Here is a 55,798-nt window from a genome sequence, read left to right as displayed (position 1 = left end):
TGGCCTGTGGACCGTCGAAACGGCGGACGGCAACCGCTTCGAGGCACCGGTGGTGGTCAACGCCGCCGGCGCCTGGGCCGACCGCATCGCCGCGCAGGTGGGGGAGCCCGTGCCGCTGGAGGTCATCGCCCCGATGCTGATGATCACCGCCCGCGTCGCTCCCTTCATCAAGCCGGTGGTCGGCGCCACCGGCCGCACCCTGTCCTTCAAGCAGTTTCCCAACGGCACCGTTCTGATCGGCGGCGGGCTGCTCGGCCGGGCGGTGCGCGACGAGAACCGGACGGAACTGGACTTCTCACAGGTCTCGGTGAATGCCCGCACGGTGTGGGACCTGTTCCCGTGCATGCGCGGCGCCACCATCGTCCGCTCCTGGGCGGGGATCGAGGCGCGGATGCCGGACCAGATCCCGGTGATAGGCCCCAGCGGCACCGAACCGGACCTCTACCATTCCTTCGGCTTCTCCGCGCACGGCTTCCAACTCGGCCCCATCGTCGGGCGCATCACCGCCGACCTGATCACGGACGGGTCCACCGACCTGCCCATCGACCCCTTCCGCATCGGCCGCTTCGCCGCCTGACCTTTGGAGCATCATCCCGTGACGATCCAGCGCTTCCACCCGACCCCGCGGCTCTGCGACATGGTGATCCACAAGGACACCGTCTATCTCGCCGGCCAGATCGTCGACGATGGCTCCACCACGGTGGAAGCGCAGACCCGCGACGTGCTGCGCCAGATCGACGCCCTGCTGGCCGAGGCCGGGACGTCCAAGAGCAGCATCCTGACCGCCACCGTTTATCTCGCCGACATCGCCACCTTCCCGGAGATGAACGCCGCCTGGGACGCCTGGGTCGACAAGGCCAACCCGCCGGCCCGCGCGACGGTGGAGGCCAAGCTGGCCGACCCGTCGATCCTGGTCGAAATCGTCGTCGTCGCCGGGCGCTGACCCCTTCCCACCTGCCGGAGCCTGCCATGAAGCGCCTCCTCCCGGGCGTTGCCGCCCTTCTGTTGCTTGCGTCCGGTGGTGTCGCCGCGGCGCAGGAGATCCGCATCGCCACCGAAGGCGCCTATCCGCCCTTCAACTTCACCCAGCCCGACGGCAAAGTGGCGGGGCTGGAGGTCGACCTCGCCAACGCGCTGTGCGAGCGGATGAAGCGTCCCTGCACCGTCGTGGCGCAGGAATGGGACGGCATCATTCCGGGTCTGCTGGCGAAGAAGTACGACGCCATCATGGCGACGATGAACATCACGCCGGAACGGGCGAAGGCGATCGGCTTCTCCATCCCCTACATGGTGGTGCCGGCCTATTTCGTGGCGCCGGCCAACTCCGCCATCGACGGTTCGCCGGCCAGCCTGCGCGGCAAGACCATCGGCGCCCAGGTCTCCACCACCCATTCCCGCTATGTCGAGAAGCATCTCGGCAGCGACGCGACGCTGAAGACCTACGACACGGCGTCCAACCTGCTGGCCGACCTCAAGGCCGGGCGGCTCGACGCCGCCATCACCACCGGCGCCACCGCGTCGGACTGGGTGAAGGGCGACGGCGGCAAGTCGGTCAAGCTGGTCGGCCAGCCGGTGATCGACGCCGAGGTGTTCGGTCCCGGCATCGGCGTCGGCCTGCGCAAGGAGGACACCGCGCTGAAGCAGTCCTTCGACGAGGCGATCCGCGCGGTCGTTCAGGACGGCACGCTGGCCCGCATCGCCGCCCGCTACGTCGATTTCTCCATCACCCCCTGAGTTCTTTTAAAAACCAAGGAGCAGTTCCCCGTGATCAAGCGCATTGAGAAGACCAAGATCATGCACCGCGTCGTCGTCAACAACGGCACGGCCTATCTCGGCGGCATCATTGCCGACGACGTCAGCGTCGGCATGGGCGGCCAGGTCACGCAGATCTGCGGCAAGCTCGACCAGGTGCTGGCGATGGCCGGCAGCGACAAGACCAAGCTGCTGTCCGCCCAGCTGTTCATCACCAACATGGGCCTGAAGGACGAGATGAACGACGCGTGGCTGTCCTGGCTGGACGGCAACGACCTGCCGGCCCGCGCCACCATCGGCGTCGCCGATCTCGGCAAGCCGGAAATCCTGATCGAAGTGGTCGTCACCGCCGCGGTGTAAGCACCACGCAACCCCCTAAGTATCCCCTCTCCCCCCGGGGGAGAGGGTTAGGGTGAGGGGGTCGCACGGCGAGGATTTTTGGGATAGCCACGCTACGCATCCCCCTCACCCCGACCCTCTCCCCGGGGGGCACCGTCAGAAAAGATCACCTGAATGAGTGGCAACAGCGCGCGGGTTGCCTTGTCCAGGACCAGGGTGGTGCCGTCACGGTCCTGGATATCGGCACGATGGACAGCGACGTTCAGGAGCAGTCCGAGCGTGTCGACGAGGATGTGGTACTTGATGCCTTTGATCTTCTTGCCCGCGTCGTAGCCGACCGGGTCCGCCGCAGCCCCCTTTTTCCGCCGCGCGGACGCTTTGGCTGTCCACCACGGCGGCGGTCGGGCTTGGCTCGCGGCCTTCCTGCGCGCGGACCCGCTGGTAGAGGTCATGGTGGATGCGCTCCAGCGTTCCCTCCCAGGCCCATAGGTGCAAATAGCCATGCACCGTGCTGCGCGGCGGCAGGTCCTTGGGCAGGTGATGCCATTGGCAGCCCGTCTCCAAAAACGTACAGCACGCCGTTCAGCACCGCCTGAAGATCGACGCTGCGGTGCCGGCCACCGCGCCGCGCCGGTGGGATGAGCGGCTCGACGATCCGCCATTCCTCATCGCTCAGGTCGCTTGGGTAGCGCAGCCTGCTGCGGTCATGGCGCTCTCGTTTTTCCGACGTTCACATCCTTGCCTCCGTCTTGGAGGCACCTTTCAATCACAACTGATTCATTCGATTCAACGTCTTCTCGGATGGTTTCTGAATCCCCGCCTTTGCGGAAATGACGGATGGGAGAGGGATCGTAACATGATGGATGTCTCCAATCAGGCTCTGACAGATTGCTGATTTCGGGGAAGCAGAATATCTCTTCAGAAAGAATGTAGATTGCTAAAAATTAGACCTCAAAGGAATTGATTTGAACAATAACCGATCACTCAAATCAGCGACTCGACTTGGATATTAACCTCACATTTACTGATTCCGCGCTTATCCTGCTCAGGTTCGGCTATCAATGCCAGGACAGCCCATTCTACTGGGAGTGTGCCATGATGATCGGCCAGGCCAAGCCTCTGAATGTCTTATCGTCGTCAGGGTCCACCCAGTGGAAGCCGCAGGTCACGGCAAGCAATTCCGGAGTTTTCCAGGCAACCGGCACCGCCAAGGACAGCGTATCGGTGAGCAAGCTCGGACAGGCGCTTTCCGGCGTGGCGGCCGATGCCTTCAAGCATCTGGATTCGAAGGCACGGGGCGTGCTGGAAAATCTGGTGAATTCCGGCCAGATCAGTGCCGACGATGCCGTTCTCGGACTGCGCTCGATGGCCACCCAAGCCACGTTCAGCCGCTATGGCCGGGAGCGGCCGCGCGATCAGGAGGACGATCAGCGCTTGGCCGCATCGGAGTCGATGCTGGACAAGCAGAGGGGCTTGAACGATCGGATGGGTGCCGCTCGGGAGGCATTTGGCCAAGCATTCAGCAATTTGCAGAAAGCGCAGGAGCGCGGCGAACTGTCCATGGATCAGGTCCGCGAGGGGTTGCGCCCGGCTCAAGAGGAATTCGACGCTCAAATGGCCGCAATCGGCAATGAACGGGCGGCGCTTGGCGAGGCATCGTCCCTGGAGGCCGGCTATGAGAAAACCGTCAAGGGTTTCAACGCCGCCATGGGCTCGATGATCTCGGAAGACGGCTTTACCGAAGCCTATTCGGAAAAGGCGAATGGCGCCGCGCAAAAGCTTCAACAGCTTGGCTTCGATGCCAAGGTATTCGGAAACGCCTTCCAGAACTTCGCGGCGACCGTCGATATTCCCGGCATCGGATCGAAAGCCGGTGTCGCAGCTCCGAAAGAGGAACCGGCGGCCCCGCCTGCCGCCGCACCGTCCGCTCCCGCCGCAATGGCCGGCGCGGAACCGGCCGGGTCGGTGCGAACCGCTCCGGCGGAAGATGCCAGCGCCGCCAAACCCGCCGCCGCCGATCACGGGAACGCGCAGGCGGCCCTGTCCATGCTGCAATCGGCGATGGCGTCGGGCGCGGAGAAGAGCGGAAGCGGCGGGATTCTCGGGGCGCTTTCGGGTGGATCCGCCGATGCCGGCAACGCGGCTGCCGAAAGCCTGCTGGAGGCTCTGAAATCCGGTGCCGGCAATGTGGGTCCCGACGAGGACCAGACCGCCTGATGCCCTCTGCGTTGTCGATGAAGGAGACCGCTCGGCAAAGCTCTTTACTTCGAGAGAAAGCACGATCACGCCCGCATGCTCGACCAGCAGGAGCGGGCGTATCGGCGCCGGGCCGGGCGCCGCTGAACCTGACAGATGGTTCCATGCAGGTCTTTCACGGCGTCTGATTGGAACGCCGGACGCCGGACGCCGGACGCCGGACCAAGAGGCCAGCCGCACCTTTCCTCCCTGCGCACCCTGACGGCCGACCGGATCGGGCGGCCGGACCCGGCATCCGCCGGCTTTCGCCCCGCCCCCAAACCACCCCAGTCCGCACAAAAATGTGGCGCAACGGCATCGACGGGGCCAAAAAGCAGCCGTCGTTCCCACAACGAAGGCGCCCCGCCCGTCAAAGTTAATCGCCCGATCAATTTTTTCTGGCTGGGTATCGCCCGTTTACCCCTGCGTCACCCCCGGCGGCAGCGCCGTTCCACCCCTCTTCGGACAGAACCTTCATGGCAGATTACTTCCCGCGTTGGTCGCTTGCGACCGGCCCCGTCGTCCAGCCGGACGAGCGCCTTCCCTGGGGCTCGACGCTGACGCTCGGCATCCAGCATCTCGTCGCCATGTCCGGCTCGACCATCCTCGGGCCGCTGCTGATGGGGTTCGATCCGAACCTCGCGGTGCTGTTTTCCGGCATCGGCACGCTGCTGTTCCTCGTGCTTACCGCCGGGCGGGTGCCGAGCTATCTGGGATCCTCATTCTCCTTCATCGCCGTGGTGATCGCGGTCACCGGCTACACCGGCCAGGGTCCCAACCCGAACATCGGGCCGGCGCTGGGCGGCATCATCGCGGCCGGCGTCGTCTATGTCCTCATCGGCCTGTTGGTCAGCTACACCAGCACCGGCTGGATCGAGCGGCTGATGCCGCCGGCGGTGACCGGCGCCGTGGGGGCCGCCATCGGCCTCAACCTGTCCCCGGTCGCCGTCAAGGGCATCGAGGGCAGCGGCCCCCACACCCTCGTCGCCCTGTTCACCCTGGTCGCCACCGCCGTCATCGCGGTCTATGCCCCGCTCGCCATCCGGCGGCTCTCGATCCTCGCCGGCATCGCCGCCGGCTATGCCTTCTATCTCATCCTCGCCAACGGCTTCGGCATGCTGCCGCCGGTCAGCTTCGCGGAGCTGGCCACCGTCCCGTGGTTCGGCATGCCGGCCTTCCGCTCGCCGACCTTCGATGCCGGCGCCATGGCGCTGGTCGCCCCCATCGCCTTCATTCTGGTCGCCGAGAATCTCGGCCATATCAAGGCCATCGGCGCCATGACCGGGCGCAACCTCGACCGCTTCATCGGCCGCGGCTTCATCGGCGACGGCATCGCCACCATCGTCTCGGGCAGCGGCGGCGGCACCGGCGTCACCACCTATGTCGAGAACATGGGCGTGATGGCGGTCACCCGCGTCTTCTCCACCCTGATCTTCGTCGTCGCCGCCATCGCCGCCATCCTGCTGGGCTTCTCGCCGAAGTTCGGTGCCCTGCTGCGGACGATTCCGGCGCCGGTGCTGGGCGGGCTGGCGACCGTCGTCTTCGGCCTGATCGCCGCGGCGATGGTGCGGCTTTGGGTCGACAACCGCGTCGACTTCTCCGATCCGCGCAACCTCATCACCGTCGGCGTGACGCTGGTGCTCGGCGCCGGCAACTTCACCATCTCCACCGGCGGCTTCTCCATCGGCGGCATCGGCACCGCGACCATCGCGGCGATCGGCCTCTACCAGCTGCTCGGCATCGGCCGTGCGCGCGAGACCGCCCGCACCGCGTCCCAACCGGCGGCCACCACGCTGCACTGACGGCGAAACCCTGGGATCGCGCCTTCTCGGACTTGCCGGTGACGACCATCACCGGCAATCCCCGGTTTTTCAAAAAACCCGCCACATCAGGACTAAAGTCCCATAACTTCTCCGCAAAGTCCCATCAGCCTGCGGAGAGACCCCATGCCCATCGACAGCCGTACCTTCACCGAGGACCGCTTCCCGTGCTGGGCCGAAGAGCCGCCGGTCCCCTCCGAAGGCTCGCTGGTCCCTGGTTCCCAATTCCACGAGGAACAGTGGATCATGGCCGCCGGCATGCTGGCCCGCGGCAACAGCTTCCTTCAGGTCTCCCGCGCCATGGGCTGCAGCCGGACGACTCTCTGGCGCGCCTATTATGGCTCCAAGGACTTCCGTCACAGGGTGTGGTGGGAGCGGCAGGCGCTGAACCGCGAGGCCGAACTCCGCCTCTCCTCCCTCCGCGCCCTGGTTGCCGAGCAGATCGAACGGCTGGTCTCCGCCGGCGACCCTTCCACCGTCCGCTGGCTGGCCGAGCGTCTCGGCCTGTTCGCTGGTCTCGACGCCCCGGCCGGCAAAGCCGTTCCCAAGCCCGCCCCCACACCTGAAGACCCGCCCGCCGTCACCGTCCCCGAACTGGACGATGACCTCCCCGGTGCCCTGCGCGAGCGCACGCCGCCCGATCCCGAGATGATCGCCGCCATCCTGGCCCGTCCGGAGTCCGAAGGCCCGAAGGGCGTCTTCCCCTTCACCGTCAACCAGTACGAGCCCTATCCCAATCTCAACCCCGGCCCGGTGCCCCGCCGCGGTGCCGGCGCCTTCTCCCGCCGCCGCTAGATGGAACATCCGCCGGAACCTGTTCCACGCTGTTCCATACCACCGTCCCCTTTTCCGCGCCTATCTCCCTCTCCCCCCGGGGAGAGGGTCGGGGTGAGGGGGATGCACTGCGTGGTTTTCCCGAAGGTCCCGCCGCGCCACCCCCTCACCCTAACCCTCTCCCCGGGGGGGAGAGGGGATTCTCGCGATTGCTATTCGCGTATCTTCGGCGGAAACTCTCCACCGCTCGACAGGGGCCGTGGTTGGAAAGGACGGGATCCGTATGGACAAGCTGCATGCGATGCGCGTCTTCATCCGGGTGGTCGAAGCGAACAGCTTCACCAAGGCGGCGGAAACGCTGGGGCTGCCGCGCGCCTCGGTGACGACGACGGTCCAGAATCTGGAGGCGGCGCTGGGCGTGCGCCTGCTCCAGCGCACCACGCGAAAGCTCAGCCTGACGCTGGACGGCGCCGCCTATCTGGAGGGGGCAACCCGCATCCTGTCGGAAATCGACGAGATCGAATCCACCTTCACCAGCGCGCGCAAGACGCCGCGCGGCCGGCTGCGGGTGGACATGCCGGGCTCCATCGGCCGGCTGGTCATCATCCCCTCGATCCACGAATTCCACGCCAAATATCCCGACATCGAGCTGATGCTGGGTCTGGGCGACCGTCCCATCGATCTGGTGCAGGAGGGGGTGGATTGCGTCATCCGCATCGGCGAGCTGGCGGATTCGACCCTGCTGGCGCGCCGCATCGGCGCCATGCAGCAGATCACCTGCGCCACCCCGGCCTATCTCGCCGAGCATGGCGAGCCGAAGACCATCGAGGAGTTGGACCGCCACATCGCGGTGAACTATTTCAGCAACCGCACCGGGCGGAACATGGAGTTCTGCTTCCAGCGCGACGGCAGGGTGGAGGAGGTTGCCATGAAGGGCGTCGTCTCCGTCAACGACGCCGACGCCTATGTCACCTGCGGGCTGGAAGGGCAGGGCATCCTGCAGCCCGCCCGCTTCATGGTGCTGCCGCACCTGCGCAGCGGCGCCCTGCGCGAGATCCTGCGCGACTGGCGGCCGCCCCGCATTCCGATCTCCGCCGTCTACCCGCACAACCGACACCTGTCGCCGAAGGTGCGGGTCTTCGTCGACTGGCTGGCCGAACTGTTCGAACGCTGCCCCCTGCTCCAGGGCGAGGAACTGCCGGGCGACCTGTGCGAAAAACAGAAGGCGCCGGTGATGGAACGGGAAGGCGCCTGCGAGTGCGTGATGTGAGCGTTACCGGGCACCCTCCATCAGCGCCCGGTAAGCCATCTGGTCCTCGTGCATCCGCAGGAACACGGCGTATTTGGCGTCGTGATAGTCCTGCATCCGCCCCTCGGCCGGTCGGATGCTGCGGCCGGCGCGGCTCATCCCGGCCATGCCGGCGGCGATGTCGGGGAAGGCTCCCGCCGCCACCGCGCCCAGCACGGCGGCGCCCAGCAGCACCGCTTCCGGCTCCTCCGGCAGGACCAGGGTGCAGCCGGTGGCGTCGGCATGGGCCTCCAGGAACACCGGATTCTTGGTGCCGCCGCCGCAGGCCAGGATGGTGTCGATGGCATAGCCCCGCTCGTTCATCGCCGCCACGATGTGCCGGGTGCCATAGGCCACCGCCTGCACCGTCGCCAGATACAGCAGCGCCAGATCCTCCAGCCCGTCCGACAGCCGAAGCCCGCTGATGGCGCCGCGCAAACCGGCATCCGCCCGCGGCGAGCGGTTGCCGTGGAAGTCGGGCAGCACATGCAGGTCGCGGGTCAGCATCGCCACCGGCCCGCCGCTGCGCCCTGCCAGCGCCGCCAGCTCCTCGTTCAGCAGCTGATAGACCGTGGTGCCGCGCCGCTGCGCCTCAAGGGCAAGTTCGGCATGGCGCGGATGGCCCTGGACCACATGGTCGATCAGCGCGCCCGTCGCCGACTGCCCGCCCTCGTTCAGCCACAGCCCCGGCAGCATGGCCGAATGATAGGGACCCCAGACGCCGGGGATGAAGCGCGGCGCACCGGGGCTCATCACCATATGGCAGCTCGACGTGCCGCCGATCAGCGCCAGCCGCCGGTCGAAATCGACGCCTTCCGATGCCTCCAGCGGCACGCCGATCACCCCGATCCCGCCGGCATGGGCGTCGATCAGCGAGGTGCCGACTGCGATGCCCGGCGTCAGCCCAAGCTCGCGCGCCGCCTCGGCGGTCAGCCCGCCGGCGACGGCGCTGCCGACCTCGCCGACATCGGTGCCGATGCGGGCATGCCCCTCATCCACCAGATCACCCAACCCGATGGCGCGGAGATAGCCGTCGTCCCACCGCCCCTCATGCCCCAGATAGGTCCACTTGCACACCAGAGAGCACAGCGACCGCCGCGTCGCCCCGGTCGCCCGCCAGGTCAGGAAGTCCGGCAGGTCAAAGAAGTGGGCGGCGCGGCTCCAACTGGCCGGCAGCTTCTCCTTCAGCCACAGCAGCTTCGGCGTCTGCATCTCCGGCGACAGCCGCCCGCCGACATAGCGCAGCACCTCATGCCCGCCGGCATTGATGCGGTCGGTCTGACCGATGGCGCGGTGGTCCATCCAGACGATGACGTTGCGGGCGTCGTCGCCCTCCGGATCGACCGTCACCGGTCGCCCGGCGGCGTCCAGCACCACCAGCGAACAGGTGGCGTCGAAGCCGATGCCGACCACCTCCGGCCTTTCGGCGCAGGCCGCCAGCGCCTCCTGCACCGCGGCGCAGACGGCGGCCCAGATGTCGTCGGAGGACTGCTCCGCCCAGTCCGGATCGGGCTTCCACATCCGGATCGGGCGGGAGGCGGCGGCCAGCCGGCGCCCGGCAAGGTCGAAGATGCCGGCGCGGGCGCTGCCGGTCCCCACATCGACTCCGATCACGGCGCGTGTCATGGCCTGTCCTCTCTCCGATGCTTACAGGCTGGCGCAGAAGGCTTCGAACGCCTCGCGGCTGGCATAGGATTTCTGGGTGCCCGGCCGGGTGATGCTGTCGGCGGCATAGCGCACCGCCATGTGCAGCGCCGCGTCGAGGTCGCGGTTCTCCACATAATAGCGCGCGAAGCTGCCGATGAAGGCGTCACCGGCCCCGGTGGTGTCGACCGGCGTGACCCGAACCGGCTCGATCCGCCGCGTCTCCTCGCCCTTGGTCACCAGCAAGGCGCCGCGGGCGCCCAGCGTGACGATGACCGTGCGGATGCCGCGGTCGATCAACGACTTCGCCGCCGTCTCTGCCTCCGCCTCCGAATTCACCGGCAGTCCGGAGATGGTCGCCAGCTCCGTCTGGTTCGGCACCAGGAAGGTGACCTGCCCGATCCGCTTCGGGTCAAGGTCGGCGGGGGCGGGTGCCGGGTTCAGCAGGGTTTCGATGCCGTGCCGAGCGCCGAACTCGATGGTGTGGTAGATCGTCTCCAGCGGGACTTCCAACTGCATGACGATCAGGTCGCAGCCCTTCAGATCCTCGGCGGCGCGGTCGACGTCGGCCGGCGACAGCAGGGCGTTGGCGCCCTTGATGATCAGGATGCTGTTCTCGCCCGACGGCTCGACGAAGATCGGGGCGACGCCGCTGGAGGTGCCGGGCACCCGCTCGACGTAACGGGTGTCGATGCCGGAATCCTCGAAGTTGCGGATGGTATTGTCGGCGAAGATGTCGTCGCCGACCTTGGTGACCATCATCACCTCGGCTCCCAGCCGGGCGGCGGCGATGGCTTGGTTGGCGCCCTTGCCGCCGCAGCCCATTTCGAACCGCGGCGCCTCGATGGTCTCGCCGGGGCCGGGCATGCGGGCGGTGTAGGTGATCAGGTCGACCATGTTGCTGCCGACCACGGCGATCTTGCCCATCTTCTGCTACTCCTCTCACAGCGCCCTAAATCACAACGCCCGGATGGCGCATTCCTCGGCTTCGGCCTCGTCGGCGGTCAGATAGCCCAGCCGCACGGAAAAGCGCCGGATCTCGCCGCCCGCCAGTTTTTGCACATTGCCCTTCATCGATTCCGCAGCATAGCCCTCCGGCTCGCAGGTGGAGGGCAGGGCGAAGGCGCAGACCTTCTGGTCGCTGTTGACCAGCACCCAGCGCACCGTCTTGGGGAACTCCCGCGTGCTGTAGGCGATGTGGAAGGCATCGCCCTCGCGCCGCCGCATCATCACAGCGGTGCCGCCATCCTCGTCGGTGCGCAGGCCGCGGATGTAGAAGACTTGTTCCGGGTCGTAGCGATGCGGCTCGTCCATCACCTCCATCACCGCCGGATCGCGGGCGAGGTCGGACAGCAGCGCGTCATAGGCCGGGCTGCGCGGCACATGGGCCGGCACCACCGTGCGCACCGCCGTCGCCTCCGGCGTGAAGGGCGCCGGCTGGACGATGCGGGCGCCCTCGGCGAAGGCGAAGTTGACGTGGCACATGTACATCAGGTCCATCGCCGCGCCCGACAGGTTCTCCACCTCCATCCGGATATCGAACAGGGCGGAGCCGGGGCGCAGGACCACGCGCGGGCGGGCGACATAGTGGGCGCCGAAGCCCATCACATACTCGCGCCGGCCGGTGACCGCCATGTAGGGGCCTTCGTCGTCGTCCCCGACCTCCAGCCCGGCGGCATCCATCGGCGCACAGGGCATCTCGCCATGCAGAAGATGGCTGTCCTGCGGGCCTGGGCAGCCGTTGCGCAGTAGCCCGGAATGGAAGGCGAAGCAGCCGTATGTGCCGACGATCTCGGTCGCCGGCCGCGGCATGTCGAACATGTTCGCCATGGTCAGGTCGACGCCGTCGAACACGGCGTCCCACACCATCTGGCCGTAATAGGGCAGCACCACCAAATGGCCGCGCCGGTTGGACAGCCGCACCGCCTCGATCCCGCTGTCATAGCGGAACAGGCTGGCGGTCATGCCGTGCGCCTCGGCGACCGGGCGCTCCGCTTCGCCGAAGAAGCTTTTGCGGAAATGGATGGCGGTTCGGACGCTCATGTGATGTCCTCACTATCTAAAGCCGGCCTGGAAGGCCGTCTAGCGGGTGCGGTTCTTGTAGGCGTTGATGGCGATGACCAGCAGCAGGAACGCCCCCCAGATGAAGTCGATCAGGTGGTTGGAGAAACGCAGGATCTGGAAGCCGCTCGACAGTAGCATCAGCGCCACCACCGCGATGGTGATGCCCAGCACCGTACCCCGCCCGCCGGCCGGGTTGGTGCCGCCCAACACCGCGATCAGCACCGCCTGCAGCAGGTAGGAGGTTCCATAGTCCGACTTCGCCGCGTTGGTCCGTCCCGACAGGATGATCCCGGCGACCGACGCCAGCACGCCGGTCAGCATGTAGCTGTACAGCACCATCCGCTCCCGTTTCAGCCCGGCGAACAGCGCCGCCTTCGGGTTGGTGCCGATCAGCATCAGATTGATGCCGAGCGCGGTGCGGGTCAGCAGGAAGGCGATCAGGACCGCGATCACCGCGAACAGCACGAAGGGCGTTGCCAATCCCAAAATCTTGCCATTGCCGACGAAGGCCCAGGCGGCGGGAAAGCCGACGATGGCCGGCCCGCCGGTCAGCACGATGGCAAGCCCGGTGAAGACCTGTCCGGTGCCCAGCGTCGCCAGGATCGGCGTGATGCCGAGGCGGGTGATCAGCAGCCCGTTGACTGTCCCCGCCACCAGCCCGGTGCCGAGCGCGATGACCCCGCCCAGCAGGACGGTCAGGATCCCGGTGTCGGCGATGCCGGCCGCCCCCGCCGTCTTGTGGAACAGCACGCCGGCCAGGATACCCGACAGGTTGGCGACCCCCACCACCGACAGGTCGATCCCGCCGGTCAGCATGGCGATCATCATCGCGATGGAGAGCAGGCCAAGCTCGGGGAAGATGTAGGTGAGGGACTCGAAGTTGTAATAGCGCAGGAACTTGTCGGGGCTGAGCGCCGTCATCACGACGAAGATCAGCACCGTCATCACCAGCAGCTGGACGATGTTGTTGTCGCGGTTGACCAGACTGCGGATGTTCATTTGTGCCTTCATGCTCCGCCTCCCTCACGCCGTCCGGCGGCGGTCGCGCCAAGCCGACAGGGCGGTCGCGACGATGACGATCGACCCCACGACGACGAGCTGCCAGGTGGTGTCCACTCTCATGATGATCAGGCTGTTCTTGACCATCACCAGCATGAAGACGCCGAGCATGGTGCCAAGAACGCTGCCCCGGCCGCCGAAGATCGACGCCCCGCCCAGCACCACTGCGGCGATCACGTCCAGTTCCAGCCCGACGAAATCGCGCGGGTTGGCCAGCCAGATCATGCCGCTGTGCAGAAGGCCGGCGAAGCCGGCCAGTGCCCCGGCGACGCAGTAGACGAAGAAGATGGTCTTGCGCAGGTCGAAGCCGGCCCGCCGCGCCGCTTCCGGATCGCCGCCCAGCGCGTAGGCGCTGCGGCCGATCATGGTGTAGCGCAGCACCAGATGGATGAGGACCGCCAGCCCCAGATAGATCAGCACCATCGCCGTCAGGCCATAGGTGGTGCCGTCGGCCTTGGTCACGCTGACCACCTCGGTGCGGGCGAAGTCGATCAGCGCGGTCGGCATCTTGTTGATGTTGATCATGCTGGTTCCGACGACACCCAGCAGGAAGCCGCGCACCATGGCGCTGGTGCCCAGCGTCACGATCAGCGGGATCATGCGGAATTTATAGACGAAGAAGCCGTTCACCGCGCCGAACAGCAGCCCCATGACGGTGGCCGCCAGCAGAGGCAGGACGACGCCGTTGTATCCCAGCGCTAGCATACCCTTGATCGTCAGATACATGGCGGCGACGGCGAAGGCCGGGAACGACACGTCGATGCCGCCCGAGATCAGCACCAGCAGCACGCCCATCGCCATGATGCCGATGATGACGTTGCTGCGCATCAGGCTGAACAGGTTGTCGAGCTGCCAGAAGGCAGGATTGATCGTGCCGATGAGGACCATGGCGAGCAGCAGGATGCCCGCGATGACCGTTTCCGACCGGCGGAGCAGGGCCATCGGTTCCTCCCCTCAGGTAAAGGTCTTGAGCCGGTCGCTGACCGTCTCTTCGGTGATGTCGGTGGCGGGCAGATCGTCGATGAAGCGCCCGCGATGCATCAGCACGATGCGGTTGCAGTTCTGCACCAGCTCCAGCACGTCGTCGGAGATCATCAGGACGGCGAGGCCGTGATGCTGCGCCAGCTCGCGGATCTTGGCATGGATTTCCGCCTTCGATCCGACATCGACGCCGACGGTCGGGCCGTTCAGGATCAGCACCCGGGCGTCGGTCAGCAGCCAGCGGGCCAGGACCACGCGCTGCTGGTTGCCGCCCGACAGCTGCATCACCGGCTTCTCGGCGGTCGGGGTGGCGATCTGCATGGCACGGATCATGCCCTGCGTCATCTCCTCCGCGCGGTCGCGGTCGATCACCAGCCGCGGCGCCAGCCGTTCATAGGAGGTGGCGAGCATGTTGCGCTTGATGCTCTGCGGCAGGAACAGCCCTTCGGTCAGCCGATCCTCCGGCACATAGGCGATGCCGGCGGTGATGGCCTCCTGGGTTGTGCGCAGCCGCACCGGCTTCCCGTCGATCAGGATCTCGCCACGGTGGTTCGGGACCATGCCGAACAGCGCCAGCGCCAGGTCGGTGCGGCCGGACCCCAGCAGGCCCGACAGACCGACGATCTCACCCGGCCGGATGGCGAGGTTCAGCCCTTCGCACTTGCCGGGGACGGTCAGGTCGCGGATTTCCAGCCGCGGCGGCGGCAGGGGCCCGGCTGGAGGAGTCCAGACATAGGGTTCGTTGAGGATGTCGCCGCCGGTCATGTGACGGGTGATAAGCGCCTCGTCGAAGTCGCCGGTCGGCCCCTCCGCCACCTTCCGGCCGTTGCGGATGACGGTGATGCGCTCGCTGATCTCCAGCATCTCGCGCATCTTGTGGCTGACGAACAGGATGGCGATGCCGCGCGCCTGGATGTCGCGGACGATGCGGAACAGCGTCTCGACCTCCTTGCGGGTCAAGGCCGTTGTCGGCTCGTCCATGATGATCAGGCGGGCGTCGGACATCAGCGCGCGGGCGATGGCGACCAGTTGCTTGCCGGCCGTCGGCAGCGAGGCGACCTCCGCATCCAGGTCCAGCTCGACGCCCAGCCGGTCGACCGCCTCGCGGGCGATGGCGCGGGTGCGCCGCCAGTTCATCAGGCGCCGCTTTTCGCCCAGATGGACGTTCATCGCCAGATTCTCGGCGACCGTCAAATTCCCGAACAGGGAGAAGTCCTGGTAGATGACCTGGACGCCGCGGGCGATGGCGTCGATCGGCGTCATGCCGGTCACCGGCTTGCCGTCGATCAGGATTTCGCCACCGTCCGGCTGGTAGACGCCGGACATGATCTTGATGACGGTGGATTTGCCCGACCCGTTCTCTCCGGCCAGGCAATGGATCTCGCCCGGCCTGATGACCAGCGACATGGTGTCCAGCGCGACGACGCCGGAAAACACCTTCCGGATGTTCCGGAGTTCGATGAAACCGTCTGACATGTCTTCCGCCCGGCGGTTCGAGGAAAGGATGAAGACGCGGGCGCCGGCAGCCGTTGCCGGCCATCGGCGCCCGCCCCCGGGGTCATCAGAAGTTGTAGGCGTCCATGTTGTCCTTGGTGACGCCGACCCAGCCCTGGCCGTAGAGCAGGTTCGGCTTCGCGCCCTTCGGGGTGGTCAGGTCGGTGTAGCCGGGCAGGCCGAGGTTCAGGCCGGCCTTGATCTGGTCCTTCTTGCCGTCCAATGCCATGACCGCCAACATGTTCATGGCATAGCCGGCGACGGCCGGATCCCAGAACTGGATGTACTGGATGTCGCCCTGGGCCAGATACTGGCCGGCCACCGACACCAGACCCGTGCCGGAGAAGGACAGCTTGCCCTTCAGCCCGCGCTCGGCGATCAGACGCCCGGCACCGGCCGAGGTCGGCATCGGACCGCCGATGATGCCCTTCAGGTCCGGATAGGTGGTCAGGACTTCCTTCAGCTTGTTGTAGTCGGTGTTGGCGTCGTCATAGGTCTCCAGACGGTTGGTCGCCAACTGCATCTTTGGGAAATGTTCCTTCTGATAGGCGATGGCGCCGTCGATCCACTCGTTCTGCGACTTGGACGTCAGGCTGCCGACGGTGCAGACATACTTGCCCTCGCCGCCCATCGCCTTGCCCAGCACTTCCATGAGCTTGGCGCCGTAGGCGAAGTTGTCGAAGGCCTCCAGCACATAGTCGGCGTTCTGGATGTTCGATGCCTCGTGCGCGATGACCACGATGCCACGGTCGCGCGCCTTCTTCAGCACCGGCTCCACCGCCTCGACCGAGAAGGGGACGATGGTGATGGCGTCCACGCCCTGGGCGATCAGGTTCTCAACCAGCTGGACCTGCGCCGCGGCATCGGCCTGGCTCGGCCCGACCATCCAGGTGTCGTGCCCGGTGTCGGCGGCGAACTGCTTCACGCCTTCGCGCATGCGGTCGAACCAGGCGATGCCGTCGACCTTCACCACGGTGGCGATGGTGTATTTCTTCTTGGTGGCGTCGGACTTCAGCGTCTTGACGGCATCCGGGGTCGGAACCGGATCGGCGGCCATCGCCGGTCCGGCGACCAGCGACGCGGCGACGATGAGCGAAGACAGCAACTTCTTCATGTTGGCGTGACTCCCATGAGAGGCGATTCGCGCAGCACGGCAGAGGCGGGACTCCGCAACCCACCGTCGGCGCCGGGGTGTTTGCCACCCCTTCCGCGTTCCGTTTTTCGTGATGCCGTGCCGGGTGGGACGGACGGAACTCCCGCCCGACCGGCACGCTGTGCGGCGTGCGCGCCGCCGGCGGGGTCAGCCGCCGACGATGGTCACGCTGGCGCTGGCGCCGATGCGCGAGGCACCGGCCGCGATCATGCGGCGGGCATCCTCGGTGGTCCGTACGCCGCCCGAAGCCTTGACACCCATGCCGTCGCCGACGGTCCGGCGCATCAGCGCCACATCCTCGACGGTGGCGCCGCCGCCGGCGAAGCCGGTGGAGGTTTTGACGAAATCGGCTCCGGCCTCCTGCGACAGTCGGCAGGCCAGCGCCTTCTCCTCATCGGTGAGCAGGCTGGTCTCGATGATGACCTTCAGCAGGGCGTCGCCGCAGGCCCGCTTAACTGCGGCGATGTCGTCGCGCACCTCCGCCGTCCGTCCGGCTTTCAGCAGGCCGATCGGGATCACCATGTCGACCTCGCGGGCGCCGTGGCGCACCACCCATTCCGCCTCGTCCGCCTTGATCGCCGTTGGATCGGCGCCGAAGGGGAAGCAGATCACGGCGCAGGGCGCCACCGGCGATCCGGCCAGCCGTTCGCTCACGAGCGGAATGAAGATGGGGTTGACGCAGACCGCCTTGAAAACGTGTGTGCGCGCTTCGTCGCACAGCCGCTCGACATCTGCCGGCTGCGCATCAGGGCGCAACAGGGTGTGGTCGATGAACGGAGCCAGACCGGCCGGTTCGGTCGGAACGCTGGGCATTGGCATCTTGGTCCTCCCGGGGAGCCCCTTATCCCTTGGGGCCTCTCCTCCTTGTCGCCGGAATGCCGACACCGCTTCGAAGTTCGTTGCGATGTTAACATTCTAACATTTTCTGAAAGGATAGTTTCACGCTGTCGCGCGCTGTGTCAAGATCAATGCATGCCCTTGTGATCCTGGCCACGGCCATCCCGCTTATTGGTTTGCGCCATTGGGATTAACCCGTCCGGATTGTATGGTGCGGCCGCGCGCAGGATGGGCGGAAACGGTGCGGGATGCGGACATGTCGATGAGAAGGGCTGAGCGTCTGAACCGGTTGCAGTCCGCGCTGGATACCGGCGGCTATCTCCGGCTGAAGGATGCGGCCCGGCTGCTGGGTGTTTCCGAAATGACGGTGCGGCGCGACATCGCGTCTTGTGGCGGGCGGTTCGCCTATCTCGGCGGCTACATCGCCGGCGGGCTGGAGAGCGCCGGCGGCATGGGTTACATCCTGGACCGCGAACGCGACGCCCACATAGAGATGAAGCGCGCCGCCTGCGAGGCGGCGGCGACCCTGCTGAAGCCGGGCGAGACGGTGTTCATCGACTGCGGCACCACCACCACCCATCTGGCCAGCCGCATCCCGGCCGACAGCCAGATCACCGTGGTCTGCTACGCCATGAACATCGCGGAGATCGTCTGCAAGAAGCCGGGCGTGCGCGTGGTCATGCTGGGCGGGCTCTATCACGCCTCCTCGGCATCCTTTTCCAGTCCGGAGTCGCTGGAGATGCTGCGCGGCATCGGCATCAACACCGCCTTCATATCGGCCGGCGGCGTGCATGAGTCGCTGGGGATCAGCTGCTCCAACTTCCACGAGGTCGAGATCAAGCAGACCGCTATCGCCAACGCCGTGACCAAGGCGCTGGTGATCGACAGCAGCAAGTTCGATCAGGTCAAGCCGGCCTTCTTCGCCAAGCTCGACAGCTTCGATTTCCTGTGCTGCGACAACGGGCTGGACACTGTGCGGGCCGAGCGGTTGACCGCTGCCGGGGTGCACATCGTGCTGACATGACGCTTGGGTTCAGGTGCCGAGCACCAGCGCCCGATGACTGGCCTGGATGCTGTCGATGATCGCCTGCCCGCGTTCCAGCAGATACCCGCGCAACTGCGCATGCACCGGCAGCAGCGGCAGGCTGCGGCGGTGGGCGATGTACCAGGACCGCATCAAAGGTAGTCCTTCCACCTTCAATTCCCGCAGCATTCCCAGCGCCAGTTCCAAGTCCACGGTGTGACGGGACAGCAGGGCGACGCCGATGCCGGCCATGACCGCTTGCTTGATCGTCTCGTTGCTGCTTGAGGTCATGACGATGCGGGGGGTGAAGCCGTGGCCAGTGAAGTAGGCGTCGGTCAGCGCCCGCGTGCCGGCGCCCTCCTCCCGCGCGATGAAGCCGCTGTCGGCCAGATCGGACAGGCGCAGTGCCGGGACATCGGCCAGCGGATGGGTTGGCGCACAGATGATGATGCTGGGATGGCGGGCGAAGGGCTCGGCCAGCAACTCCTCCCCATCCAGCGGGCGGCCCATGATGGCGAGGTCGACCTCGCCCTTGGCGACCATCGCGTTCACCTCCCGCCGGTTGCCGTCCTGGAGGTGGATGGACACGCCCGGCCGCTCCGCCTGGAAGCGGGAGACCATGTGCGGGGCGATGTATTTGGCGGTGCTGACCAGCCCGATGGTGACGTTGCCGCCGGTCACCCCCTTCAGCGCCTGCATCCGCCGGTCGGCATTGTCCAGCGCCTGGAGGATCAGCGTCGCATGTTCCAGCAGGTCGCGCCCGGCCTCCGTCAGGACGACACGCCTACCCACCCGCTCGAACAGCGGAAAACCGCAATGACCCTCCACCTGCTTGATCTGGAAGGAGACCGCGCCGGGGGTCAGGCCGAACTGCTCCGCCACCCGGGCGAAGGACAGACTGCGGGCGGCGGCGGTGAAGATCTGAAGCTGGCGCAGGGTGGCATGCTGGATGGTCATCGGCCGGCCCACTCATCAGGAATCCCTATCCATACTATGCTGTGTATTTGAATTTTCCTCAACAGTACGTGCCGCTAACATTTTCATCGAACGAACCGAACGCCACCGGCGAGGTGAAGACGATGAATTACGTATCGACGACGCTCCCCAGCAGCCAGGACGCCAGCAACGGCGTGGTCAGCGACCCCAAGGCCCGCTATCGGCCCGGCGTGCTGAAATACCGTCAGATGGGCTATTGGGAGCCCGACTACGAGCCGAAGGACACCGACGTGCTCGCCGTTTTCCGCATCACGCCGCAGGACGGCGTCGACCCGGAGGAAGCGGCGGCGGCGGTCGCCGGCGAAAGCTCCACCGCCACCTGGACCGTGGTTTGGACCGACCGCCTGACCGACTGCGAGCGATATCGCGCCAAGGCCTTCCGCGTCGATCCGGTGCCCGGCACGCCCGGCCAGTATTTCGCCTACATCGCCTATGAACTCGACCTGTTCGAGGAAGGGTCGATCGCCAACCTCACCGCGTCGATCATCGGCAACGTCTTCGGCTTCAAGCCTTTGAAGGGGCTGCGGCTGGAGGACATGCGGATCCCCGTCGCCTATCTGAAGACCTTCCAAGGGCCGGCGACCGGTATCGTGGTGGAGCGCGAGCGGCTCAACAATTTCGGCCGGCCGCTGCTGGGCGCCACCATGAAACCGAAGCTGGGCCTGTCGGGCCGCAACTATGGGCGCGTGGTGTACGAGGCGCTGAAGGGCGGGCTCGACTTCACCAAGGACGACGAGAACATCAACTCGCAGCCCTTCATGCATTGGCGCGACCGCTTCCTCTACTGCATGGAGGGGGTTAACCGCGCCACCGCCGAAACCGGTGAGATCAAGGGAACCTACCTGAACGTCACCGCCGCCACCATGGAGGACATGTACGAGCGCGCCGAGTTCGCCAAGGAACTGGGCAGCGTCATCATCATGATCGACTTGGTGATCGGCTACACCGCCATCCAGTCGATGGCGAAGTGGGCGCGGCGCAACGACATGATCCTGCACCTGCATCGCGCCGGCCATTCCACCTACACCCGGCAAAAGAGCCACGGCGTGTCCTTCCGCGTCATCGCCAAGTGGATGCGCATGGCAGGCGTCGACCACATCCATGCCGGCACCGTCGTCGGCAAGCTGGAGGGCGATCCCAACGTCATCCGCGGCATCTACGACACCTGCCGCGAGACCCACGTCCCGCAGAACCTGCAGCACGGCATCTTCTTCGATCAGCCCTGGGCCGGGCTGAAGCGGATGATGCCGGTGGCGTCCGGCGGCATCCATGCCGGACAGATGCACCAGCTGCTGACCTATCTGGGCGAGGACGTGATCCTGCAGTTCGGCGGCGGCACCATCGGCCATCCCGACGGCATCCAGGCCGGCGCCACCGCCAACCGCGTCGCGCTGGAGACGATGGTCAAGGCCCGCAATGAAGGCCGCGACATCTGGAACGAGGGGCCGGAAATCCTGCGCGACGCCGCCCGCTGGTGCGCACCGCTGCGCGCGGCGCTCGACACCTGGAAGGACGTCACCTTCGATTACGCCTCCACCGACAGCGTTGATTACGTCCCCACCCCCACCGCCGCGATGTGAAGGAGCGATTCCCATGCGTTTGACCCCCATGCGTCTTTCTCAGGGCCAATTCTCCTTCCTGCCGGACCTGACGGGCGAGGAGATCACGAAACAGGTGCAATACGCCCTCGACCAGGGCTGGGCCGTGGCGGTGGAGTTCACCGACGATCCGCACCCGCGCAACAGTTATTGGACGATGTGGGGCAACCCCATGTTCGACCTGCGCGACGCCAAGGGCGTGATGATGGAGATCGACGCCTGCCGCACCGCCCATCCCGACCAGTATGTGAAGGTGCTCGCCTTCGACAGCTCGCACGGGTTCGAGACGGTGCGCATGTCCTACCTGGTCAACCGTCCGGCCGTGGAGCCCGGTTTCGAGCTGCTGCGCGCCGAAGGACCGGGGCGGCGTATCGGCTACACGGTGCGCAGCTATGCCACCGGCCGCCCGCCCGGCGAGCGCTATGGCGGGGAGACCCGTCATGGAACGTGAACCGGGGGAACGTGAGCTGGGACATGGGTACCTTCTCGCCCCCTCGATCCTGTCCGCCGACTTCGCGCGGTTGGGCGAGGAGGTGGAGCGGGTGGTGGAAGCCGGCTGCGAGGTCGTCCATGTCGACGTGATGGACAACCATTATGTCCCCAACCTGACCATCGGTCCGCTGGTCTGCGCCGCCATCTGCCCCCGTACCCGTGCGATCATCGACGTCCATCTGATGGTGCGTCCGGTCGATGCGCTGGTGCCGCTGTTTGCCAAGGCCGGCGCCGACATCATCAGCTTCCACCCGGAGGCGTCGGACCACCCCGACCGCACCCTGGCGCTGATCCGCGAGCAGGGCTGCCGCGCCGGGCTGGCGCTGAACCCGGCCACGCCTCTGGCGCATCTGGACCATGTGATGGACCGGCTGGACCTGATCCTCGTCATGTCGGTCAACCCTGGCTTCGGCGGCCAGTCCTTCATCCCCTCCGCGTTCGAGAAGATCGCCGAGGTCCGCCGCCGCATCGACCGCCACCGTGAGCGCACCGGCCGCGACATCCGTCTGGAGGTGGATGGCGGCATCAAGCCCGACAACATCCGCGCCGTCGCCGACGCCGGGGCCGATGTCTTCGTTGCCGGCTCGGCAATCTTCGGGGCGGCGGACGCCGACGGTGGCTATCGCGGCGTGGTGGGGCGCATGCGCGCCGCGCTGATGGCCGAACCGGAATGGAGGGCGGCATGAGCGAAGCGGCCGACCTTCTCGACCCGGGAACCTGTCACCACCCGGCCGATGCCCCTTCCGTCGATCTCGACGCGCTTTACCGCGACTCCGGCATCGGCGAGATGCTGGCGGGGATGGACCGCGAGCTGGTCGGGCTGACGCCGGTGAAGACCCGCATCCGCGAGATCGCCGCCCTTCTGCTGGTGGAACGTGCCCGCCGCAGCATCGGCCTCCGGGCGGAGCCGCCGTCGCTGCACATGTGCTTCACCGGCAATCCCGGCACGGGTAAGACCACGGTGGCGCGGCGCATGGCCGGGCTTCTCCATGGGCTGGGCTATATCCGGCGCGACCACGTCGTCAGCGTGACCCGCGACGATCTGGTCGGCCAGTATATCGGCCACACGGCACCCAAGACGAAGGAGGTGCTGAAGCGCGCGATGGGCGGCGTGCTTTTCATCGACGAGGCCTATTACCTCTACCGGCCGGAGAACGAGCGCGACTATGGCCAGGAGGCCATCGAAATCCTGCTGCAGGTGATGGAGGACAACCGCGACGACCTCGTGGTGATCCTCGCCGGCTACCGCGACCGTATGGACATTTTCTTCCGCTCCAACCCCGGCATGGCGTCGCGCATTGCCCACCATGTCGATTTCCCCGACTACGAAGCGGATGAGCTGCTGGAGATCGCCCGGCTGATGACGGCCGGCATGCAGTACCGCTTCGCGCCGGAGGCGGAGCGGGCGATGGCCGACTACATCGTTTGCCGCATGGCCCAGCCGCGCTTCGCCAACGCCCGCTCCATCCGCAACGCGCTCGACCGCGCCCGCCTGCGACAGGCCAACCGCCTGTTCGAGGCGCGCAGCAGCGTCATCGGCGCCGCCGACCTGCTGACCATCGCCGAGGAGGACATCCGCCAAAGCCGCGTCTTCACACAATAGGCCGGCAAAAAGCCGGCCGCACAAAACACTAGAGAGGGGGAACCGATGCCGTACCGTCACACGACCTTCAGCAAATTCATCATCGAAGACCAGCGCCGCCGCGGCGGGGCCGACACCGACCTGACCGCGCTGCTCAACGATGTGCAGACCGCGTGCAAGTTCATCGCCAGCGCTGCCGCCCGTGGATCGCTGGCGCCGTCCGCCGGCCAGCCGGCAGTCCCGGCACCCGAACCCGGCGTCAACGTCCATGGCGAGACGCAGAAGCCTCTGGACCTGATCGCCAACGAGATCATGCTGCGCACCTGCGAATATGGCGGCAAGCTCTGCGGCATGGCGTCGGAGGAGATGGAGGAACCCTACCGCATCCCCCGCGAATATCCGCGCGGCCGCTATCTGCTGGCCTTCGACCCGCTGGACGGTTCGTCGAATGTGGACGTCAACCTGACGGTCGGCACAATCTTCTCCATTCTCAAGGCGCCCGACGGCGTGGATGAGCCGGAGGTGGAGCATTTCCTGCAGCCCGGCACCCAGCAGGTGGCGGCGGGATTCGCCCTCTACGGCCCGGCCGACATGATCATCGCCACCTTCGGCGAGGGCGTGCACGGCTTCACGCTGGACCGCGAGATCGGCGCCTACACCCTGACCCATCCGAACATGCGCATTCCCGACAATGTCTGCGAATTCGCCATCAACAGCTCCAACGCCCGCTTCTGGGAGCCGCCGGTGCGCCAGTATGTCGAGGAATGCATCAAGGGCAGTTCCGGCCCGCGCGAGGCCGATTTCAACATGCGCTGGATCGCGTCCCTGGTGGCGGAGGTCTACCGCATCCTGATCCGCGGCGGCGTCTTCCTCTATCCGCGTGATGCCCGTCCCACCCACAAGCCGGGACGGCTGCGCCTTCTCTACGAGGCGAACCCCATCGCGATGCTGGTGGAACAGGCGGGCGGAGCGGCCAGCACCGGGCGGCAGCGTATCCTCGACATCAAGCCGATGGCCCTGCACCAGCGCGTGCCGGTGATCCTGGGCTCGAAGACGGAGGTGGAGCGGCTGGTCGCCTATCACGCCGCCTACGACCGGGGGGAGGAACTGTCCTTCCACGCACCGCTGTTCGGCAGCCGGTCGCTGTTCCTGGCGCCTGAATCCGCGGCGCTCGGCTGAGGGAGGAACACACCATGTCGATCCGTCATCCGATCATCGTCGTCACCGGCTCTTCCGGCGCCGGGACCACCACCGTCACCCGCACCTTCCAGCAGATCTTCCGCCGGGAGGGCGTTTCCGCCGCCCTCGTCGAAGGCGACAGCTTCCACCGCTACGACCGGCGGGAGATGCGCGCCAAGGTCGCCGAGGCGCAGGAGGAGCCCCATTCGACCTTCAGCCATTTCGGCCCCGACGCCAACCTGTTCGAGGAGCTGGACGACCTGTTCCGCAGCTATGGCGAGACCGGCAGCGGCCGGACCCGCAAGTACCTGCATGACGAGAAGGAGGCCGAACCCTACGGCCAGGAGCCCGGCACCTTCACGCCGTGGGAAGAGATCGAACCGGGCACCGACCTGCTGTTCTACGAGGGGCTGCATGGCTGCGTCCGCACCGACCGCGTCGATCTCGCCCGCCATGCCGACCTGAAGATCGGCGTCGTTCCGATCGTCAACCTCGAATGGATCCAGAAGATCCACCGCGACCGCAACATGCGGGGCTATTCGGAAGAGGCCATCGTCGACACCATCCTGCGGCGCATGCCCGACTACGTGAAATACATCTGCCCGCAATTCAGCTGCACCGACGTGAATTTCCAGCGTGTTCCCACGGTGGACACCAGCAATCCCTTCATTGCCCGCGACATCCCAACGTCGGACGAGAGCATGCTGGTCATCCGCTTCACCCGGCCAAAGGGCATCGATTTCCCCTATCTGCTGTCGATGCTGAAGGACAGCTTCATGACCCGGCCCAACACCATTGTCTGTCCGGGCGACAAGATGGCGCTGGCGATGCAGCTGATCTTCACGCCGATGATCTGGCAACTCGCCGACCGCAAGAAGAAGGCGTTCTGAAGGGCGCCGGAAAACCAATACCGGGGAGGACACCAGCCATGACTGCGTCGATGACCGCGGACCAAGAGGTCCGCGAACAGGACCGGCTTGCCATGCCGCCAGCCGATAGTCCCGATGAGAGTCCAGACAACGGCTCCGGCCGCCGTATGCTGGCGAACGCGCTGCGCATCCTCGCCATCGATGCGGTGGAGGCTGCGAACTCCGGCCATCCCGGCATGCCGATGGGGATGGCCGACATCGCCGAGGCGCTGTGGCGGCATCATCTGCGCCACAATCCGGCCGACCCGCGCTGGCCCGACCGCGACCGTTTCGTGCTGTCGAACGGGCACGGCTCCATGCTGCTTTACGCGCTGCTTCACCTGACCGGCTACGATCTGCCGATGGAGGAACTGCGGCGCTTCCGGCAGCTCGGTTCGCGCACGCCGGGCCATCCGGAATATGGGGTGACACCGGGGGTGGAGACGACCACCGGGCCGCTGGGGCAGGGCCTTGCGAACGCTGTCGGCATGGCCTTGACTGAACGGCGGCTGGGGGCGGAGTTCAACCGGCCGGGGCACCGCATCGTCGATCACCGGACCTTCTGCTTCGTCGGCGACGGCTGCCTGATGGAGGGGATCAGCCATGAAGCCTGCTCGCTGGCCGGCACGCTGGGGCTGGAAAAGCTGGTGGTCTTCTATGACGACAACGGCATCTCCATCGACGGCCCCGTCGCCGGCTGGTTCGCCGACGACACGCCGCGGCGGTTCGAGGCCTATGGCTGGCGCGTGATCCGCGAGGTGGACGGCCACGATGCTTACGCTCTGGACGCCGCCATCGACGAGGCGCTGACTTCCTGCGGCAAGCCGACATTGGTCTGTTGCCGGACGGTGATCGGCCACGGCTCCCCCACCCGTGCCGGGTCGGCCGAGGTGCATGGCGCACCGCTCGGCGCCGGAGAGGTCGCGGCAACCAGGGCCGCGCTCGGCTGGACCTTTCCGCTCTTCGAGCTGCCGGACGAGGTACGCGCCGGCTGGGACGCCCGGCGGCGCGGTGCCGCGGCGCAGGCGGAGTGGCAATCCCGCTTCTACGCCTATGCCGAGGCCCACCCGCAGGCAGCCGCCGAGTTCCTGCGGCGCATGCGTGGCGAGCTGCCGGAAAACTTCGCCGGGTCCGCCGATGCCTGGATCGCCGCCGTCGCCGAGCGGGCGGAGCCGATGGCGACGCGCAAGGCGTCCCAGCAGGCCATCCAGGCGCTGGCGGGCCTGCTGCCCGAACTGCTGGGCGGATCGGCGGATCTGACCGGTTCCAATCTCACCGACTGGCCGGGGAGCGGCGATCGCCACCTCCATTACGGCGTGCGGGAGTTCGGCATGGCCGCGGTGATGAACGGCATGGCGCTGCATGGCGGCGTCATTCCCTTCGGCGGCACCTTCCTGGTCTTCTCCGACTATGCCCGCAATGGCCTGCGCCTGTCGGCGCTGATGGGGCTTCGCGTGATCCACGTCTTCACCCATGACGGCATCGGCCTGGGCGAGGACGGCCCGACCCACCAGCCGGTGGAGCATGCCGCCAGCCTGCGCCTGATGCCGAACCTCGATGTCTGGCGCCCCTGCGACGCCTTGGAGACCGCCATCGCCTGGCGGGCGGCGGTTGAGCGGGCGGACGGGCCGACCGCCCTGCTGCTGTCGCGCCAGACCCTGCCGGCCCAAGGAGCTGGCCAATCCGGCATGGCCCGGACCCGTGATGCGGCCCGCGGCGGCTATGTGCTGGCCGATGACGGACGGCCCGATGTCGTCCTGATCGCCACCGGATCGGAGGTGCCCATCGCGATGGAAGCGCGTCGTCTGCTCGCCGACCGGGGCATCGCCGCTCGGGTCGTCTCCATGCCCTGCTGCGAGGTCTTCGACCGGCAGGACGAAGCATGGCGCAGCAGCGTGCTGCCGGCCGGCGTTCCCCGGCTGGCGGTGGAGGCCGGGGCGACCGGGCTGTGGCGCGCCACCGTCGGGCTGGACGGCGACGTGGTCGGCCTCGACCGCTACGGCGAATCCGCCCCCGCCGGCGACCTTTACCGCCATTTCGGCATCACTGTGGAGGCGGTCGCCGACCGCGCCCAACGCCTCTGCTCCCCCCAATCTTGAATCGGAGACCTCCCGCGATGGCCTTGATCTCCCTTCGACAGCTCCTCGACCATGCGGCCGAGCATGGCTATGGCGTGCCGGCCTTCAACATCAACAACATGGAACAGATCCAGGCGATCATGCAGGCGGCGGACGACTGCGCCAGCCCGGTGATCCTGCAGGCGTCCGCCGGCGCGCGGAAATATGCCGGCGAGCCGTTCCTGCGCCATATGGTGCAGGCCGCGGTGGAGATGTGGCCGCACATCCCCATCTGCCTTCACCAGGACCATGGCGCCAGCCCTGCCGTCTGCCAGCAGGCGATCCGCTCCGGCTTCACCAGCGTGATGATGGACGGTTCGCTGCTGGACGACATGAAAACGCCGGCAAGCTACGACTACAACATCCGCGTCACCCGGCAGGTGGTGGAGCAGGCGCACGCCGTCGGCGTCTCGGTGGAGGGCGAACTGGGTTGCCTCGGCTCGCTGGAGACCGGCAGGGCGGGGGAGGAGGACGGCTCCGGCGCCGTCGGCACGCTGTCGCGCGACCAGCTGTTGACCGACCCGGAACAGGCGGCGGATTTCGTGGCGCGGACGGGGGTGGACGCGCTCGCCATCGCCATCGGCACCAGCCACGGCGCCTACAAGTTCAGCCGCCGCCCGGATGGCGAGGTGCTGGCGATCGACCGCATCCGGGCCATCCACGACCGCATCCCCGATACCCATCTGGTGATGCACGGATCGTCCAGCGTGCCGCAGGAGTGGTTGGAGATCATCCGCGCCCATGGCGGCAGCATCCGCGAGACCTACGGCGTTCCGGTCGAGGAGATCCGCGAGGGAATCCGCAACGGTGTGCGCAAGGTCAACATCGACACCGACATCCGCCTCGCCATGAGCGGCAGCCTGCGCCGCGCGATGATGACGCGGCCCGAGGAGTTCGACCCGCGCAAATTCCTGGCCGAGGCGACCAAGGCCGCCCGCGCCCTCTGCCGCGAGCGGTTCGAAGCCTTCGGGACCGCCGGGCAGGCGGAGCGAATCGTGCCCCTGCCGCTGGAGCGCATGGCCGCCCGTGCCGCAGCGCTGGAGTTCGCTGCGGTGGAGCGGCGATCCCCGGCGTTGATGGCCTCCGGCTGACGGAGGGAGCGTTGAGCAAGCCTGCACCCGTGATTTTCGACCTCGATGGCACGCTGATCGACAGCGCACCGCATCTGGGCCACGCCCTCAACCGCCTCCTTGCCGAACGGGGCCGGCCGGCGGTGACTGGGGAGATGCTGCGCAGCCTCATCGGCGACGGTCCCCGGCTGCTGGTGGAGCGCGGCTTCGCCGTCACCGGCCGGACGCTGCCGGTGGAGGAGGTTGGTCCGGCCCTGGCGCGCTTCCTCGACCTCTATGCCGGACTTCCCGCTGATCCGGGCAGCGTCTATCCCGGCGTGCCTCAGACGCTGGCATGGCTGGCCGACGCCGGCCACCCCATCGGCCTGTGCACCAACAAACCCCAGGCCATCGCCCGCAGCCTGCTGGCCGAGTTGGGGCTTCTGCCGTTCTTCGGCGCCATTGTCGGCGGCGACAGCCTGCCCCAGCGCAAACCGGCCCCGGAACCTCTGCTGGCGGTGCTGGCTGCGCTGGGTGCTCCGACTTCTGCCGCTGTGATGGTGGGAGACGGTCCGAACGACGTGGCCGCCGCCCACGCCGCCGGGGTCGCCTCCATTCTCGTTTCCTATGGGTATGCCCGCGGCAACCCGGCCGATCTTCCCGCCGACCGCTTGATCCGCCATTTCACCGACCTTCCGGACGCGCTGGAAGCCGTCCGCCGCAATCGTCCCGTCACCCCCTCCGACTTTCCCATCCGGTCGCTGCTGGACTTGATTTAGAATGCTGACATTCAGCAGCAGATGCGTTATCGTGGCATCTGGTATACGAGACACCAGGAACTTGGGATCGCGACAACCAGAAGCGCGGACCATCCAGCAGAGGCCAGAACCGCCGTGACCGCATTCCCACCGATCATCAGCGCGACGCCGCCCGGCGGCGTTCCTGCCCGCAGCATCCATCCCGGCTCCGGCCGCCGCAAGACGCGCGACCAGCAGAAGGGCCGTCAGGTCGATCCCGTCAGTCTGGAGGAGGTGCGGGCGCTTCTCGGCGACCGCTCCCGTCAGGCCGACCTGCTGATCGAACATCTCCACCTGCTGCAGGACCATTACGGCTGCCTGCATGCCCGTCACCTCGCCGCCCTGGCGAAGGAGATGCGGCTGGCGCTGGTCGAGGTGTTCGAAGTGGCATCCTTCTACGCCCATTTCGACATCGTGATGGACGGCGAGCCGGCGCCGCCGAAGCTCACCATCCGTGTCTGCGACTCGCTGAGCTGCGCGCTCGCCGGGGCCGAACAGCTCCACGAGGCGCTGAAGGCCGGCGTCGACGAAAGCGAGGTCCGCGTCGTGCGCGCTCCCTGCATGGGCGGCTGTAACAACGCGCCCGTCGTGGCGATCGGCCATGCCCCGCACGAGAACGCGACGGTCGAAAGCGTGCTCGACGCCGTTGCCCACGGCCATACCCACCCCGACATCCCCAACTATCTGGGCTTCGACGAGTATATCCGCAGCGGCGGCTACAAGATGCTGGCCGAATGCCTGGACGGCGCGCGCGACGTCGATGCCGTGCTGAAGATGCTGGAGGATTCCAGCATCCGCGGCCTGGGCGGCGCCGGCTTCCCCACTGGCCTGAAATGGCGCTATGTCCGGGCGGAGCCGGGGCCGCGCATGATGGCGATCAATGGTGACGAGGGCGAGCCCGGCACCTTCAAGGACCGCTTCCATCTGGAGCGCGACCCGCACCGCTTCCTGGAAGGGATGCTGATCGGCGCCTGGACGGTCGAGGCGACGGACGTCTACATCTATCTGCGCGACGAATACCCGCAATGCCGGGAAATCCTGCTGCGTGAGATCCCGAAGGTCGAGGCCGCCGGTCTGGCCCGCCACACCCGCATCCATCTGCGGCGCGGCGCCGGCGCCTATATCTGCGGCGAGGAATCGGCGATGCTGGAAAGCATCGAGGGCAAGCGCGGCCTGCCCCGGCACAAGCCGCCCTTCCCGTCGGTGGTTGGCCTGTTCGGCCGCCCGACCCTGATCAACAACATCGAGACGGTGTTCTGGGTCCGCGAGATCCTGGAGAAGGGCGGGGCCTGGTTTGCCAGCCACGGAGCGAACGGCCGCAAGGGACTGCGCACCTTTTCGGTCTCCGGCCGGGTGAAGGAACCGGGGGTCAAGCTGGCCCCGGCCGGCATCACGCTGCTAGAACTGATCGACCAGTATTGCGGCGGCATGGCCGACGGCCACACGCTGAAGGGCTATCTGCCCGGCGGCCCGTCGGGCGGCATCCTGCCGGCGTCGATGGCAAACATCCCGCTCGATTTCGGTACGCTGGAACCGCACGGCTCCTTCATCGGGTCGGCCGCCGTCGTCGTGCTGTCCGACAAGGACAACATGCGCGACGTGGCGCTCAACCTGCTGAAGTTCTTCGAGGACGAGAGCTGTGGCCAATGCACGCCCTGCCGGGTCGGCACCGAGAAGGCCGTGCGCCTGATCAGCGAGCCGGAATGGGACGAGGAATTGCTGGCGGCGCTTGCCACCGTGATGGGTGATGCCTCGATCTGTGGCCTGGGGCAGGCGGCGATGAATCCGATCAAGCTGGTGATGAAGCATTTCCGTGAGGACTTCGTGTCGCGCCAGGGCACTGCCCAGGGCGCAACCGGGTCGCAGGGGTAAGGAGACCGACATGTCCAACGGCATCACTTTCACCCTGGACGGCACCGAGGTCGAGGCACGCAACGGCGAGACGATCTGGCAGGTCGCCACCCGTGTGGGCACCGAGATCCCGCATCTCTGCCACCGGCCGGAACCGGGCTACCGCCCGGACGGCAACTGCCGCGCCTGCATGGTGGAGATCGAGGGCGAGCGCGTGCTCGCCGCCTCCTGCATCCGCAAGCCCAAACCCGGCATGACGGTGCGCACCGCGTCGGAGCGGGCCAAGGCGTCGCGCAAGCTGGTCTTCGAACTGCTGCTGGCCGACCAGCCAGAGCGGGAGACCGCGCACGACCCCAACTCCACCTTCTGGAAATGGACCGACAAGGTCGAGATCGCCGGCAGCCGCTTCCCCACCGTGGACCGGCCGACCAAGACCGACGACATGTCGCATCCGGCGATGGCGGTCCAGCTCGACGCCTGCATCCACTGCAACCTGTGCGTCCGCGCCTGCCGCGAGGTTCAGGTCAACGACGTCATCGGTATGGCGGCCCGCGGGCATTTGGAAAAGATCGTCTTCGACTTCGACGACCCGATGGGCCAGTCCACCTGCGTCGCCTGCGGCGAGTGCGTGCAGGCCTGCCCGACCGGCGCGCTGATGCCGGCCACCCTGGTGGACCAGCAGGGCGTCTACACCAACGCTCCTGACCGTGAGGTTGACTCGGTCTGCCCCTATTGCGGCGTCGGCTGCCAGCTGACCTACAAGGTCAAGGACAACAAGATCGTCGCCGTCGATGGCCGCGACGGTCCGTCGAACCAGAATCGCCTGTGCGTCAAGGGCCGCTTCGGCTTCGATTACGCCCATCACGGCGACCGTCTGACCGTGCCGCTGATCCGCAAGGAAGGCGTGTCCAAGCACGACGTCGACATCGATCCGATGAACCCCTTCACCCATTTCCGCGAAGCGACCTGGGACGAGGCGCTGGCGGTGGCGGCCGGGGGCCTGCGCAAGATCCGCGACGAGCGCGGCGGCAATGCGCTGGCCGGCTTCGGGTCGGCCAAGGGGTCGAACGAAGAGGCCTACCTGTTCCAGAAGCTGGTCCGCACCGGCTTCGGCACCAACAACGTCGACCATTGCACGCGGCTCTGCCACGCCTCGTCGGTGGCGGCGCTGATCGAGGGCGTCGGGTCGGGGGCGGTGTCGGCGCCCTTCATGGCGGCGGAGGATGCCGAGGTCATCGTCATCATCGGCGCCAATCCGACGGAGAACCATCCCGTCGCCGCGACCTTCTTCAAGAACGCGGCGGAGCGTGGGGCGAAGCTGATCGTCATGGATCCGCGCGGGCTCGCCATGGCGCGCCACGCCACGCACATGCTGCAGTTCACGCCGGGCCGCGACGTGTCGATGCTGAACGCCATCCTCCACACCATCATCGCGGAGGGGCTGTACGACCGCCAGTATGTCCAGGCCAACACCGAGGATTTCGAGGCGCTGGCCGAGACGGTCAAGGATTATCCGCCGGAGGAGATGGAGAAGGTCTGCGGCATCCCCGCCGCGACCCTGCGCACGGTGGCGCGTCTGTTCGCCCGGTCCAAGGCGTCGATCATCTTCTGGGGCATGGGCGTGTCGCAGCACATCCACGGCACCGACAACAGCCGCTGCCTGATCGCGCTGTCGCTGGTTACCGGCCAGATCGGCCGCCCCGGCACCGGCCTGCACCCGCTGCGCGGCCAGAACAACGTCCAGGGCGCGTCCGACGCCGGCCTGATCCCGATGTTCTACCCCGACTACAAGTCGGTCGAGGATCCGGAGGTCCAGTCCTTCTACGAGAACTACTGGGGCACCAAGCTGGACGGCAAGCGCGGCCTGACTGTGGTCGAGATCATGGACGCCATCCATGACGGCCGGATCAAGGGCCTCTACATCGAGGGCGAGAACCCGGCGATGTCCGATCCGGACGTGACCCACGCCCGCGAGGCGCTGGCCATGCTGGACCATCTGGTGGTGCAGGACATCTTCCTGACCGAAACGGCGAAATACGCCGACGTGGTGCTTCCGGCCTCGGCTTGGCCGGAGAAGGACGGCACCGTCATCAACACCAACCGTCAGGTCCAAATGGGCCGCGCCGCGGTGCCGATGCCGGGCGAGGCGCGCCAGGATCTGTGGATCATCCAGGACATGGCGCGTGGGCTCGGCCTGAACTGGAACTACACCCATGTGTCGGAGGTGTTCGCGGAGATGGTCGGCGCCATGCCGTCGCTCGCCAACATCACCTGGGAGCGGGTGGAGCGCGAGGGCTCCGTCACTTACCCGGTCGACAGCCCGGACGAGCCCGGCCACGACATCGTCTTCGGCAACGGCTTCCCGACCAAGTCCGGCCGCGGGCGCTTCGTGCCGGCGCGGCCGATCAACCCCGCGGAGACGCCGGACCTCGACTACCCGCTGGTGCTCACCACCGGGCGTCAGCTGGAGCACTGGCACACCGGGTCGATGACCCGTCGGTCGAGCGTTCTGGATGCGGTGGAGCCGGAGGCGGTGGCCTATGTCTCCCCGCACGACCTCACCCGCGCCGGGATGAGAAGCGGCGACTACATGCTGGTGTCGAGCCGGCGAGGCACCATCCGGCTGAAGGCGCGCATCGACGACCGCATGCCGGTGGGCTTGGTCTTCATTCCCTTCGCCTACGCGGAAGCCGCGGCGAATGTGCTGACCAACCCGCAGCTCGACCCGTTCGGCAAGATCCCGGAGTTCAAATACTGCGCGATCAAGATCGAACGGGCTCAGGTTGCCGAGGCGGCGGAGTAGCCGTCGGCAACCCGGCCACGCAGGCGGCGACCTTTGAGACCGCCTGCGGGTCGATGCCGGCGGTCCGCTCCCCGCCGCACAGCGCGCCGCGGAAGCCGAGATAGTCGGGCGACAGGGCCATCAGGGCCGGGATGTCTGCGACCCGCAGCGACCCGGCCAGCCCGGTCAGCAGCCGGTGCGCCCGTGCGCAGCACACGAAAGAGCCCAATTGGTCATCCTGCCAATGGTGGCGCAGGCCTTGGCGTTTGCCGGCGGTGTCCAGCATCACCCCGCGAAAGCCGGCGGCGGCCAGCCTGTCGATGGGCAGGCAGCAGGGATCGCTGGGCCACAGGTCGGCGAAGAGCACGGCGATCAGCTTTGCTCCCTCCGCCGCCAGCGGCGCCAGCGCATCGATGCAGCGGTCGGGCGCGCCGTCCGGTGCAAAGCCGATCTTGACGAAATCCACGCCGGTGCCGGCGATGAGGCGCGCCGCCGGCACCACGGCGTCAGGCCGCATCGGCTGATCGCCGATGGTGGCGCTCAGCCTTGGCCGCCTGGGCATGTTCGCCATGTCCTGAACCACCAAGGCGATATCCCCCGGATCCCAGGCGCCGAGCGCTCCGGCGTTGGGGTCCTTCAGGTCGAGGATGTCGGGTCCCGCCGGCAGGACCAGGGAGATTTCCGCCGCGTCCGCGACGCTGGCCAGCCATCCGGTCATGTGTCCTCCCCCGCTTGGTGAGCGGCGATGCGGGCCATCAGCCAATCCCAGGCTTCCAGCTCATGCGGGCCGGCGGTCTTGCCGATGGCGATGGACAGATAGTCGGCCTCGCGCGCGATCTTGTCCATGGGCAGCATGTGCAGCCGGCTGACCAGGATCGCCGCCTCGATCACCGCCGCCTGCGCCCGGTTGAAGCCGCGGAAGCGGGCCTGCGTCGCGGCATGGACGGTGCGGCAGTGGAAGCGTGGGCGAACCGGGTCGTCCTCCACCTGCACGACGGTGATTTCCTCGTGCGACAGGCAGTCGGCCAGACGGGGCGCGTCGATCCGGTCGGCAGGAACGGTCGGCCAGTCGCGGCGGCGTCCGCTGATGCAGCCGGCGAAAACCCGTACGTCGTCGGTGTGGTTGACGACGGCACAGCGCCGGGCAAGCAGATTGTCCAGTGTCCGCGACGGCCGGAACGGGGCCAGGATGAAGCGCTCGCCCTCGCCGTCCAGCTCCACCGTCACGCCCATCGGCGCCACATGGGGCCGCCCGTCGGCGCCGGTGGTGGTGATGATGGTCTCGCGGATCAGGGGCATGGCTCAGCCGCCTCGCTTGGTCGTGCCGGCGGCGTGGAAGCCGGTGGGATCGTCCTGCGGCTCGTCGGTTGCGGCTCCCCAGCGCAATTCGCTGTCTTGGGCATAGCGTTTGCCGAGCTGCCACGCGATCTGCGCCCGCGCCAGTTCCACCCCAAGATAGAAGGCATGGCCGGCGTCGATGCCGGGATCCAGCTTCGGGAACAGGTCGAAGGGATCGGAGGCGCGATGGTGGCCGTCGCGGTTGTAGAGATGGATGCCTTCGTCGCTGACCTCCACCCGGTAATTGGGATCGCGAATCTGTGCCGCGGTCTCGGCGATCTGCTCGGCGCTGCGGACGAAGGGCCGGCGGTCGCGCAGGCACAGCAGCCCGGTGCCGAAGCCCCGTGGCATGCTGTGCGCCGCGCGGGCGGCGAAGAACTGGCGCCGCGCCACGTCGAACTCGCGGATGGCGCGCCGGCAATGCGGGCTGACCTGCACCGCCAGGACGTTGCCGATCCGCAGTTCGGAGATCACACCCATCAGAACGGCGGTGACGCCTGGGGTGTCGGCGTCGGTCAGTTCGGTCACATTGCCGATGCCCATCAGGATCTCGGCGTCGGGCCAGCGCTCGCGCACCGTGCGGTAGCGCAGCAGCGAATCGGTGAAGCCGTGGTGGATCGGCTCCAGGATCGGATCGACCAGGAAATGCCGCCCGCGCCGGCTCATGGCTTCGATGGCGCGCCCCAGGCTGTCGAGGTCCTGCGGGGAGGTCGGGATCAGCACCGGGACGGCCTCCCCCTCGTCGACGATATGGATCGTCTCCTCGGTCAGGCTGAGCAGATAATCGGCGCCGGCCCGGGTGGCGCGGCGCAATTCGTCCGCATTCAGGGAATCGACGCTGACGCTGAAGCCGGCATCCTGCAGGGCGCCGATCGCCTCCTCCAGATGGGGGAAGGGGGTATCGGGCAGGCAGCCGAGGTCGATGACGTCGGCGCCATCGCGGCGAAGTTCCGTCGCCTTGCCGAGGATGGCGGAGGTGTCGCGCGACGGCGCATCCACGATCTCGGCGAAGATGCGGGTGTCGTGACGGCTGAGATCGAGGGGGCGGGCCTGCCGCTGGAAGAATTGCGGCAGATCCTCAAGCTCGTCGGGGCCGCGCTCGACGGCCGTGCCGAAATGGGCGGCGAGAATGTCGAGATCGCCGCGGAAGCGGCCCGGCAGCAGGATCAGGTCGGCGTCCTGTGCGGAGTGCAGCCGCCGCAGCACGATCTCGGTGGTGGCGAGTGCCGCGACCTTGACGCCGAGGTTGACGATGGTCGTCTCGAAGGGCAGGGGAGCCAGCGAGTGCAGAACCTGCCGCAGCCGGTTCTCCGCCAGGGAGCCGGTCAGGAACAGGATGTGCCGGGCCATGCCGCCTCCCGTTCCCGCTCGATCCAAATCCTGCCTGTCAGCCCGGTCATTGCACCGGGTCCCTTGCACCGGTGAGCACCACCCCGACGCCTGCCGCCTGCGGGACGATTTCCAGCTTTTCCACCTGCACCCGGGCGAAGACCGCCTGCGGCGGTGACAGGCACAGCGCCAGCAGCTTTTCCGCCAACACCTCCAGAAGCTGGATGTGGGGGCTCCGCGTGAAGGCCTCGACCCCCTGGATCAGATATTCGTAGGAGACGACGGCGTCGAGGTCGTCGACGAAGGGCCGGTTCGGCACCTCGACGGTGACGGTCAGGCTGACGCGCACGCGCTGGGTCCGGGTCTTCTCGTGATCCCAGACGCCGATGCGGAACTCGCCGACATAATCGCGCAGCACCAGATCGTACCGGCGCATCACCGCGGCGGTGCGCGGCGGCGGTGGCCGCAGGACATTCATGATGCTGCTGTAGCCGCTCTGGGACTCGTCCGGCATCTCTCGGTCCTCCCCGCCGCCTGCCCGGCGGTCGTTTGTTGCGGCGGCCGTCCGTCGGACGGTCCATGCCCGCTCAGCGTTTTCCCGGCGCATACTCCGCCAGCCGATGGTCGACCAGCCAGCCGACGCCGCGCGACCACGAGGTCTCGTTGTCGCCGCGGATGTCGCCGCGTGCCGTCGTCACCACGCGCCCGGTGGCGACATCCTCGACGACCAGCCCGATCCACAGGATCAGGCTGCTGACCTTGCGGACGATGCCGTAGACGACCAGATCGGCACCGGCGGCGCGCGCGATGTCCAGTTCGCAGCCGTTGCATGAGCGGATCGCCGTCCCCGGCAGCACCAGCTTCGCGGTCAGCTGCGCCGTGGCGGCATCGTCGATCACATCGTAACCCTTGCTATCCAAGGCATGCCGCAGCTCCGCGCTGACCCGCTTCAACCGTTCCGCATGATCCGCGGCTGGTGGCTCGCCGCTGCTGTCCTCCAGTTCGAGGTCCAGGACCAGCGTCCGTGCCGATGCGGGTGCCGCCGCCGCGAATGCCGCCAGAACCAGTGTCACCAGTGCGATGATAGCGGCTCCGTTCCACCTCCCCACATGATCCATCGGGCATCCCCTTTTGCGCACCGGTTCCGATTGCGTCCAATCGTTGGCGAGGCCATCATTCTTGCCATGCAACGATATTCCTCCACCCTCGGAACCGCCCTCGCCGCGGTTCTCGCCACGGCCGTGTTCGTCGGGTTGCCTGCCGCCGGCTGGGCGCAGGACCCGAAGAATCCCGATTGGCCCTGTCAGCAGATCCTGGTCCCGACCCTGTCGCCGGCATCCGTCTGGGACGGTCCGTCGGTCGATGGGTTGGGGGACGAATGGCAGCGTGACCCGGCGGTCGCCACCCTGGTCCGGCGCGCGTCCGACGACAGCGTCGACCCCGCCACCCTGGAACCGGAGGCCGAGGCGCTGGCCAGACCGGAGAAGCAGGGGGCTTCGCCGGAACGGGACCATCGGATCGCCTTGGCTTTCGCCGGCACCTTCCAGACGCTGGACCGCCGGCGCAGCGCCGCCATCGCATCCATCGAGCGCTATGCCCAGCACCAGCGGGCCTTGCGTGAACGCATTGCCGCGGCCCTGCGCGACCTCGACGCCGCATCCGGTGATCAGGCTCGGGCAAAGGAGATCAAGGATGCCATCGCCTGGGACCGTCGCATTCTCGACGACCGTCGGCGGGCGCAGGGCGCGGTGTGCGAGCAGCCGGCCCTGATCGAACAGCGGCTCGGCCAGATCGCCCGGATGCTCTCGGCCCTGCTGTCCTGAGCCCATCGCTCAGTTCGCCACCTTGGATGTCGGCTGGGAGTCGGGCTGGGGTTCCGGTTCGACGGTGACCAGCTCGTGTCCCGCGGCTTTCCAGCCTTCGGTGCCGGCCGGATACCATTTGACCGCCTCATATCCCAGGGCGACCGCGCGCTTGGCCGCATTCCAGCTCATCCAGCAGTCCGGCTGGCAGAACACCACCAGTGGATGCTTGCGGTCGCCTGCGGTCAACTTTTCGAGACTCGTGCGGAAATAGGCCTCCTGCTCCGCCGACGGCGCGCCATAGCCGACATTGGGCAGCCAGTGCGCGCCGGGCAGGCTGCGATGCGGCGGCGGCACCCACCGGCTCTCCGATGTCAGGCCTTCGGGCTTTGGCGGTGTCGGCAGAACGTCGATCAGGATGGCGCCGTCCTGCGCCAGCCGTTCGACCTCCGCCGGACCCACCGTTTCGGCGCCGCGCAGACCGGGCGGCGTCGGGGCCCGGTAGTCGGCCATGCGATAGCTGTCGGGTTCCGCCACCTCCGCCCGGATGGTGCCGTCGGCATTGACGAGCGGGACATGGTATTCGGCCAGGATGCGGTCGATGTCGTCCTGGCGGCGGACGATGAAGTCGTTCAGCCAGTGCCGCCAGTCCGGCTCATCCGGGCGGATGCCCATGGAGATCATGTATTGGAAGGGTGTGGTTCCCGGCTCGTCCATCAGCGGCACGACCGCCATCGGCACCTGTTGCCGGGCGGCGAAATAGCCGGCGATGGGACCCCAGACGATGGCCGCGTCGGTGCGCGCCGCCGCGACGTCCTCCACCGCCCGCTGGGCCGGATGGTGCGCGCGCGTGTCGGTGTCGAGTTGGTATGGCTCCAGGTTGGTCAGCCCGTGGCGCAGCATCACGGTGGATGGAGGCGTGCGGGCGACGACACCGATCCGCGCCCCTTGCAGGGATGGATCGGCCAGGGTCCTGGCGGTGATCCCGGAATCCTTCCGGTAGATCAGCGCATAGGTGGATCGGTAATAGGGGTTGGTATTCTGCATCAGCTCTTCGCCGACCGCGGTGCCCATCACCAGATCGCACTGGCGGGTGCGCAGCGTGTTGCGGACGAAGCCAATGGTCTGAGGCCACCATGTGAAGGCCAGCTTCACCTTCAGATCGTCGGCGATCAGCTGGGCGATGCGGTTCTCGAACCCCTCTCCATGGTCGTTGGAGAAGGGCAGCAGGTTGGCATCCGCGCAGACGCGCAGCACGTCGGTGGGAATGCCCTCCGCCTGCCCCGATGCCGCCAGAGCGGGCACGGCCGCCGCGCAGAGCGCGACGGCCAGCAGCAGGGCATGGGAAGGAAAGGCGGGCCGGCGGGTCATGCCGGGCTCACGATGCCGACTTGAACCGCTCGGGCCGCCCACGGCCGAGCTTGTCGTCGGACCGGGCCTTGAGATAGCGGTAGATGTCGGCGAGGTTCAGCATCACGTTCGGGTCGGACCCGAAGGTCGGCATCACCTTGTCGCCGGTGGCGCCCATATTGGTGCGCCCGTTGGTGACGACGTCGGTGAACTGCCAATAGTCCATCCGCTTGAGTGAATCGACCAGCGCCGGCGCAAAGGACGAGCCGAGCCCGTCCGGTCCATGGCAGACATGGCAGGAGGAGGCGTAGCGCCGATAGCCGTTGTAGGTTCCCTTATCCACCTTGCCGTCCTTGACCATGTAGAGCGGCACGCCCTGGTCATCCATCAGCTCTTCCGGATTGGCGACCTTCGCCTCCTGTGTCGATTTTCCGTCCGGCGATGTCTGGTTCTGGGTTGGCTTCTGTGCGGCATCCTGCTGGCCGAACGCGGTACCGAGGGTCAGGGTCGCGGTGAACCCGACGGCGGCGCACAGCCCGATCAGGTATTTGGGCATCTTGCTCTTTCTCCCCACTGCCTTCATGCGTAGGCACCATCAGCTTGGAAAAGGGCGGGCTCCGGCCCTCGAGGGAACCGGCGCCCGCCTGTGCATCACTGCCTGTTAATCACTGTCGGTACATCACTGGTTGTCGGGCAGCGCGAAGACGGTCAGCGTGCCGCCCAGCTGGGTGTATTCGCCCAGCGCCTTGTGTGCGCCGACCGCGCCCAGGCCTTCCTGCTCGCCGGTCAGTCCGGCCGCCAGCCCGATGCCGGCCCAGCCGCCGACGCCCGACAGCACGGCGATATACTGCTTGCCCTTGTGCATGTAGGTGTTGACGTTGCCGATGATGCCGGACGACGTCTTGAAGTTGTACAGGTCCTTGCCGTCTTTCAGGTCGAACGCCTTCAGATAGCCTTCCAGAGTCCCGTAGAAGCCGATGCCGCCCTTGGTCGACAGGGCGCCGCTCCACACCGCGAAGCGCTCGGGCTTCGACCAGACGACCTTGCCGGCCGCCGGATCCCAGGCGATGAAGTTGCCCATGCCGCCATGCGAATTCGGAGCCGGATACATGCTGAGCGTCGCGCCGACATAGGGCTGTCCGGCGGAATACTCGACCTTGAACGGCTCGTAATCCATGCAGATGTGGTTGGTCGGCACATAGAGCAGGCCGCTGTCCGGCGAGTAGGAGGCCGGCTGCTGGTCCTTGGATCCCAGCGCCGCCGGGCAGATGCCGGTGGTGTTGTGATCCTCGCCCTGGGCGAAGGTGCTGTATTTGTCGTTCACCTTCGGCCGGCCGGTCTTCATATCGATCTCGCTCGCCCAATTGACGGACGGATCGTATTTCTGCGCGACCAGCAGTTCGCCGTTGGTGCGATCGATGGTGTAGGCAAAGCCGTTGCGGTCGAAGTTGATCAGGGCCTTGTGCTTGGTGCCGCCGACGGTGACGTCGGCCAGGATGTTCTCGTTGACGCCGTCATAGTCCCATTCGTCGAAGGGCGTCTTCTGGAACACCCATTTCGCCTGACCGGTGTCGGCATCGCGGGCGAAGATGGTCATCGACCATTTATTGTCGCTCTTGGCCCGGTCCTTGTCGACGGCGCGCTGTGTCGGGTTCCAGGTTCCCGGGTTGCCGGTGCCGTAATAGATCAGGTTCAGTTCGGGATCGTAGGTGTACCAGCCCCAAGTGGTGCCGCCGCCGATCTTCCACTGGTCCGCCGGCCAGGTCTTGATGCCCAGATCCGGTTCGCCGATCGGCTTGCCGAGCATCATCGTCTTCTGCGGGTCGATCATCACGTCCTTGTCAGGACCGGTCGAATAGGCCCGCCACACCATCTTGCCGGTGTTGATGTCGTATGCCGTCAGATGGCCGCGCACGCCGAACTCGCCGCCGCTGATGCCGACATAGACCTTGTCCTTCACCACCAGCGGGGCGGCGGTCAGCGTCTCGCCCTTGGTCGCGTCGCCGTTCTTGGCCGACCACACCACCTTGCCGGTTTCCGTGTCCAGCGCCACCAGCGTGTTGTCAGCCTGTCCCAGGAACAGCTTGTTGCCGGCCACCGCGACGCCGCGGGTGACGGTGTCGCAGCACATCACCGGGATGACCGACGAATCCTGCTTGGGCTCATACTTCCACTTGATGCGGCCATTGTCGTTGAGGTCGAGCGCGTAGACGATGTTGGGGAACGGCGTGGAGATGTACATCGTGTCGCCGACGACGATGGGACCGCCTTCGTGACCGCGGAGCACACCGGTGGAGAACTGCCACACCGGCCGCAGGTTCTTCACGTTGTCGCGGGTGATCTGGTCGAGCGTGCTGTAACGCTGGCCGGCATAGTTGCCGAGCTGCAACGCCCAGTTGGCCGGATCCTTCTGGTTCTTCATGATGTCGTCGTTGGCGAAAGCGCCGGTGGCGACTGTGATGGTGGCCGCCTGGATCGCGGCGGTGACGAGCAGACAGCGCACAAAGGGGTTCATGTGTTTCCTCCCGTTTTTTGGCGGTTGTCCCAGGGACTGTGCGGCGGCAGGCGGCTGCTTTGGTAAAATGCGGTCTTTGAGAGGGCGTTCTCCCTCGACGATCGATGCGTGACGTAGGCCGGGAGCGTCGGGCGAATGGATCACCGACGCTCCGCGTTCAAACTGCTGCGGCATCGCAGGCGCGCCGGTCGAAAATGCCGGATCACGACCGTTGGCGGGGTTCTAAACTGCCCCGCACTATGTTGGCGACGCTGACATTCAGTGTGCTCAAACAAAGATAGGCTGTGAAGATTATTTTCCGCTACCGTTCGAAAGTTTTTGGAAGAAGCGAAATAACGGAGGGGACGACGCAGAAGCGTTACCCAATTGGTGGGAACGGCAGAGCTTCAGCTCGCAGTATCAGGTCTGTTCGGCCGGTCCACCCCGCCGCGCCCAGAAGCCGCGCCCGGGATCGTAGGCCAGAACCGCCGCTCCCAGGAACAGCACCAGACAGCCGGTCACCCACAACAGCGCCGTCACGTCGACTCGGAGATACAGGCTGAAGCGAATCAGTTCCACCGCCTGGGTGAAGGGGTTCCAGGCGGCAATCTGGTACAGCGTCGGACTGCCCTCCTTGATGCGCCAGAGCGGATAGAGGGCGGAGGAGGCGAAGAACATCGGGAAGATCACGAAATTCATCACCCCCGCGAAATTCTCCAGCTGCTTGACGAAGGATGACAGCAGCAGGCCGAGCGCCCCCAGCATCAGCCCGCTGAGCAGCAGTGCTGGCAAGGCCGCGAGATAGCCCAGCGGCGGCGGCTCCACCCCCCATAGCCATGCGATGCCGAGAAAAACATAGACCTGCGCGATCGACACCGCGACGCCGGCCAGCAGCTTGGCGACCAGCAGGTACCAGCGCGGCAGCGGACTGACCAGCAGCGTCCGCATGCTCCCCATCTCGCGGTCGTAGACCATCGACAGGGAGTTCTGCATGCCGTTGAACAGCTGGATCATCGCGACCAGGCCGGGCACGACATATTCGTCGTAGAGGATGTAGGTCTCGTAGGGCGGGATGATCGAAACCCCCAGCACGGCGCGGAAGCCGACGGCGAAGATCGCCAGCCAGACCAGCGGCCGGACCAGTGCGGCGAAGAAGCGTTCGCGCTGGTGCAGGAAGCGCAGCCCCTCGCGCACGATGATGCTGCGCAGGCAGTACCAGTAGGTGGCGGCGCTCATGTCCGACGCTCCCCGGTCGTCAATGCGGCGAAGGCGATGGGCAGGGTGGCGGCGCCCGACTCGGCGCAGACCGCGCGCACGCTGCCGGAGGCGCGCAGCCGCCCCTGATGCAGAATGACGACGGAATCCTCGTCCTTCGCCTCGTCCAACAGATGGGTGGCCCACAGCACCGCCAGCCCCTGCTCACGACAGAGTGCGCGGACATGGCCAAGGATTTGCCGGCGCGATTCGGTGTCCAGACCGACCGTCGGCTCATCAAGCAGCAGCAGGCTTGGTCGGTGTACCAGGGCGCGGGCGATCTCCACCCGCCGCCGCTGCCCGCCGGACAGCGCGCGGACCTTGTCGTCGGCGCGCTCCGCCAGTCCGATGCGGGCCAGTTCCTCCCGCGCACGGGCTTCGCAGTCGGACGGCGCCATTCCGTGCAGGCCGCCATGGTAGCGCAGGTTCTGACGGACGGTCAGGTCGAGGTCGAGTGTCGGCTGCTGGAACACCACGCCGATCCGTTCCAGCGCGCGGGTCGGCTGGCGCCGCAGATCGAAGCCGAAGATGCGGATGGCGCCGGTGCGGTTGGAATAGAGCCGGGTGATCAGGGAGAACAGCGTGGTCTTTCCCGCCCCATTCAGACCAAGCAGCATGGTGAAGCCACCCGGCTGCACGGCGAAGGACACGAGGTCCAGCGCCACCCGCTTGCCGAAGCTGTGGCTCAACTCCTCCACGGCCAAGGCGGGAGGGCCGTGGATCGCGGGAATCGATGGAGGGTCCGCAGGCATCGCGGCTTCGTACATCCAGTCTTCCCCCAGGCGGGTACCCTGCTCCGGACCCAAGCAGCGATCCCTTGGCGGCATCGGGTGGGCGGCACGGGCCGTTGTTCGGAAGGGTCATTGCAAAGATGGCTGCTGCGCATGATTGTTGGGATTGCAAATGAATGTTCAAGATGCTTTCGCAGGGGGAGCGGAGCTTGACCGCGACGGCAGTCCCGGAATTCGTGGTGGTGGCGCTGTCGGCGCGGGCACTGGTGGCGAGTGCCTGCCGCGGTGGGCGGAGCGTCGCTGCCCTGGACCTGTTCGCCGACACCGATACAGCCGCCATGGCCGATCCTTGCCGGACCCTGCCATCACGGCAGCTGCGCATTCCCGTTGCGGCATTGCGGCGGGCGCTGGCCGCACCGGATTTGTCCCGGCTGCCGCTGGTCTATGGCGCCGGGTTCGAGGATCGGCCCGAACTGCTGACGGCACTGGCGCGCAGCCGGCCGGTGATCGGCAATCGGGCGGAAACGGTGGCGCGGCTAAAGGACCCGTTTGCCTTCGCAGACCTGCTTGCCGGCCTCGGCATTCCGCATCCGGAGGTCGCCACGGCGCCGCCGGCCGACGCCGGGGGCTGGCTGATGAAGCGTGCGGGCGCCAGCGGTGGCGCTCACATCCGGCCGGCCTCCTCGCGATTGACGGCCGGCCATTATGCTCAGCGCCGCAGCGCCGGGCGTCCGGTGTCCCTGCTGTTCCTGGCCGATGGCCGCCGTGTGCTGCCAATCGGATTCAGCCGGCAATGGGTGGCGCCGGCTCCCGGCCAACCCTACCGCTATGGCGGGGCGGTCGGCCCGATGCCGGCTTCCGGCGGGACCGCCGCGGCGATGGCTGCATCAATGATTCAGGCGGTGTCGCGGATCGCCGCCGCGGTGGGGCTGGTCGGGCTCAACAGCGCCGATTTCCTGGCGGGACCGGCCGGCTGGTGCCTGCTGGAGATCAATCCGCGGCCGGGTGCGACGCTCGACCTGTTCGACCGGCCGCCGATGCCCAGCCTGTTCGGCCTGCATCTGGCCGCCTGTGCCGGGACGCTGCCCGCCGAGTTGCCGCCGCTCGCCGGCTGCCGCGCCGCCCTGGTGGTCTACAGCGCCGCGCCGATCCTGCTTCAGGATGGCTTGTGCTGGCCGGATTGGACCGCCGACCGTCCGCGCACGCCCGCGCGCATTCCTGCGGGCGCTCCGCTTTGTACCGTGATTGCAGATGGACCCGACATGAAGGAAGCCCGCCGCCTTGCCGGCCGGCGTGCGCGTGAGTTGTATTTGCACCATGCTTTGGCGGAGGCAGCATGACCGATGTGGTCGCTTTGTTCACCGACGGGGCCGACTGGCATGCGGCGCGGCTGGAGCGGGCGATCACACGCCGGGGAGTCGAATGCCGGCGCGTGCCGCTGAACGGCTGCGGCTTTGCCGTTGGACGGACCGGGACGGGGCTTCTGCTGCCGGGGTTCGGCGATACGCTGCCGTCCGGGGCCTTCGTGCGCGTGGTCGGGCAGGGCAGTTTCGAACAGGTGACCCTGCGGCTGGGGGTGCTCCATGCGCTGGATCGTCTGGGGGTGCCGGTCTACAACACGGCGCGCGCCATCGAGCGCTGTGTGGACAAGAGCACCACCAGCTTCCTGCTGGCCCATGCCGGCCTGCCGACGCCCCCGTCCGTGGCCGTCCAGTCCGCCGAACTGGCCCGCGCCGCGGTGGCCGACTCGCCGGATTGCGTGTTGAAGCCGCTGTTCGGCGCCCAGGGGCGCGGTCTGCGCCGCCTGTCGCGGCCGGACGAGGTGCCGGAGCCCGAAGCCGTCGCCGGCGTCTATTACCTGCAGCCCTTCGTGCCGCCGCGGCGGGAGGGCGAATGGCGCGACTGCCGGGTCTTCGTGGTGGGCGGCGTTGCGGTGGCAGCGATGATCCGCCATGGCCGCAGCTGGATCACGAATGTCCATCAGGGTGCAAGCTGCGAGGCGTTGATCCCCGAAGGTGTCGTCGCCGATCTGGCGGTGCGGGCCGCCGCCGCGGTCTGCGCGGACTATGCCGGCGTCGATCTCATTCCCGCTCCCGGCGACGAAAACCGCTGGCTGGTGCTGGAAGTCAATTCGATGCCCGCCTGGCAGGGATTGCAGTCGGTCAGCAAAATCGACATCGCCGATGCGCTTGCCGCGGATTTCCTTCGCCGGGTCGAAGCCGCGGCGTCGGGAGGGTCTCGATGACTGAACGCATGCTCCGCCTCTTTCCCGGCGCACCGGAGGAAATCGCGCTTCCCGGCGCCTACCTCGCCCACCGCCTGCATGAGCGGGGAAGCGCCGACGCCCCCTTCGTCTATGCCAGCTTCGTCGGCAGTCTGGACGGGCGCATCGCGTTGCGCGATCCCGTCACCGGGGAGAGCCGGCTGCCGGCCGGGCTGGTCAGCGGCAACGACTTCCGGCTGTTCCTCGAACTTCAGGCGCAGGCGGATTGTCTCGTCACCCATGGCGGCTATCTGCGCGACCTCGCGGCCGGGCGGCTGGACGATGTTCTGCAGGTCGGTGTGCAGGAGGCGACGGGGGAGCTTGCGCAATGGCGTGCCGACAATGGCCTGCCGCCGCAGCCGGCCGTGGTCGTCGCCAGTGCCAGCCTGGAGTTCCCGATGCCGGACTCGCCGGCGCGCCATGGTCAGCGCGTAATCATCGCCACCGGCGCCGGGGCGCCGCCCGACCGGGTCGCCAACTGGCGCGCCGCCGGTTACGACGTGCTGACCGCGGGAGTTGGAACTTCGGTGGAAGGAGGGGCATTGGTCCGCGAATTGGGCAGCATGGGCTTCCGCAGCCTCTATCTGCTGACGGGACCGCGGATGCTCGACACCATGTTGCGGGACGGCAGGCTTTCGCGGCTGTATCTCACCACCGCGCATCGCCTGCTCGGTGGGGAGAGCTTTCACAGCATGTTGTCAGGCCCGGAGTTGGGTGATGCCGGCCGGCTGCGGCTCTGCGCGCTGCATTATGATGCGAGCGCACCTGACGGCACCGGGCAGTTCTTCGCCCATTTCGAGCCGCGGCCGGCCTGAGTGGAACATCATGAGTGGAAAGCGTGGACGGATGTTTGAGGGAAGGGTCACCCTTGCCAATCAGATGCGCCGGTTACAAACCGGCGCAGGCGTAGGCGTTGATCTCGGTACCGACCGAAATCTCGACAATCGTCGGCTTGCGCCAAGTCTTCATGTCCGCTTCCTCCGCTGGAATGGGCGATCAGGCAGGATTGCCGGGTGGAGCCCATTAGGAAATTGTACCCGTGTTGCCATGGAGCGACCATAACCCCAACGGATAGTGCCGTGAGAATTATGGCTAGTTCTTTGTGCGGCGCAAAATGGTCGTTGCGCGGTTCCTTCCTTGGAACTGGAATAATTCCATGAAATAGCCGCTGATCTGGCACGATGTTGAAAGAGATGTCGAGTTTCGTAAAATCCCGTGGGGTTCGGCATGAACCGCTTGACGTGTGATCCGTCAGCCATGGCGTTCGCAAAATTGTCCGGTGAGCTGAAGGTATTCCGTCCTTTCCTGCCGATCAGCAGGGCGCGGCATGAAGCCGTCCGCCGGAGTCCACCCTATCTTTCGAATCGAGGGCGATTGACTGCCATCGCTCGGCCGTGGCCGGAAAAATGCGGCCGACCCTGCAACAGCACCGAAAGGGCGGCGACCGCATCACGGCTGCCGCCCTTCCGGTTGGGCGCTATCGACTTTTAGCCGGCGGCGAACGGATGCTTTGCCGAATCCTTCTGGTTCAGCAGATCCTTGATGGTCGGATATCCCGACACCGCGCGTTCGATCGCTTCCTTGGTGGCGCGATAGTTGTAATCCTGGATCTTGGCGTTGTCCTTGGCCTCCCAATGGATGAAGACGCCAACACAGATGAAGATGTTGTCGATCTCGTCCTGCGGGATGGTTCCTGCCGCGACGCAGTCGGCGACCGCTTTGGCGACGCCGTGCTGGGCCGGGCCGAACATCTGCACCGCCTGCTCCGCGCCCTTGATCGTCACCTTGTTGAACAGGATGGTCGAGGGCTTGCATTGCAGATTGGGGGCGATGACCGCCAGAAGGCTGGTGAAGCCGTCCTTGTTGTTGGTCAGCGCATTGCAGAAGGCGGTTTCGGCGGCACTGCCGCGCGGCCCCATGATCAGGTCGATATGCGCGACCTCATTGCCGTCGCCGACCAGCGATTCGCCCACCAGCACACGATTGATTTTCGGGGATGACCCCTGCCACATGCCCATCGCCGCTTTCTCCCATGCATTTTAAAATCATTGGAGGACCGCCGCAGGTCATGCGGGGCACGCCAGCCACACGGATCCAGCATGACTGTTCACTGGATACCTGCGGGCACGGCGTCGGTCACGGCAGCCATTATGGCATCTTGTTTGTTTTGCCAACAAACTCTCAAAAGAGGTTCGGAGTAACTTGAAATCGCAGCCGCCGCCTTCCCGCTTCCCTGGTCCTGACCGGGATGGCACGGCCTTTCGGACAGTGCTACCCCATCTTCGGTGGCAGCGGCCGCGATCATGTCACGAAGCCGGGCGAGAGGTGCCGGTTACTGCTCGTCCTTCTTGTCATCCGATTGGCCCGAGCCACCCTGGGTGACCGGATGCCCGCCAATCGTCCCCTGACGCTCCTTCTGCAGGGAATCGTCGGGCAGCTTTCCGGTCGGCGAGGTGGTGCCTTCGGTCGAGGAGCCGGAACTGCCCTGCGACACCGGCGCACCGCCGATCGCGCCCTGGCGCTTGCCAGGCAGGGAGTCGGGCGGCAGCTGTCCGCTGGTCCCGGCGGGAGCGTTCTGGGTGGTGGTGCCAGTGGTGGTGCCGGTGGAGTTGTCGTTCGAGTTGCTGCCGGGCTGGGCCGAAGCGGGCATTGCGGCGATGGCGAGGCCGGCAGCCAACGCAAGGCCGGTCAGGGGCAGGGTCGTGAAGTGCTTCATCGCATGTCTCCGGGAATGGACGGTTCCGGCACGGCGGATCAGGACCCGTCGGTTCCTGCCGCGCGCCGCGTCGGGCCGTCGGCCAAGGTCGCCGACGCACCCGGTCATCCCCCATCAACCGAGCGTTCCGGTTCCGGGTTCCGTCAGTTCACGGCTTGACGACGATGCCCCAGGGCGCGCCGCCGACCGGAATGCTCTTGATCACCTTGTTGCGCTCCAGGTCGATCACCGACAGGTCGTTGCTGATGCCGTTGGTGGTGTAGAGCCGCTTCTCGTCGGGGGAGAAGGCGAGGTTCCAGACGCGTTGGCCGACCAGGAAATAGCGTTTCACCTCGAAGCTGCCGGTGTCGATCTCGGCGATCCGGTTGGCCGGTCCCAGCGCCACGAAGGCGCGCTTGCCGTCCTTGGTCATCTGGATGCCCACCGCCTGGATGGCTTCGCGCCGGACGCCGGTGACCTCGAACTTGATCTTCTTGATGACCTTGAGCGCCGCCGGATCGATCACGCTGACCGTGCCGCCGATCTCGCTCGACACCCAAACCTGTTTGCCGTCGTCGGTGAAACGGGCGACGCGCGGCCGGCTGTCCACCAGCACATTGCCGATGACGTTATGTTTCTCCGTGTCGATGAAGTGCGCCATGTTGGTGGTTTCGGAGGTGTTGACCAGGATCTTGCCGTCCGGGCTGATCCCCATTCCCTCCGGCTCGACGCCGACCTGGATGTTGCCGATGGCCTTCCGGTCGGCGACGTCGATGACCGTCACCATGTTGTCGTTCTCGTTGGCGACATAGAGCTTCCTGCCGTCCGGAGACAGCACGAACAGTTCCGGATCGGGCCCGGAGGGCAGGGTGTGGACGACCTTGCCGCTGGCGATGTCCACCACGTCGATGCGATTGTCGTCGCCGACACAGACAAAGAGCTGCGTTCCGTCGGCGCTCAGCGTGATACCACGCGGCCGGCGGCCGACCTTGATCTTGTTCTTGATTTGCAGGCTGTCGCCGTCGACCACGGCGATCTGGTTGTCCTTCTCGTTGGACACGAAGATGGTTTCGGCGAACACGGGCTCGGCCAACATGACCGGACCGGCGAGAAGCAGCAGGGTGCAGGACAGCAGGAATCGCATGGAGTGGTCCGCCCTATCGGTTGAGACGGCATTTGCTTTCCGGCGCATCGTCGCCGAGCGTATCGAGAGGTGTCACGGGGTGCAGAAATCCCTCCTGTGGAGACACCGAAACCAGCATCCGTGGCCCGGCGATCAGGATGGGCTGGCGCATCTGCCCGTTCCAGGCGCGGAAGGAGAGGGCCTCGCCCTTGAAGCCGGCCAGTTCGAAATCGGGGCTGTGCAGATAGGCGGTCAGGTCGTCGAAACTGGTGGCGTTGGTGCGGGCCGCCGCTTCCCCGATGCTGCGCACGGCGAGCCAGGCGGCATAGTCGCGTGGCGTCATCCAGCGGCCGGCCAGTTTTTCGAAGCGGTTTTGCAGCTGGGTGGCGCCCCACTGCTCGTTCACCCGCGACCAAGCGGTGGCGGTCAGCCCCTGGGTGCCGGCGACCGGGCGCGGATACCAGGTGCGGCCGTCGAGATAGTCGCCGAAATCGCCCGCCTCGTCGGCGACGATCAGCACGTCATAGTCCGGCCCCTGGGTCGCGAGCGGGATGTCCGACTGGATGGTGGTGACGCCCGTGTCGGTGCGCCGGTTTCCGGTGTCGAAGGTCCAGGATTTCTCGTCGGTGATCCGGCCGCCGAACCGCTTGGCCGCGCGGCGGACGGCCTCGGCATAAAGCGCATCGCCGGGATCGCGGCCGGTCAGCAGGCTCCACCGCGTCCATTTCTTCCAGGCGAGATATTGCGCCAGCGCGTCGGCCAGCATGCGCCGGCTGGGGGCGGTGTGCAGGATGTTGGCCCGGCACTGGTCGTTGCGCAGCGCGTCGTCGGTGGCGCGCGCGTTGAACAACAGCATGGACTTCGCTTCCGGCCGGTCGGCGGCGGCGAGCAGCGCGTCGGCCGGCAAATCGGCGACGACGAACCGTACCCCCTCGTCGGCCAGCGCCTTCACCCCGGCGGAGATGTCGCCATCCTGCGGCAGCACCTGTTCCACCAGCCGGTAGCTCTGGTTGAGGAACTGGCCCGTGGTGTTGTTGTCGGCCAGCGCCAGCCGCGCGCCCTGAAGCCCCTCGTCGGTCGCGACCGGCTCCAGGAAGCTCAGCGGTGTGCGCGGGTCCTCCTGGCGGGCGAGATAGCCGATCAGCATCACCTTCGTGCCGGCTTTTTGAGTATCGGTTCCCTGGGCCATGGCTGATGGCGCAATGGACAGCAATCCGATGACCGGCAGAACCACAGCCGCAAGGCAGCGCATCGATAAGCGGGATCGTCGTTCAGACCATCGCCAGGATCTCACCATGCCCTCCTTCCGCAAGGTCGCCGATGAACCGATGGGCGCGGGTGGTGCCCATGCGCTCGAACCAGCTTCCGGTCCCCTCCAATCCGCGTCGCAGCAGGTGCAGGAACAGCCAGTCGCGCGTGCCGCCATCGGCGAAGCCATCGGGCACCGTGTCCTGCCGCCGGCCCAGCAGCAGCGTGCCGCGCCGCATGCCGAAGCCCGGATGCGGGCCGCATCCCCCACCGGCTGCCAGCGTTCCGGCCACCATGAAGCCGGCGGCATAGGCGCCGACCATGCCGTCGACGACGACGATCCCCCGCCGCATCCGCTCGGCCGCGCGGTCCCCGGCGCTGCCGCCGACACCGATCAGCCCGCCGCGCATCCCAAGCGGCAGGCCGGGCAGGGCACCGCCCAGCGCGTCGCCGGCATCGCCCGTAATGCGCAGCAGGCCGCCGCTCATCCCGGCGCCGGCATGGCTTCCCACATCGCCCTCGACCAGGATGCGCCCGGAGGCCATGCCGGCACCGACCCGGTGCAGAACGGCCTCCCCCGGCCGGATCAGCATCGCTTCGGCCGAATCGCCCGCCGAAAGCTCGAACATCTCGCCGACCGTCGTCACTCCCCCACCACAGGGAAGCGGCAGTCCGGCGATGTCCTCCGCCGTCTGGCCGGCCAGCCGTTCCGGCAGCAGGGAGGACATGTCCACAATCGTCCCGGCATCGCCGCGGAAGGTCAGGGTCAGGCTGCTCATGCCATCACCTCATGGAGGTGGAAGTGGTGCGGCCCGAGTTTTCCGCCGTAATTCCCTGCGGTGATCGCCAGCACGCCGGCCGCTGTGCCGCCGGCCGCGGCGGCGGCGATGCCGGCCCGCATGCCGGCGCGGATCGCCGCCTCGTCGGTGCCGTCCAGCACCAGCTCCAGCACCGCTTCGACATCCGGCGACAGCAGGGTTTCCGGTTCGACCGCCCGCAGGGTCGGGCAGAAGCGCGTGTTGGTGGAGGCGATCAGCGCCTTGTATTTCGATCCGACCTTCGACCCCGAGCGCACCACGCCGCCGGGGAAGGGCAGGATGACGCCCGGCAGCGACCGGATCGCCGCGACCGCCGCTTCCGCCGCGGCGAGGCACTGGCGGTGGCTGGCGGCCAGGATCAGGAAGTTGCCGCCGCCGATCCCCTTGGCGACAGCGACGCTGTCCTCGCAGACGAACTCTCCGTCCATCACCGGCAGGCGCCAGAAGCGGCGGTCGCCGAACTTCTTGGAGATCTGGTGCCCGTCGCCGAAGTAGCGCAGTCCATTGCCGAGCGGGATGCGCTTGGCCCCCTGGAGAAGCCCGGCATAGCAGGCCGATCCCGGCGAGGTCATGATGCATTGCCCGACGCGGTTGACGACAAGCTTGGCGAGGTCACCGGTGGACATGCCGAAGATCATCACCGCGGCCCCCGGTCGGCTGTCCGGCGTCTCCTCCGGCGTCAGCAGGCGTTCCACCGCCGCCTCGCAGCCGCAGCCGATGACGGAAGTGGCGAAGCCGGTCAGGCTGGATGTCGCCGCATCGACCCAGGCGGGCGTGTCGGCGGTGATGACCAGCCGTGTGTAGGTCATCGGAAACGCCTCGGCGAAGGTGTCTTCGATGCGCACGCCGTTGATCTGCATCTTCGCCATCACGGCACCTCCCGCCGCCGGCAGGGGTGAAGCTGCGGCCCGGCACCGTGGCGGATCTCCGCGTCCTGGATGCGGAAATGCTTGATCGGCAGGCCGATACGTTCATCGAAATAGCGGGCGATGCGGCGCTCGATCAAATCGTCGAAGCCGGGACGGACGACATGGGTGCAGCCCTGCGCCATCGCCACCAGCGCCCCGTCCCGTACCACCAGCCGGCCGCTCTTGAAGACCAGATCGGGGCGCTCGAACATGGCGCGGCGGTCGGGCAGATCGCTGTAGACCGTGACGTCGGCCGACGCGCCCGGCGCCAGATGGCCGCGATCGGCGAGCCCCAGGATGCGGGCCGGCGCGGCGCGGGTCATGATGGCGATTTCCGCCAGCGTGTATTCGCGGGTGATGGAGCCCAGCGTGGTATGAGCCGGCGCGTCGGGATGGATCTCCGCCAGCTTCGCCAGCCGGTAATCGCGGTCCATCAGCAGCCGGATCAGTTCCGGATAGAAGGTGAAGGGCGCGCCATTCGGATGGTCGGTGGTCAGAAACACCCGCCAGGGATCGTCGAGTAGCAGGAACAGCTCCAGCCCGATCGCCCATTGCAGCGCGTTGACATAGGAATTATCGCGATATCGGAAGGGCACCACGCCGCAGCCGGCTTCGCATTCGATGTCCATCGCCAGCCATTTGCGCGGATGGGCAAGCGGGGCGGTGTGGCGCTGCGCCATGGTGTCGGCCGACGCGGTTACCGTTTGGCCGAACATCACCTGCCCGATGTCCACCGACAGCGTCGGCGTCCGGTTCACCGCCTCCGCCAGCGCCGCGGCGCCGGAGGAAAACTTGCGGTCGCCCGCCGTGTCGTAGCTGTGGAACTGGATGTGCGTCATGTGCATGGGCAGGCCCGACGCCGCCTGGATGGTGTCGAGCGTCGTCGCCACGTTGCCGGGAATGCCCAGGTTGCAGCCATGGACATGCAGCGGGTGGGGCAGTCCCAGTTCGTACACGGCGCGGGCCAGCACGGTCAGGACGGTGCGCGGCGTGACGCCGTAGTGCGGCCCGACCTCGTCAAGGTCGAGCTTGCGGGCGTTGAACTTGAAGGCGTTGATGCCGCCGGGGTTGACGACTTTGACGGCAAGGCTCTGTGTCGCCGTCAGCATCCAGGCGACATAATCGTTGACCGCCGCCTGCCCGGCATTGGTGGCGATCAGGTCCAGCAGGAAATCGTCGTTTCCCAGCACCAGATAGCCGCCGGTGTCGATATAGGGGATGTCGCTCATCTCCAGATGCGCGTGCCGGGCGTTGGATCCCAGCATCGCCGGCTCGAAGGCGGCGGTGAAGCCCATCTCGATGTAGCGGGCGCCGGTGGTGTGGGTGGAGGGGGTGGCGATGCCGCTGCCGCCTCCAATCCTGTCGCAGCCGCAGGCGCTGCCGGCGAAGCGGTGCCGGTCGTGTTCCTCGCCCATCAGCATGCGGGCGAGGTTGACCTTGCCGCCGGCGATGTGGCTGTGGATGTCGATGGCGCCGGCCATCACCACCTTGCCGGTCACGTCATACACCGCGTCGGGCGTGGCGCCCGGCCCCGGATCGGCGGTGACGCGGTCGTCGCGCAGCCAGAGGTCGGCGACCTCGCCGTGCCGGCCATTGGCCGGGTCGAATAGCCGTCCGCCGGCAAGCTTCGTCAGCATCCGGCGGTCTCCTTGATTGTGGCGGTCTGGTCCAGCACCGCCAGGATGCTGCCGATCACCCCGGCAACGCTGGGCAGGCCACGGTCGATCAGCATTCCGGCATGCAGCGCCACCACGCTGTCGGCGCGGAACACGTCGCCGGCATGGTCGATGCCCGGCGTCCCCACCGGGATGAACAGAGCCGGTTCCGGAGTCATGGCCATTTCCGGCGGCGCCAGCATGATGACGGTGCCGTTGGTGCTGAACTCCGGCATCTCCGGGCGGAAGGCGGAAATCCAGAAGGTAACGTCGGCATCCTGCAGGCGGCGGCGCCAGTCGAACCGTTCCGGATCGTGCGTCGGCACGCCGCCGTCGAAGCCGGTGCGCAAGGGAAAGCCGGTGCGCCAGCCGGAGGCCTGATTGGCGCCGATCACGTTGTCGGCCCCCGACAGCGGAAGCCCGGCGCAGCGGGTGGTGCCGTCCACGGTACGGATCAGCCGGACCAGCCCTTCCACGATCATGTCCGGCTGCGGCCCCTGGAACAGACCCGCTGCCCATATTACCACCGCATAGCGGGCAGCGCGCAGCCGGGCCGCCAGTTCGGTCATTGCGTCGCCGGCCGCCGCCCGACCGGCCAGCGCCGTCCGCAGTCGGGCGACCAGCGTGGCGAGATCCGCGCCCCCTGGATCGACCGTTTCGATTTGCCCGCCCAGGAGTTGCGCCGTCTCCGGCATGGGCTTCCCACCCAGAAAAACGATGCTCCGCGCTCCATCGGGCATGAAGGCCGGTTCCGGAACCACCCAGCGCTCCCACAGGCGCGGAAAGGCGGCGGCCGGGTCCGGGCCGACAACGAGGACGAGGTCGCAGCGGTTGCGCAGCTCGGCCAATGTGGTGGTCGACCAGCCGAAGCGGCGCAGGACCGCCAGATTGCGGAACAGCGCGTCGGACCGCTCATGGTCCACCGTCGCCCCAATCCGTTCGGCCAGAGTCAGGGCGGAGAGCACGCCATCCACA

At 67.0% G+C, this 55,798-nt stretch carries 52 protein-coding genes and 1 pseudogene (2 of these 53 cut by a window edge); 24 read left to right on the top strand and 29 right to left on the bottom strand.

Features of this window, described 5'->3' with window-relative positions:
• The 4 genes in view from M5E06_RS25355 to M5E06_RS25340 are tightly spaced (at most 30 nt apart) and all read left to right on the top strand, a layout consistent with a single transcriptional unit that may run on beyond the window.
• Window positions 1-577, top strand: the 3' portion of a protein-coding gene (locus M5E06_RS25355) for an NAD(P)/FAD-dependent oxidoreductase (RefSeq protein WP_252140578.1). The gene continues 551 nt to the left of window position 1, outside the view; the window shows 577 of its 1,128 coding nt (coding positions 552-1,128); the start codon falls outside the window, past its left edge; its stop codon occupies window positions 575-577.
• 18 nt (window positions 578-595) lie between these two features.
• Window positions 596-943 carry a RidA family protein gene (locus M5E06_RS25350; RefSeq protein WP_252140577.1) on the top strand — a complete coding sequence of 116 codons (348 nt, stop codon included), beginning with the start codon at window positions 596-598 and terminating at the stop codon, window positions 941-943.
• Window positions 944-969: 26 nt separating this feature from the next.
• Window positions 970-1,734, top strand: a complete 765-nt coding sequence (locus tag M5E06_RS25345; protein WP_252140576.1) for a transporter substrate-binding domain-containing protein — start codon at window positions 970-972, stop codon at window positions 1,732-1,734.
• Between the two features lie 30 nt (window positions 1,735-1,764).
• The gene (locus M5E06_RS25340) at window positions 1,765-2,112 is read left to right on the top strand and encodes a RidA family protein (RefSeq protein WP_109075814.1); all 348 of its coding nucleotides are present in this window, start codon (window positions 1,765-1,767) and stop codon (window positions 2,110-2,112) included.
• Window positions 2,113-2,231: 119 nt separating this feature from the next.
• Here the strand turns inward: M5E06_RS25340 and M5E06_RS25335 are convergent.
• A pseudogene (locus tag M5E06_RS25335) lies at window positions 2,232-2,785 on the bottom strand (IS5 family transposase); the annotation flags it as partial.
• 401 nt (window positions 2,786-3,186) lie between these two features.
• Here M5E06_RS25335 and M5E06_RS25330 point away from each other — a divergent pair.
• The 4 genes from M5E06_RS25330 to M5E06_RS25315 all read left to right on the top strand — a co-directional run bounded on the left by M5E06_RS25330 (window position 3,187) and on the right by M5E06_RS25315 (window position 8,190).
• Window positions 3,187-4,308, top strand: a complete 1,122-nt coding sequence (locus tag M5E06_RS25330; protein ID WP_252140575.1) for a hypothetical protein — start codon at window positions 3,187-3,189, stop codon at window positions 4,306-4,308.
• A gap of 494 nt (window positions 4,309-4,802) precedes the next feature.
• The gene (locus tag M5E06_RS25325) at window positions 4,803-6,128 is read left to right on the top strand and encodes a solute carrier family 23 protein (RefSeq protein ID WP_252140574.1); all 1,326 of its coding nucleotides are present in this window, start codon (window positions 4,803-4,805) and stop codon (window positions 6,126-6,128) included.
• 144 nt (window positions 6,129-6,272) lie between these two features.
• Complete coding sequence (locus M5E06_RS25320; protein ID WP_252140573.1) at window positions 6,273-6,941, top strand: hypothetical protein; 669 nt, start codon at window positions 6,273-6,275, stop codon at window positions 6,939-6,941.
• A 262-nt stretch (window positions 6,942-7,203) separates the two neighbouring features.
• Window positions 7,204-8,190: a LysR family transcriptional regulator gene (locus tag M5E06_RS25315; protein WP_286208979.1), complete on the top strand. Its 987-nt coding sequence runs from the start codon at window positions 7,204-7,206 to the stop codon at window positions 8,188-8,190.
• Between the two features lie 3 nt (window positions 8,191-8,193).
• Here the strand turns inward: M5E06_RS25315 and M5E06_RS25310 are convergent, their stop codons facing one another.
• The 8 genes from M5E06_RS25310 to deoC form a co-directional block, all read right to left on the bottom strand.
• Window positions 8,194-9,834, bottom strand: a complete 1,641-nt coding sequence (locus M5E06_RS25310) for an FGGY-family carbohydrate kinase (RefSeq protein ID WP_252140572.1) — start codon at window positions 9,832-9,834, stop codon at window positions 8,194-8,196.
• A gap of 21 nt (window positions 9,835-9,855) precedes the next feature.
• The gene (rbsK, locus tag M5E06_RS25305; RefSeq protein ID WP_252140571.1) at window positions 9,856-10,779 is read right to left on the bottom strand and encodes a ribokinase; all 924 of its coding nucleotides are present in this window, start codon (window positions 10,777-10,779) and stop codon (window positions 9,856-9,858) included.
• Window positions 10,780-10,809: 30 nt separating this feature from the next.
• Window positions 10,810-11,895 carry an aldose 1-epimerase family protein gene (locus M5E06_RS25300; protein WP_252140570.1) on the bottom strand — a complete coding sequence of 362 codons (1,086 nt, stop codon included), beginning with the start codon at window positions 11,893-11,895 and terminating at the stop codon, window positions 10,810-10,812.
• Between the two features lie 39 nt (window positions 11,896-11,934).
• Window positions 11,935-12,927, bottom strand: coding sequence for an ABC transporter permease (locus M5E06_RS25295; protein WP_252140569.1), 993 nt, complete (start codon window positions 12,925-12,927; stop codon window positions 11,935-11,937).
• Between the two features lie 12 nt (window positions 12,928-12,939).
• On the bottom strand, window positions 12,940-13,917 hold the full coding sequence (locus tag M5E06_RS25290; protein ID WP_109075797.1) for an ABC transporter permease: 978 nt from the start codon (window positions 13,915-13,917) through the stop codon (window positions 12,940-12,942).
• 12 nt (window positions 13,918-13,929) lie between these two features.
• A complete protein-coding gene (locus M5E06_RS25285; protein WP_252140568.1) occupies window positions 13,930-15,432 on the bottom strand; it encodes a sugar ABC transporter ATP-binding protein in 1,503 nt (500 codons plus the stop codon).
• A gap of 85 nt (window positions 15,433-15,517) precedes the next feature.
• Entirely contained in the window at window positions 15,518-16,564 is a 1,047-nt protein-coding gene (locus M5E06_RS25280; RefSeq protein ID WP_109075795.1) for an autoinducer 2 ABC transporter substrate-binding protein, read from the bottom strand.
• Window positions 16,565-16,750: 186 nt separating this feature from the next.
• Window positions 16,751-17,422 (bottom strand): deoxyribose-phosphate aldolase, encoded by a 672-nt coding sequence (deoC, locus tag M5E06_RS25275; protein ID WP_252140567.1) that lies wholly within the window; start codon window positions 17,420-17,422, stop codon window positions 16,751-16,753.
• A gap of 274 nt (window positions 17,423-17,696) precedes the next feature.
• Between deoC and M5E06_RS25270 the strand changes: the two genes are divergently transcribed.
• Window positions 17,697-18,464, top strand: coding sequence for a DeoR/GlpR family DNA-binding transcription regulator (locus M5E06_RS25270; RefSeq protein ID WP_252140566.1), 768 nt, complete (start codon window positions 17,697-17,699; stop codon window positions 18,462-18,464).
• Between the two features lie 9 nt (window positions 18,465-18,473).
• Here the strand turns inward: M5E06_RS25270 and M5E06_RS25265 are convergent, their stop codons facing one another.
• Window positions 18,474-19,421: a LysR family transcriptional regulator gene (locus M5E06_RS25265; protein WP_252140565.1), complete on the bottom strand. Its 948-nt coding sequence runs from the start codon at window positions 19,419-19,421 to the stop codon at window positions 18,474-18,476.
• 122 nt (window positions 19,422-19,543) lie between these two features.
• Between M5E06_RS25265 and M5E06_RS25260 the strand changes: the two genes are divergently transcribed.
• The 11 genes from M5E06_RS25260 to fdhF all read left to right on the top strand — a co-directional run bounded on the left by M5E06_RS25260 (window position 19,544) and on the right by fdhF (window position 33,836).
• A complete protein-coding gene (locus M5E06_RS25260; protein WP_286208978.1) occupies window positions 19,544-21,040 on the top strand; it encodes a form I ribulose bisphosphate carboxylase large subunit in 1,497 nt (498 codons plus the stop codon).
• A gap of 13 nt (window positions 21,041-21,053) precedes the next feature.
• Window positions 21,054-21,509: a ribulose bisphosphate carboxylase small subunit gene (locus tag M5E06_RS25255; protein ID WP_252140564.1), complete on the top strand. Its 456-nt coding sequence runs from the start codon at window positions 21,054-21,056 to the stop codon at window positions 21,507-21,509.
• A complete protein-coding gene (rpe, locus tag M5E06_RS25250) occupies window positions 21,499-22,236 on the top strand; it encodes a ribulose-phosphate 3-epimerase (protein ID WP_252140563.1) in 738 nt (245 codons plus the stop codon). The genes M5E06_RS25255 and rpe overlap by 11 nt, the downstream gene beginning before the upstream one ends.
• Window positions 22,233-23,153, top strand: a complete 921-nt coding sequence (cbbX, locus tag M5E06_RS25245; protein ID WP_252140562.1) for a CbbX protein — start codon at window positions 22,233-22,235, stop codon at window positions 23,151-23,153. The genes rpe and cbbX overlap by 4 nt, the downstream gene beginning before the upstream one ends.
• A gap of 45 nt (window positions 23,154-23,198) precedes the next feature.
• Window positions 23,199-24,311, top strand: a complete 1,113-nt coding sequence (locus M5E06_RS25240) for a class 1 fructose-bisphosphatase (RefSeq protein ID WP_252140561.1) — start codon at window positions 23,199-23,201, stop codon at window positions 24,309-24,311.
• A 14-nt stretch (window positions 24,312-24,325) separates the two neighbouring features.
• Window positions 24,326-25,201, top strand: coding sequence for a phosphoribulokinase (locus M5E06_RS25235; protein ID WP_252140560.1), 876 nt, complete (start codon window positions 24,326-24,328; stop codon window positions 25,199-25,201).
• 50 nt (window positions 25,202-25,251) lie between these two features.
• Window positions 25,252-27,318, top strand: coding sequence for a transketolase (gene tkt, locus M5E06_RS25230; RefSeq protein WP_502802007.1), 2,067 nt, complete (start codon window positions 25,252-25,254; stop codon window positions 27,316-27,318).
• A gap of 17 nt (window positions 27,319-27,335) precedes the next feature.
• Complete coding sequence (gene fba / locus M5E06_RS25225) at window positions 27,336-28,427, top strand: class II fructose-bisphosphate aldolase (protein ID WP_252140559.1); 1,092 nt, start codon at window positions 27,336-27,338, stop codon at window positions 28,425-28,427.
• Between the two features lie 11 nt (window positions 28,428-28,438).
• Complete coding sequence (gph, locus tag M5E06_RS25220) at window positions 28,439-29,164, top strand: phosphoglycolate phosphatase (RefSeq protein ID WP_252140558.1); 726 nt, start codon at window positions 28,439-28,441, stop codon at window positions 29,162-29,164.
• Window positions 29,165-29,278: 114 nt separating this feature from the next.
• The gene (locus M5E06_RS25215) at window positions 29,279-31,054 is read left to right on the top strand and encodes an NAD(P)H-dependent oxidoreductase subunit E (protein WP_252140557.1); all 1,776 of its coding nucleotides are present in this window, start codon (window positions 29,279-29,281) and stop codon (window positions 31,052-31,054) included.
• A 10-nt stretch (window positions 31,055-31,064) separates the two neighbouring features.
• Window positions 31,065-33,836 (top strand): formate dehydrogenase subunit alpha, encoded by a 2,772-nt coding sequence (gene fdhF, locus M5E06_RS25210; protein ID WP_252140556.1) that lies wholly within the window; start codon window positions 31,065-31,067, stop codon window positions 33,834-33,836.
• Here the strand turns inward: fdhF and M5E06_RS25205 are convergent.
• From M5E06_RS25205 to M5E06_RS25185, 5 genes are all read right to left on the bottom strand, one after another.
• A complete protein-coding gene (locus M5E06_RS25205) occupies window positions 33,796-34,533 on the bottom strand; it encodes a (5-formylfuran-3-yl)methyl phosphate synthase (RefSeq protein WP_252140555.1) in 738 nt (245 codons plus the stop codon). The two genes, fdhF and M5E06_RS25205, sit on opposite strands and share 41 nt — an antisense overlap.
• Entirely contained in the window at window positions 34,530-35,114 is a 585-nt protein-coding gene (locus M5E06_RS25200; protein ID WP_252140554.1) for a DUF447 domain-containing protein, read from the bottom strand. The genes M5E06_RS25205 and M5E06_RS25200 overlap by 4 nt, the downstream gene beginning before the upstream one ends.
• A 3-nt stretch (window positions 35,115-35,117) precedes the next feature.
• Entirely contained in the window at window positions 35,118-36,503 is a 1,386-nt protein-coding gene (locus M5E06_RS25195) for a DUF6513 domain-containing protein (protein WP_252140553.1), read from the bottom strand.
• Between the two features lie 46 nt (window positions 36,504-36,549).
• Entirely contained in the window at window positions 36,550-36,996 is a 447-nt protein-coding gene (locus tag M5E06_RS25190; protein ID WP_109075781.1) for a dihydroneopterin aldolase, read from the bottom strand.
• A 73-nt stretch (window positions 36,997-37,069) separates the two neighbouring features.
• A complete protein-coding gene (locus M5E06_RS25185; protein WP_252140552.1) occupies window positions 37,070-37,600 on the bottom strand; it encodes a DUF3280 domain-containing protein in 531 nt (176 codons plus the stop codon).
• Window positions 37,601-37,666: 66 nt separating this feature from the next.
• Between M5E06_RS25185 and M5E06_RS25180 the strand changes: the two genes are divergently transcribed.
• The gene (locus M5E06_RS25180; protein WP_252140551.1) at window positions 37,667-38,305 is read left to right on the top strand and encodes a hypothetical protein; all 639 of its coding nucleotides are present in this window, start codon (window positions 37,667-37,669) and stop codon (window positions 38,303-38,305) included.
• A 9-nt stretch (window positions 38,306-38,314) separates the two neighbouring features.
• Here the strand turns inward: M5E06_RS25180 and M5E06_RS25175 are convergent, their stop codons facing one another.
• From M5E06_RS25175 to M5E06_RS25155, 5 genes are all read right to left on the bottom strand, one after another.
• Window positions 38,315-39,655 (bottom strand): quinoprotein dehydrogenase-associated putative ABC transporter substrate-binding protein, encoded by a 1,341-nt coding sequence (locus M5E06_RS25175; RefSeq protein WP_252140550.1) that lies wholly within the window; start codon window positions 39,653-39,655, stop codon window positions 38,315-38,317.
• 7 nt (window positions 39,656-39,662) lie between these two features.
• A complete protein-coding gene (locus M5E06_RS25170; protein WP_252140549.1) occupies window positions 39,663-40,190 on the bottom strand; it encodes a c-type cytochrome in 528 nt (175 codons plus the stop codon).
• A gap of 123 nt (window positions 40,191-40,313) precedes the next feature.
• On the bottom strand, window positions 40,314-42,149 hold the full coding sequence (locus tag M5E06_RS25165) for a methanol/ethanol family PQQ-dependent dehydrogenase (protein WP_252140548.1): 1,836 nt from the start codon (window positions 42,147-42,149) through the stop codon (window positions 40,314-40,316).
• A gap of 399 nt (window positions 42,150-42,548) precedes the next feature.
• Window positions 42,549-43,364 (bottom strand): lanthanide ABC transporter permease protein PedC, encoded by an 816-nt coding sequence (locus M5E06_RS25160; protein WP_252140547.1) that lies wholly within the window; start codon window positions 43,362-43,364, stop codon window positions 42,549-42,551.
• Entirely contained in the window at window positions 43,361-44,149 is a 789-nt protein-coding gene (locus M5E06_RS25155) for a lanthanide ABC transporter ATP-binding protein PedB/LutE (RefSeq protein WP_252140546.1), read from the bottom strand. The genes M5E06_RS25160 and M5E06_RS25155 overlap by 4 nt, the downstream gene beginning before the upstream one ends.
• Before the next feature lie 140 nt (window positions 44,150-44,289).
• Here M5E06_RS25155 and M5E06_RS25150 point away from each other — a divergent pair, with 140 nt between their 5' ends.
• Genes M5E06_RS25150 through M5E06_RS25140 form a run of 3 tightly spaced genes read left to right on the top strand, consistent with a single transcriptional unit; the run spans window position 44,290 to window position 47,191 of the window.
• Window positions 44,290-45,453 (top strand): ATP-grasp domain-containing protein, encoded by a 1,164-nt coding sequence (locus M5E06_RS25150; protein ID WP_252140545.1) that lies wholly within the window; start codon window positions 44,290-44,292, stop codon window positions 45,451-45,453.
• Window positions 45,450-46,358, top strand: a complete 909-nt coding sequence (locus M5E06_RS25145) for an ATP-grasp domain-containing protein (protein ID WP_252140544.1) — start codon at window positions 45,450-45,452, stop codon at window positions 46,356-46,358. Before M5E06_RS25150 ends, M5E06_RS25145 begins: the two co-directional genes overlap by 4 nt.
• Window positions 46,355-47,191, top strand: a complete 837-nt coding sequence (locus tag M5E06_RS25140) for a RibD family protein (protein WP_252140543.1) — start codon at window positions 46,355-46,357, stop codon at window positions 47,189-47,191. The genes M5E06_RS25145 and M5E06_RS25140 overlap by 4 nt, the downstream gene beginning before the upstream one ends.
• 73 nt (window positions 47,192-47,264) lie before the next feature.
• Here M5E06_RS25140 and pqqA read toward each other — a convergent pair whose 3' ends face one another.
• The 9 genes from pqqA to M5E06_RS25095 all read right to left on the bottom strand — a co-directional run.
• A complete protein-coding gene (gene pqqA, locus M5E06_RS25135) occupies window positions 47,265-47,345 on the bottom strand; it encodes a pyrroloquinoline quinone precursor peptide PqqA (protein WP_085083035.1) in 81 nt (26 codons plus the stop codon).
• Window positions 47,346-47,863: 518 nt separating this feature from the next.
• Window positions 47,864-48,394, bottom strand: a complete 531-nt coding sequence (fae, locus tag M5E06_RS25130; protein ID WP_286208977.1) for a formaldehyde-activating enzyme — start codon at window positions 48,392-48,394, stop codon at window positions 47,864-47,866.
• Between the two features lie 314 nt (window positions 48,395-48,708).
• Window positions 48,709-49,092: a hypothetical protein gene (locus M5E06_RS25125; protein ID WP_252140542.1), complete on the bottom strand. Its 384-nt coding sequence runs from the start codon at window positions 49,090-49,092 to the stop codon at window positions 48,709-48,711.
• Between the two features lie 148 nt (window positions 49,093-49,240).
• A complete protein-coding gene (locus tag M5E06_RS25120; protein ID WP_252140541.1) occupies window positions 49,241-50,215 on the bottom strand; it encodes a PQQ-dependent catabolism-associated beta-propeller protein in 975 nt (324 codons plus the stop codon).
• Window positions 50,216-50,228: 13 nt separating this feature from the next.
• Window positions 50,229-51,383: a lanthanide ABC transporter ABC transporter substrate-binding protein PedA1 gene (locus M5E06_RS25115; protein WP_252140540.1), complete on the bottom strand. Its 1,155-nt coding sequence runs from the start codon at window positions 51,381-51,383 to the stop codon at window positions 50,229-50,231.
• 82 nt (window positions 51,384-51,465) lie between these two features.
• Complete coding sequence (locus M5E06_RS25110; RefSeq protein ID WP_252140539.1) at window positions 51,466-52,221, bottom strand: formylmethanofuran dehydrogenase subunit C; 756 nt, start codon at window positions 52,219-52,221, stop codon at window positions 51,466-51,468.
• Window positions 52,218-53,129: a formylmethanofuran--tetrahydromethanopterin N-formyltransferase gene (fhcD, locus tag M5E06_RS25105; protein WP_252140538.1), complete on the bottom strand. Its 912-nt coding sequence runs from the start codon at window positions 53,127-53,129 to the stop codon at window positions 52,218-52,220. The genes M5E06_RS25110 and fhcD overlap by 4 nt, the downstream gene beginning before the upstream one ends.
• Window positions 53,129-54,805, bottom strand: coding sequence for a formylmethanofuran dehydrogenase subunit A (locus M5E06_RS25100; protein ID WP_252140537.1), 1,677 nt, complete (start codon window positions 54,803-54,805; stop codon window positions 53,129-53,131). Before M5E06_RS25100 ends, fhcD begins: the two co-directional genes overlap by 1 nt.
• Window positions 54,799-55,798, bottom strand: partial view of a molybdopterin-binding domain-containing protein gene (locus M5E06_RS25095; RefSeq protein WP_252140536.1) — the 3' portion only. The gene runs 257 nt beyond the window's last position; 1,000 of the gene's 1,257 nt are visible here — the last part of the coding sequence; the start codon falls outside the window, past its right edge; it ends in the stop codon at window positions 54,799-54,801. Before M5E06_RS25095 ends, M5E06_RS25100 begins: the two co-directional genes overlap by 7 nt.

The organism is Azospirillum sp. A1-3 (genome assembly GCF_023806445.1).
GTDB lineage: Bacteria > Pseudomonadota > Alphaproteobacteria > Azospirillales > Azospirillaceae > Azospirillum.
Note: the sequence above shows the minus strand (reverse complement) of the source record. Positions and strands in the feature narration are given on the sequence as shown.

Excerpts from the sequence above, each read along its gene's own strand:
- M5E06_RS25345 (WP_252140576.1), top strand. The coding sequence starts at position 970 with ATGAAGCGCCTCCTCCCGGGCGTTGCCGCCCTTCTGTTGCTTGCGTCC.
- M5E06_RS25330 (WP_252140575.1), top strand. The coding sequence starts at position 3,187 with ATGATGATCGGCCAGGCCAAGCCTCTGAATGTCTTATCGTCGTCAGGG.
- M5E06_RS25325 (WP_252140574.1), top strand. The coding sequence starts at position 4,803 with ATGGCAGATTACTTCCCGCGTTGGTCGCTTGCGACCGGCCCCGTCGTC.
- M5E06_RS25320 (WP_252140573.1), top strand. The coding sequence starts at position 6,273 with ATGCCCATCGACAGCCGTACCTTCACCGAGGACCGCTTCCCGTGCTGG.
- M5E06_RS25315 (WP_286208979.1), top strand. The coding sequence starts at position 7,204 with ATGGACAAGCTGCATGCGATGCGCGTCTTCATCCGGGTGGTCGAAGCG.
- M5E06_RS25310 (WP_252140572.1), bottom strand. The coding sequence starts at position 9,834 with ATGACACGCGCCGTGATCGGAGTCGATGTGGGGACCGGCAGCGCCCGC.
- rbsK (WP_252140571.1), bottom strand. The coding sequence starts at position 10,779 with ATGGGCAAGATCGCCGTGGTCGGCAGCAACATGGTCGACCTGATCACC.
- M5E06_RS25300 (WP_252140570.1), bottom strand. The coding sequence starts at position 11,895 with ATGAGCGTCCGAACCGCCATCCATTTCCGCAAAAGCTTCTTCGGCGAA.
- M5E06_RS25295 (WP_252140569.1), bottom strand. The coding sequence starts at position 12,927 with ATGAAGGCACAAATGAACATCCGCAGTCTGGTCAACCGCGACAACAAC.
- M5E06_RS25290 (WP_109075797.1), bottom strand. The coding sequence starts at position 13,917 with ATGGCCCTGCTCCGCCGGTCGGAAACGGTCATCGCGGGCATCCTGCTG.
- M5E06_RS25285 (WP_252140568.1), bottom strand. The coding sequence starts at position 15,432 with ATGTCAGACGGTTTCATCGAACTCCGGAACATCCGGAAGGTGTTTTCC.
- M5E06_RS25280 (WP_109075795.1), bottom strand. The coding sequence starts at position 16,564 with ATGAAGAAGTTGCTGTCTTCGCTCATCGTCGCCGCGTCGCTGGTCGCC.
- deoC (WP_252140567.1), bottom strand. The coding sequence starts at position 17,422 with ATGCCAATGCCCAGCGTTCCGACCGAACCGGCCGGTCTGGCTCCGTTC.
- M5E06_RS25270 (WP_252140566.1), top strand. The coding sequence starts at position 17,697 with ATGTCGATGAGAAGGGCTGAGCGTCTGAACCGGTTGCAGTCCGCGCTG.
- M5E06_RS25265 (WP_252140565.1), bottom strand. The coding sequence starts at position 19,421 with ATGACCATCCAGCATGCCACCCTGCGCCAGCTTCAGATCTTCACCGCC.
- M5E06_RS25260 (WP_286208978.1), top strand. The coding sequence starts at position 19,544 with ATGAATTACGTATCGACGACGCTCCCCAGCAGCCAGGACGCCAGCAAC.
- M5E06_RS25255 (WP_252140564.1), top strand. The coding sequence starts at position 21,054 with ATGCGTTTGACCCCCATGCGTCTTTCTCAGGGCCAATTCTCCTTCCTG.
- rpe (WP_252140563.1), top strand. The coding sequence starts at position 21,499 with ATGGAACGTGAACCGGGGGAACGTGAGCTGGGACATGGGTACCTTCTC.
- cbbX (WP_252140562.1), top strand. The coding sequence starts at position 22,233 with ATGAGCGAAGCGGCCGACCTTCTCGACCCGGGAACCTGTCACCACCCG.
- M5E06_RS25240 (WP_252140561.1), top strand. The coding sequence starts at position 23,199 with ATGCCGTACCGTCACACGACCTTCAGCAAATTCATCATCGAAGACCAG.
- M5E06_RS25235 (WP_252140560.1), top strand. The coding sequence starts at position 24,326 with ATGTCGATCCGTCATCCGATCATCGTCGTCACCGGCTCTTCCGGCGCC.
- tkt (WP_502802007.1), top strand. The coding sequence starts at position 25,252 with ATGACCGCGGACCAAGAGGTCCGCGAACAGGACCGGCTTGCCATGCCG.
- fba (WP_252140559.1), top strand. The coding sequence starts at position 27,336 with ATGGCCTTGATCTCCCTTCGACAGCTCCTCGACCATGCGGCCGAGCAT.
- fdhF (WP_252140556.1), top strand. The coding sequence starts at position 31,065 with ATGTCCAACGGCATCACTTTCACCCTGGACGGCACCGAGGTCGAGGCA.
- M5E06_RS25205 (WP_252140555.1), bottom strand. The coding sequence starts at position 34,533 with ATGACCGGATGGCTGGCCAGCGTCGCGGACGCGGCGGAAATCTCCCTG.
- M5E06_RS25200 (WP_252140554.1), bottom strand. The coding sequence starts at position 35,114 with ATGCCCCTGATCCGCGAGACCATCATCACCACCACCGGCGCCGACGGG.
- M5E06_RS25195 (WP_252140553.1), bottom strand. The coding sequence starts at position 36,503 with ATGGCCCGGCACATCCTGTTCCTGACCGGCTCCCTGGCGGAGAACCGG.
- M5E06_RS25190 (WP_109075781.1), bottom strand. The coding sequence starts at position 36,996 with ATGCCGGACGAGTCCCAGAGCGGCTACAGCAGCATCATGAATGTCCTG.
- M5E06_RS25185 (WP_252140552.1), bottom strand. The coding sequence starts at position 37,600 with ATGGATCATGTGGGGAGGTGGAACGGAGCCGCTATCATCGCACTGGTG.
- M5E06_RS25180 (WP_252140551.1), top strand. The coding sequence starts at position 37,667 with ATGCAACGATATTCCTCCACCCTCGGAACCGCCCTCGCCGCGGTTCTC.
- M5E06_RS25175 (WP_252140550.1), bottom strand. The coding sequence starts at position 39,655 with ATGACCCGCCGGCCCGCCTTTCCTTCCCATGCCCTGCTGCTGGCCGTC.
- M5E06_RS25170 (WP_252140549.1), bottom strand. The coding sequence starts at position 40,190 with ATGCCCAAATACCTGATCGGGCTGTGCGCCGCCGTCGGGTTCACCGCG.
- M5E06_RS25165 (WP_252140548.1), bottom strand. The coding sequence starts at position 42,149 with ATGAACCCCTTTGTGCGCTGTCTGCTCGTCACCGCCGCGATCCAGGCG.
- M5E06_RS25160 (WP_252140547.1), bottom strand. The coding sequence starts at position 43,364 with ATGAGCGCCGCCACCTACTGGTACTGCCTGCGCAGCATCATCGTGCGC.
- M5E06_RS25155 (WP_252140546.1), bottom strand. The coding sequence starts at position 44,149 with ATGTACGAAGCCGCGATGCCTGCGGACCCTCCATCGATTCCCGCGATC.
- M5E06_RS25150 (WP_252140545.1), top strand. The coding sequence starts at position 44,290 with ATGTTCAAGATGCTTTCGCAGGGGGAGCGGAGCTTGACCGCGACGGCA.
- M5E06_RS25145 (WP_252140544.1), top strand. The coding sequence starts at position 45,450 with ATGACCGATGTGGTCGCTTTGTTCACCGACGGGGCCGACTGGCATGCG.
- M5E06_RS25140 (WP_252140543.1), top strand. The coding sequence starts at position 46,355 with ATGACTGAACGCATGCTCCGCCTCTTTCCCGGCGCACCGGAGGAAATC.
- pqqA (WP_085083035.1), bottom strand. The coding sequence starts at position 47,345 with ATGAAGACTTGGCGCAAGCCGACGATTGTCGAGATTTCGGTCGGTACC.
- fae (WP_286208977.1), bottom strand. The coding sequence starts at position 48,394 with ATGGGCATGTGGCAGGGGTCATCCCCGAAAATCAATCGTGTGCTGGTG.
- M5E06_RS25125 (WP_252140542.1), bottom strand. The coding sequence starts at position 49,092 with ATGAAGCACTTCACGACCCTGCCCCTGACCGGCCTTGCGTTGGCTGCC.
- M5E06_RS25120 (WP_252140541.1), bottom strand. The coding sequence starts at position 50,215 with ATGCGATTCCTGCTGTCCTGCACCCTGCTGCTTCTCGCCGGTCCGGTC.
- M5E06_RS25115 (WP_252140540.1), bottom strand. The coding sequence starts at position 51,383 with ATGGCCCAGGGAACCGATACTCAAAAAGCCGGCACGAAGGTGATGCTG.
- M5E06_RS25110 (WP_252140539.1), bottom strand. The coding sequence starts at position 52,221 with ATGAGCAGCCTGACCCTGACCTTCCGCGGCGATGCCGGGACGATTGTG.
- fhcD (WP_252140538.1), bottom strand. The coding sequence starts at position 53,129 with ATGGCGAAGATGCAGATCAACGGCGTGCGCATCGAAGACACCTTCGCC.
- M5E06_RS25100 (WP_252140537.1), bottom strand. The coding sequence starts at position 54,805 with ATGCTGACGAAGCTTGCCGGCGGACGGCTATTCGACCCGGCCAATGGC.